This is a genomic window from Caldalkalibacillus mannanilyticus JCM 10596 (assembly GCF_000615945.1).
Taxonomy (GTDB): Bacteria; Bacillota; Bacilli; order Caldalkalibacillales; family JCM-10596; genus Bacillus_AT; species Bacillus_AT mannanilyticus.
Genome location: NZ_BAMO01000003.1, coordinates 115,344 through 173,014, shown reverse-complemented (window position 1 = coordinate 173,014; position 57,671 = coordinate 115,344). Strand labels below are relative to the sequence as shown.

The window sequence follows — 57,671 nt, the reverse complement described above, 5'->3', positions numbered from 1 at the left end:
AATGGCTGGTAAAAACATATCAGCAAATCCAATAACCATCGTCTGAGCTGCTAGAGCCGCTTCAGGGACCTGCATGAGCTGTAAAAGTGGGACAAACGGCGCTCCCAAAATGACAAATAGCTGCGTATATTCTGCAAGCACTAAAGCCACCGTTCCTAAAGCCATGACGATCGGGACAACACCCATCCACATGTCTAAGACATTTTGTACGCCACCCTTAGCAACTTGAGAAAAGCGAGTGTTTGTTTTCGCTTTGGCAACAGCCTGCTGGATACCCCAAGCAAAAGCAGAAGTATGGGCTGGAATAGACTCATCGGCCTGTGAAGTTGCTTTCTCGTAAAATGTATCTGGTTTTCTAGATAAAGGAGGGATGCGTGGCAGAACAAGCGCACACACAAATCCAGCAAGGACGATCGTTAGATAATAGGGTAAAAATAAATGCTCCAGCTTCATCTGCTGTATCACGACAATACTAAAGGTAATGGAAACGACAGAGAAGGTCGTACCGATAACGGCTGCTTCTCTCTTTGTGTAATAGCCTTCCTCGTATTGCTTATTGGTTAATAACACCCCGATCGTTCCATCCCCTAGCCATGAAGCCAAGCAATCAATGGACGATCTGCCCGGAAGAGTGAATATGGGGCGCATCAATCTGGTTAATAAAGTACCGAACAATTCAAGCAACCCGAAATTAAGTAATAAAGGCAAAAACAATCCAGCGAATAAAAAGACAGAAAATAAAACAGGAATGAGATCAAATAATAGAAGTCCGCCTGTGTCCTCTGACCAAATCCACTCAGGTCCAATTTGATAAAGGGTCATAATGGCAAAAACCATTCCTAGAAAACGAGCAATGAGCCAAATAGGACTTACATAGAAAAGGTTTTTCAAAAATGGCTTGTCCATAATGATGGATGGAGAGAAAAGACGCGCGATTAAGGAACCAATTACTGTAAGAATAATAATAACTGTCATCACAATAGGCAGAACACTCTCAAATTGTCCCTGCACCCATTTGGCGAGCATAGCCACTGGGATCGTGACCGAGTCACCATAAGAGAAAGGGATCATGAAGAGCAGTATTCCGATAAAAGAAGGAATAATGAACTTTAAATAATCGGATGACGTAGGTGGTTTGTTTGAATGAGTAGTAACTTGATTTTTCATGCAGATTCTTCACCTCAGGTATAAATTTTTTAGAACGTTTAACGTCACTAGATGTCTAAGAAAGCCTCACTGCTTGTAAACGTTTTCATCTGACCCCCTTTAGCCAGCTATATCGTAATGATATCACATGCAAAAAATATGCCAAGTATTTTGATGTTATTAGTAGCAGAAATAAGCCAGTTCCTCCTTCTGCCAGCAAAAAAAATATGCTCCTCCCCTGCAAAAAAAATAAAACAAAAAGCAAAAAAAATAAATCGGGAGGCGAAAGGGTTAAAAAATAAGAAAAATCAGATTATTTTTCGGGGGTAGCACGAATAAATCTCCCTTTTTTCTTATAGAGTAGGATAAGGAGACTCTATTTTAGATAGAATCTTCTACTAAAAGAAAAGGAGGAACTAGAATGTCATTAACAAGAAAAATTTTGCTGGGCATGGGCTTGGGAATTGTTTTTGGACTGATTTTAAATCTGTGGATGTCAGGAACGTATGAAGTTGTCAGAGATTATGTTTTACAGCCTGTAGGGACATTATTCATTCATCTTATTCAAATGCTTGTTGTACCTATTGTGATTGTGTCACTCATTCTAGGGACGGCGGGAATTAGTGATCCTAAGAAATTAGGTAGAATCGGAGTAAGAACCGTTGTTTTTTTTCTACTTACAACAACACTTGCTCTCGTTCTTTCCCTTAGTCTTGCGTATATAATCCAACCAGGGAACGGTAGCTTTCAGCTAGAAGGGGCAACGTTTGAAGCAAGGGAGGCTCCTCCTGTTGTGGAAACATTGCTCAATATTGTACCCAAAAATCCGTTTGCCTCTTTAACGGAAGGAAATATGCTGCAAGTGATCTTCTTTTCCATTTTCATTGGGTTTGCCTTGTCAAGGTTGGGAGGAAAGGCGGATCGAATCTCCAAGCTCGTGGAACAAGGAAATGAAGTGCTTATGTATCTGGTTCAGGTTGTAATGAAGCTGGCACCGTATGGAGCCTTTGCCTTAATCGCTGTGGCGATTGGAGGACAAGGAACAGAAGCTATTTTGGCTATGGGGAAGTATATGATCGTTGTGCTCTTGGCACTGCTTCTGCATGTCCTCATTAGCTATGGCGCTATTATTCGCTTTCTAGGAAAGATGAATCCCCTTCAGTTTGTCCAAAGGTTTTCTCCGGCGATGGTGGTTGCCTTTAGTACTTCTAGCAGTTCAGCGACCCTACCTGTTTCGATGGAAACAGCTCAAAAAGAGCTGAAGGTTCCCAAAAGCATCAGTGGCTTTGTTCAGCCCTTAGGTGCAACGATTAATATGGATGGAACAGCCATTATGCAAGGAGTAGCAACAGTGTTTATTGCCCAGGTCTATGGAATGGAGCTAGGATTTGCGGCGCTGTTAACGGTGGTTTTAACAGCCACTCTAGCCAGCATTGGTACGGCTGGAGTACCTGGGGTAGGACTTATTATGCTTTCCATGGTCCTACTCAATGTGGGATTACCAGTGGAAGCTATTGCGCTTGTTCTAGGAGTCGATCGTTTGCTAGATATGTGTAGAACAGCGGTTAACATTACTGGGGATGCTGCGTGTGCCTTATATGTCACGAAAAGCGAGGAGAAGCTATCTGCTTAAGTAGAGAGTGGTCAAGATTGAGATCATCTATTATGATGGAAAGAAGGTGTGTATATGCCGCGATGAAATGGAAAGGACGATTCAATATATGGCACAAATACTCAAGAATGATTGGAACGAAGTACTGTCGAGAGAATTTGAAAAGCCTTACTATAAACAATTGCGCCAATTTTTGAAACAGGAATACCGAACAATGCAGGTGTTCCCGCATATGAATGATATCTTCAATGCTCTACACTATACGCCACTTGCCAATGTGAAGGTTTTATTGCTCGGTCAAGACCCATACCACGGTGAAAATCAGGCTCATGGGCTCTCCTTCTCGGTGCATAGAGGTCAGAAGATACCACCATCACTTCAAAATATCTATAAAGAGCTGCACGATGATATAGGTTGTCCGATTCCTGACCACGGATATTTAAAAAAATGGGCAGACCAAGGCGTTCTCCTGCTCAACACTGTTTTGACCGTGAGAGCCCATGAAGCCAATTCACATCAGGGTATGGGGTGGGAGTCATTTACCGATGCTGTTATACGCGTTATAAATGAACAGGATCGTCCCATCGTCATTTTCCTATGGGGAAGACCAGCGCAGAATAAAAAACCAATGCTAACCAATCCTAAGCATCTGGTGTTGACTGCTCCACACCCAAGTCCGCTTTCAGCTTATCGAGGATTCTTTGGCAGCAAGCCTTTTAGTCGGGCGAATGCATTCTTGAAGGCTCATGGAGTTGAGGAAGTAGATTGGAGCTTTCTCTAGACCCTTCCAAGACCAACGAAATTTAGCGCAGTCAGTGGGGTCTAGAAGAAAATGATTAGGATCTGTCAGAAGCGAAAACATCGAAAGCTCATTCTGAATAAAATGATAGAAAAAGCAGAGTGAGGTGGAGGAGATGAAAGCGAGTGGAAGATTGATTCGGCAATCGATCTTTCTAGCTGCCCTAGCTTATCAGGCTGTAGAACAATTTAAAAACAAAGGCTCATTGAATCTCCCCAAGGGTATAAGCTTATATGTACATTTGGCAACCTGTTTTTCGCTCACCTTGGGTATGTAGCCCAATCAAAGAAGAACATTATTGTAGCTTTTCGAGGGACGGAAGATATTTTCGATATACTCAAAGACATTCATTTTTGGCAAATGAATTACCCTTATGTATCTGAAGCGGGAAAGACTCATAAGGGCTTTACTCAAATCTATCGTTCGGTCGTTAGAAAACAGTTAATCGAAACGTTACGAGGTTTATCCCCGGCTAAAAAGCTGTTTTTAACAGGACATAGTCTTGGAGGAGCGCTTGCCACTTTAGCCGCTGTAGACGTAGCAGTGAACACCCGATTTACCCGCCCTTTCCTATGCACTTTCGGCTGCCCGAGAGTGGGCGATTCAAGATTTACCTCGACCGTGATGGAAAAAACCAAGGAGTGTATTCAGGTTGTCAATGACTATGACATCATTCCTCTGCTTCCTGCCTCCTTTCTTACACTTCAATATCGTGCAGTTCCTAAAAAGCTAGGGCTTTGCTTTCAACTGAACAACCTTCTAAGCAATCATAAAATGATCCACTATTATCAACAATTATGTAGGTTAAGTCCACCTTTTGCTACTAAGTTATGTAAAGAAAATCCACAATTGAACCCTCGAATCAGTTTGCGTACACCTCACTTACTTCCCCAGACGTAACTACTTTCACTCTTTCTTCAAGAATAAATTGGGTAATCTCCTCCCAATGCGTAAGGGCAAGTGTGGCAATATGGGGGTCAAACTGAGTCCCTTTTCCTAGCTCTAGCTCTGAACAAATATGCTCGAAGCTGAGCGCTTGACGATAAGAACGATTAGATGCCATGGCATCAATACAATCTGCTACGCATAGGAGGCGACCGAGAAGGGGGATATTCTCTCCTATCAGTCCTTCGGGATAGCCCTTTCCATCCCAGCGTTCATGATGATAGAGAACCCCATCAATCAGCTCTTCAGATATTCCTAAACTACGGCATATTTTGGCTCCTTCAAGTGGATGCTTTCTCATCTCTAGCTGTTCTTTAGGAGTTAACGGACCATTTTTGATCAGAATATAATCGGGAGTCGTCAATTTACCTACATCATGGATCAATCCACTGGAATACACGGTTTTACGATCTAATCCTCCATAATGAGCGGCTAGAATGACCGCAATTCCCGCGACCCTTCCCGAGTGTCCACGTGTATAGTAATCCTTCGCTTCCACACTGCGAGATAAACTAGACACGGTTTGCACATGCTTGGTCTCCACAACAGAATGAGCGACCAGCTCCTTCACGATCACATAAATAAAGAAGAAAAGAATCGTCAGGATGGCGAGCTGTGCCAGAAGATAAACCATTTGCTGAGGTTCATAGATTGGCTGGGCAACCCACAGATAGCTTAATATAGCCCCTATACTCGCCAATAAATAATGAGTTTTGCTTCTGAAAAATAAGGCAAGGACAGGGAGTAAGAGAAACAGCTACCCAAAAAGGTAACGCCAATCATATTTACAGCCATCGTAGTGATCAAAAGGGTATTCATAATGGTAATATATGAAACAAATCTTGGAGTCAGATAATAGAAAAGAATGGAGGGACAAAATCCTATTAATAGAAGAAAGACAATGTTCTTAAAGTATGGAGTAGGCATAATCAAAAAATTAGCCAAGATCAAGATCACCAGTCCAAAAAAACAGGAAGCTTGTCCAGCTATCAATACTTTCCATATCGAATAGGGTGAAACCATAGCGCCATTTTTCATGCTAGCCTCCTATTATTCGACAAAAAAATCTACTCTTATTATACCGATCGTGTTAAAAAATGTCATGTTTTATTTAAGTTTTGAGTAGAAAATGACAAATGACAAGGCTTATCAACCTTGTCATTTGTCGAATTAACTTCATTAACCTAATGTTTCAGAAAGAAATTCTTCTTCTCGATCCGATTCTGAACCAGCAAGATAACGATTTTTGGGGTGTTCTTGGCATTCTTTGCTACAGGAGCGTTTATGGATAGGCTCGCATTCTTCGCAGCACACATGCTGTAGGTTACAGTCTGGATTGGCGCAATTAACATAACGATCCTCTGCCTTGCCACAGTGATAGCATTTTCCTACAACAACATCTTCTTCTGTTTGGTTAATAGGAACTGAAATCCGCTCATCAAATACATAACACTTTCCATCCCATAAGCGACCTTGTACTTCGGGGTCCTTGCCATAGGTTACAATTCCGCCATGTAATTGATTGACATCCTTAAAGCCTTCTTTCAGTAACAGTCCTGATAGCTTTTCACAGCGAATTCCGCCGGTGCAATAAGTTAGGACTTTTTTATCTTTAAATTGACTTAGATTTTCACGTATCCATTCTGGAAAGTCCCGAAAAGCCTTCACATCAGGACGAATCGCTCCTCTAAAATGCCCGATATCATATTCATAATCATTTCGACCATCCAGAACAATGATATCTTCGTTTTGAAGCTCTTCGTAAAATTCTTTAGGACTTAAATATTTTCCCGTTAATTGATTAGGATCAACATCCTCCTCTAAGCGGAACGTAACAAGTTCTTGCTTATGTCGAACAAACATTTTCTTAAAGGCATGCTCTTCTGCTTCGTCAATCTTAAACCATAGATCCGAGAAGCGTGGATCAGCATGCATTTTTTCCATGTAAGCATTGGTTTGTTCAACTGTACCTGAAACAGTCCCATTAATGCCTTCCTCAGCCACTAAGATGCGGCCTTTGAGCCCAAGCTCTTTACAAAAGGCAAGGTGATCTGCGGTAAATTGCTCAGGATTTTCGATGTGTACGTATTTGTAATAAAGTAAAATACGATACGGTTTTTGACTCTCACTCATGTAAACTCCACCTATCTTGCAGTGATATTTGTGTTTATTTTTTGGCATTATTCGAAAATAATACACCCTATATCATAGCATAATTCTTTTCTATGAAAAAATAAGGTGCATAGAAAATTTTTATCTTGTTCTAACTGTGTGCTAACATCTCTTTTTTAACAATTTGTGTATGTTTTTTGAATTGCAAGAAATTTTAATCTTGATAAACTGTTCAAACAGATGCCCATTTGATATAATACTTTTTAACCTATATTTAGAAATGAAATTTTTGGATGGAAAGGAACGGGATCATGGGAGACCAAAAAAAAGATTTAAGAAACCGAAGTATTGTGATCAGTGAAGGTGAACACCGTGCACCGAACCGTGCGATGCTTAGAGCTGTTGGATTTACCGATGAAGATTTTAAGAAACCGATGATAGGGATTGCTAGTACATGGAGTGAAGTAACTCCTTGTAACATGCATATTGATCAATTAGCCATTCGTGCCAAGGAAGGAGCTAAAGAAGGTGGAGGAGCTCCTCTTATCTTCAACACGATTACTGTGTCCGATGGGATTTCAATGGGAACCCCAGGAATGCGCTATTCCTTACCAAGCCGTGAAGTCATTGCAGATTCCATTGAAACGGTTGTGGGAGCAGAGAATTTAGACGGATTAGTGGCGATTGGTGGATGCGATAAAAACATGCCAGCATGTATGATCGCTATGGGAAGATTAAATGTCCCTTCTGTTTTTGTATATGGTGGAACGATTGCACCAGGAAAACATGAAGGAAAAGATATAGATATTGTTTCTGCCTTTGAAGCTGTAGGGAAGTACAACAGTGGAGCGATTGAGAAAGAGGAGCTACATACCATCGAGTGTCATGCCTGTCCAGGAGCAGGTTCATGCGGAGGAATGTATACAGCAAATACTATGGCTTCAGCCATTGAAGCGATGGGAATGAGCTTGCCGGGAAGCTCTTCAAATCCTGCGGAAACCTCAAACAAGCTAGATGATTGTGAAAAAGCAGGACGAGCTGTCATTCGTTTGTTGGAACAAGACATCTATCCTCGAGATATCATGACAAAGAAAGCCTTTGAAAACGCGATTACAGTTGTGATGGCTCTAGGTGGTTCAACGAATGCGATCCTGCATTTATTAGCGATTGCTCATACAGTAGATGTAGACTTGAGCTTAGAAGACTTTGAACGTATTCGTTTAGGGGTTCCACATATTGCTGACCTTAAGCCAAGTGGTCGTTATGTCATGCAAGACCTGCATAATGTCGGGGGCGTTCAGGCTGTAATGAAGGTTCTTCTAGAAAAAGGCTTGTTACATGGCGATTGCTTAACAGTAACAGGAAAAACAGTAGCTGAGAACTTAGCTGAGGCACCTGATTTAGCTGAGGGGCAAGACGTCATTCGCAGCTTTGACCAACCATTACGTGAAACGGGTCCATTGGTTGTGTTGAAAGGGAACCTTGCGCCAGAAGGAGCAGTGGCTAAAATGTCTGGTCTGAAGGTCAAAGAAATTACAGGCCCAGCTCGCGTCTTCGATTCAGAAGAAGAAGCAACCAAGGCAGTCCTAGAGGATCGTATTAACGAAGGAGATGTTGTTGTCATCCGTTATGCAGGTCCAAAAGGAGGACCTGGAATGGCTGAAATGCTTTCCATCTCAGCTATTATCGTGGGGAAAGGTCTAGGAGAAAAAATCGGCTTGTTAACAGACGGACGTTTCTCTGGAGGAACCCATGGATTGGTTGTAGGTCACGTGTCACCAGAAGCACAGGTGGGTGGTCCGATTGGTTTGCTACAAGAAGGAGATACGATTACGATCGACAGTATTTCTCAATCCTTGAACGTTCATCTTTCAGATGAGGAGTTTGCCAAGCGTCAAGCAGAATGGGTAGCTCCACCGTTAAAAGCAACAAGAGGCGTTCTAGCCAAATATGCCAAATTGGTTTCTTCCGCATCCAAAGGAGCGGTATTAGATTAAGTTGTTGGTAATCAGTGATGAAAGAATAAAGAAGGGCTTCCCAGCTAGGGGGCTCTTTTTTGCATTGTTCATTTTGATGATGGGATCATTCTGGTTCAATCGTTCTACAATTTTTATAGGAATTTATTTACTAAAATAGGTTTACACATATTAAGAATTAATGTTACACTCTAGTCTGAAAAACCATTTTAACCCATAAATTATCGAATTTTCAAACTCGAAAGCTTGGTTAACTAGAATGTCCAATAAGAACGAAAGGTGGAGTAAGGTGCTTTTTAGAAAGCGTGGTGTCGTAATTCTAGTAGGTATTATTATTTTCATAGTATTTAGTGTTAAAGAGTTACCACGTATTGGTACAAAGGACCTTGTGGAAACGAGTGCTGTTCAAATAAAGAATGAAACTGCCAAAAATGCTAAAGATTTAACAATGGAAAAAAAAGAAAGAAGTAATATATTTACTGTGGTAAATAAAAATAATCCGAAAGAGATTGTTTCCTACCCTGATGGAGATTTTGAAATATACGACAATTCTCTATTTGAAGCCTTTGTCCCCGAAGAAAGCAGAATATTTGCAGTAGAACATTATACTGGAAAAGGAAGTTACGTCACAATCAGTTATTATTTAGATGCATCGTATATTGTAGTGACTTATTATAGTGATGGAAGTGTCAGAAAATCGGTTGATAATCCCGACTCGGATGAAATCATCAGTAATTTTAATAATGAAACGTTAGAGATACATGACAAAACAAAAACTGAATAACTTCAAAGGTCATGAAATATAAAGCCAAGAGAGGTTAAGCCATTTAATACTCCTTTAGATGTTTTACCTTTCTTTAGTAGTTTCAACTTACTATACATAACGAGGTGTTACCAGTGAACATAGGCAAAAAAATAGTATTATTCGGAATCGTAGTTACTTTAATCCTGCTTCTACTAGTGAATGTAGTGCAGGATCATGATAGCAAGAAGGCAGAAAATAGTGAATGGAAGGTAGAAGATAATGAATTGAAGGTAAAAAATAGTGAACGAACAAGTGTATCAGATGATTCTGAGAATTTCTTTAGTGTTTTGTCAGATCAGACTGGGAGTTTTAATGGTGAAGGAGAAACTTCTTTTTATTTTCAAAAGAACCCTGAAGAAGATGGTTTTCATTTATTCATTAAAAATACAGGTCCAAAATCTTTCAAAGTAACACTATTTAAACCGAATTATGAGATTTTAATGAGTGAAACTATTGAACCTGGAAACAGCTTGATATTCGAAACGGAAAAAGATGATTATATAGACAATGGGAGGTATAGTGTAAAATATCTCAACAGTGATGGTTCAGTAGGCTCTTTTGAAATCAAGGTTCGCAGCAGTAAAATGTAAGTGCATTTCAAAAGGAGGTACAATGGGGAAAATCATTATACTCATACTGGGCTTGGTGATTGTCATAATCTTGATAATCATTATAGGCGTAATGATAAGCGGAATTATAAGCATAAAACAAGCAAGATCGAAAACACCTGAAGATATCTTGAAATTTATGAAAAAGAGTCCTGAGAAATCTTCGCTGTATCTGGTTAAAAACGGCGAAACGATGATTGATTATCAATCTGATCAAATGATGCCGTTAGCCAGTACGGTCAAAATTATCTTGGCTATTGAGTATGCTGTGCAGGTGGCAAGAGGGAACTTAGATCCAACAGAAAAAATAGCTCTTGCCGAATTAGAAAAATATTATATTAAAAATACGGATGGTCAAGCTCATCCAAAATGGCTGAAACAGATGGAAGCAGAAGGGCGTATCCTCGACCAGCAGGTGACGCTAGAGGATGTGGCAAAAGGGATGATCAGTCATAGCTCAAATGCCAATACAGAATATTTGTTTCAGATTTTGGGGATAGAGCAAATCAATTTGACTTTAAGACGTCTAGGGATCGTCAATCATTCCTATATCTTTCCTATGACCTCCGCCAATATTTTACCCACCATGCTTAAGGAAGAACAAAGTTTGTCATATAGAGAGGTTAAAAAGAAGCTTGAAGCGATGCCTCACGAAGAATTTATTGAGAGAGCTATGAACATTCATCGATTATTAAGTGAGGATCATGATCATAGCGTGAAAGAGAAATATTATGATAAAAAATCCTTTAGTGAAAAGCTTCAATTAATTCGTTCTAATAGGCTTCCAGCAAGCACAACGAAGGAATATGCGAAGCTAATGGGAAACATTATTCATTCCAATATGCTGACCGAAAAAGAGCGAAAAATAATGAGAACGATCTTAGAATTTTCCCCCAACCCAAATTATGAATATCTTGGATGGAAGGGTGGAAGTACAATATTTGTTCTCACTGTGGCTCTCTATGCGCGAACAAAGGATGGAAATAACATCGAGTTAGCTTGGTTTATCAACGATCCAAGCCGATTAGATTATCTGTGGCTTCAATATACTTGGCAACCATTTCTAAAGAAACTTATTACTGATCCAGCGTTTCTTGTTCAAGCTGTAGAAATATTTGCGGGATCGTCTACAAAAGAGGCACACTAGACCTCAACTATAGCCACAATTGACAGAAAAGAAGGTATTATTTATACTGAAAAGATAAAAATATCTGAAAAAGGCAAACTTCACCGAAAGGGAAGGACGCAAAGCCATGAGCTAACCGCTATTAAGCGTAGGGTAGTCAGGTTGCCGGGTCCTCATTCGTAGAGCCTCGGCTTAGAGAATGGAGGATAATTTGTCATGCGCAAACTGCTGGTGCTGCTGTTAGCAATGTTATTAATTTTAAATGGCTATAATGGTGAAGCATATGGAAAAGCTTCTGAATTGGAAGTCAAAGCAACATGGCTTTGGAATCCGTGGATGATTGTTAGTGATAAAGAGAGTACCCTTTCTTTTCTCGAAAGTAAAAATGTGAACAAAGTTTATTTACAGATCGACCCAGACATTTCGATGGATATATATCGAGAATTTATTGAGAAAGCCTCAAATAAAGGAATTAGTATTTATGCATTGGATGGATCTGCTGAATGGGTGGAGTGGAAGGGCTATATTCACCTTGAAAAGCTGATGAGCTGGCTAGGCAAATACCAAGAGGGCTCAAAGGCTACTCAAAAATTTTCTGGTATTCATCTGGACGTTGAACCCTATTTGTATAGCGGATGGAAAACCAGTCAGAACAATACGATCGAATCATACCAAGCGCTCATATTAAAAGCTAAACAGAGTGCAGAAACCTTGGATATTCCTCTTGAAGCAGACATTCCATTTTGGTTTGATGAAATTTTCTATAAAAATAAGTATGGAAAAGGTATGCTGGCAGAATGGGTGATTGCCGAAACAGATAGCGTAACAATTATGGCGTATCGTGATTCTGCTGAGAAGATTATCGAGATAGTCAAAACTGAAATTGAGCTTGCTAGTAAGTATAACAAATCAATAGTTATTGGTGTGGAAACTGGGTTTTCATATGAAGGCGGGCTGGTTACGTTTTATGAAGAAGGTGAATCATATATGAACGAGACACTCTCGGTAGTGGAGAAATACTATTCAGAAGTGGTTAGTTTTAATGGAATAGCTGTACATCATGTTAGTAGTTGGATGGCAATGGAGCCATAAATAAATAATATTATTACAAGCTACCTGTATGATTGGGTAGCTTTTTTTCAATGATATGACATTTCTCACAATCTACTGGGCAACCATTTATCAAGAAGCTTATTACTGATCCAGCGTTTCTTGTTCAAGCTGTAGAAATATTTGCAGGATCGTCTACAAAAGAGGAGTAGAGAGTAAGGGAGTATTTTTCTATGAAGAAATCGGGTATAATTGACAAAAGTAGTGAAATCGGGAGGGAAGAATCATGAGCACAAAACAGGAAATCATTGACATGATAAAGAATATGCCTGATAATACTACAGTTGATGATGTGATGGAAAAACTTTATATTAGAGCTAAGATTGAATCTGCTATCAAACAGATTGATGAAGGCAAAGGAATTCCTCATAATCAGGTAAAGGAAAAATTTAAAAAGTGGCTCACTTAATTTGGTCACCAGATGCAATAAATGATCTGGAGAGAATATCAGATTATATTTCTTTTGATTCTGAACGATATGCATCGGTCGTGGTTACTCGAATTATTTACAGGATTAATGCTGAAGATACTGTCGATATATTAAGGGTATTTCATCAAGCTCAAGAATTCAATATGAACTTAGATTAGGTCACCATAGCAACATCAATGAAATATAGTGAACTCTTTGGGCTGTCAAAATTTTCGACAGCTCTTTATCTTTTTCTGCTGGGATTCTGACATGAAAATAATTATAATTTTTAAAAGGGATTGGCTTTAGGTGTATTCTATCCGTACAAGAAAGGATATGATTTTTTGGGAAATCTGAATGTGATTGCACTTCTAACAGGATTTAGTGCATGGCTGTTCATAGGAATAGTGGTATATCGTATCTATCGAACGAAATCGAAGGTACCGAAGGTTTGGAAAGTCGTTACCATTTTTCTAGTAGGGATCTTTTCTTTTTCAATAGATTGGCAGCTAGACAATGAAATCATCAAAATTCCGCTTTTACCTCTAGGGGTGTGGATTTTGTTTGCGTTTCTAAAGCGAAAGAGAGAGCAGTGGAAGCTGTATCGTCCCTATGCTTGGTTAGGCTTTGGAGCAAACTTCATTTTCTTACTGGCTACGCTGCTTGCGCTCCTTCTACATGGAGTCGTGTATCCTAAAGACGAACTCACTACATATATCTCAAATGTGGATAAAGCGCTGATTCAGCCGATTCACCCTTCTGCTGACAATGAGTCGCTCACTGTAGATCAAGTATTAGAACAACTCGACAAGATGAAAGAAGCCTCCTTCTTTAATGAACAATGGTATGAAGAAACGTATATGGGAACGCCAGCCAATCAACGAAAGGAACGATTTCCCTATCTATTACTAGGAACCGAGGCAAGCTGGGGCTATGGTTTGAGCACCATGATTTATGTTGAGGCGGATGGAAAGGGGATTTTAATTTCTACACCACAAAACCAATATTATTTTCGCTCTGAAGAGCCTTTCAAGGGAGGAATGAATCATGATCAAGAAAAAGCGTTGGATAGCTGTTGGTATCGGTACTTTGGCTCTTTCAGTCATGATTTATTGGTGGTATTTCTCTCCCCTACTCCCTTTCCGACAGATGAAGAGCTGATAAAAGAGATTCATCGTGTCAATCCTAAAGCCAATGTTAGTGTCATACAAGAGAAGCTTTTTCTCGATGAAAGACATGTATTTGTACCATATATTTCTGAAGCTAATGATTATGGCAAAAGCTTTTGGGTATGGCAGCATCATCAATGGAAAATGGTCTATATGAAGACAAAGGGCTATCCTGAATTGTGGAGGTTAGATAAGAAAAATCCTGCAACCCACCATATTGTATGGAATATTGACCCAGATGACCAAGTGAGTGCGATGAGCTTCTACATGGTTAGAGATAGAAGGTATTCTGTTTCAGGTGGAGTGCATACCTATGAACCTAGTGTACAAATGGAAAAAAAAGTGACTCTATCATCATCCTATGGGGTATTGCCCCTGTCAGATGAGTGGGTTTCCTTTATTACCCCATTTACAAAAGTTCAATCAGCCAAACAACGTTCTTCTATTTTTACTCCTTTTCTACTCGAATCCTACCTGCTTTTTGGTTGGATTCCCTATGATGATATGAACCAGGAAATATTCCCGAAACGCTCTGTCAATGGAAGTGGCTTCTCTAATGGGAATATAGATCTGTGGCGTATCTCTATTTTAAGTGAACATTCGCTTAACAAGCGTTAACGTTTCAAAACAGAAAACATGGAGAAATTCGAATTATTGGAAATAGGAGATTTCGCCCCCATGTGGATTTTTAGGAGGGCATCAATGAATCTAAAAGGATTAACACAATCGTGGAAGTATCCAGCTATTTTATTATTAGGAATTGGAGTTTCTAATATTGGTGCATGGGTCTTTTTAATTGCACTGAATTTAATTGTATTCGAAATGACTGGTTCTCCACTTGCAGTAGCAGTGCTTTATATTCTTATACCTTTAGCCACCGTAGTTACAAATTTTTGGTCAGGAAGCATTATTGACCGTTTAAATAAAAGAAATTTGATGATCTTCCTTGATTTATTTCGAGCCATATGTATTTTCCTATTACCTTGGTTAATCTATCATTCGCTATGGTTGATGTATTTCCTTGTTTTTCTAATAAATATGGCAAGTTCAATGTTCAGTCCAACATCGATAACGTATATTACTAAATTGATTCCGTCTGAACAAAGAAAACGGTTTAATTCTCTTCGAAGTTTAATTGACTCAGGAGCCTTCCTTCTTGGTCCAGCTGTTGCTGGGCTACTATTTATAGTAGGGACTCCTATCATTGCTATTTATATTAATGCGATTGCATTATTTTTATCAGGATTAATTACTTTTTTAATGCCTAATCTCGAAAAGAATAAAATAACTGATTTTAAGGATGAAAAATTATCGTTTGCCCTATTAAAACAGGATTTGAATATGGTATTAAATTTTAGTCAAAAGCATGTTTATATTATGTTGATTTACTTCTTATTTAGTACTGTTATTGTTATGACAGCAGCTGTCGATTCACTTGAAGCTGCTTTTGCGAAAGAAATCCTTCAATTATCAGATAGCGATTATGGATTTTTGGTAAGTATTGCTGGGGCAGGCATTGTTATAGGAGCCTTTATTAATACTGTGTTCGTAAAAAAGATAGCCATTTCAATATTAATTGGATTAGGCTCCATTTTCGTTTCTGCTGGTTATCTTATTTATGCCTTTTCAAGCTCTTTTGTAATGGCAGCTTTAGGATTTTTTGTCCTTGCCTTTTTCCTTGCTTTTGCCAACACAGGCTTTCATACATTCTACCAAAATAATATCCCTGTTGATGTTATGGGAAGGATAGTGAGCTTATATGGTTTGCTCCAAGCTGTTTTAATTATTATAACAACTGTGATTTTTGGATTTGTTGCACAAACTATTTCAATACAAATTGCAGTTATAATAGGGACTTTATTTATGTTCTTAACTTCAATGATCCTATGTGTATTTAGTTTACAATCGTCAAAATCTAAATACTATCAGACAACGAATATCATGAAGAAAAAAATCCCCTGCTCCAGCGACGGTGGCTAGAGCAGAGGATTTCGTCTTAATAATGGGCTCTTTTCTTTCGTTAATTAGAATTGATTTTAAAAGTAGATAGTTTCTGACGTAATTGAGCTGACACTTGGCTTAGCTTTGTAGCGGATTCTGCAATTTCTTGAATAGATTGAAGCTGCTCTGTGACGGAGTCAAACACTTCTTGGCTGCCTTTCAATGTGGAGTGTGTAACACTCTTGATCTCATCCATTGAAGCGGTGACCTCTTCTGTTCCTGCCGACATTTCTTCGGAGGCAGCGGATACCTCTTGAGTTTGATCGGTAATTTCACGGAAGCTTTCATACGTGTTGTGGAACATTTCTCCTGCTCGCCCAATAGAAAGAGAGCCTTGTTCAACATCGGCAACACTGGCTGACATGGTCAACGCAGTTGAGGTGGTCATAGCTTGTACTTCCTTGATCATCTCAGTGATCGTTCCGACGGATTGATCTGTTTGTTCGGCAAGTTTTTTCACTTCGCTTGCCACGACGGCGAAGCCTCTTCCGTGCTCTCCTGCTCTGGCTGCTTCAATCGAAGCATTTAGAGAGAGAAGCTGTGTTTGAGCGGAGATGTCCGAGATGACTCCGACAATGGTATCGATCTGCTGAGAAAGCTTTTTTAGCTTATCCATATCCTGAGAAGCTTCTCCTACCGATTTTTGAATACGAAGCATTTGTGAGATCGTATCTTCTAAAAGTCGGTTCCCTCTATCGACATCCTCCAGAGAGCTGCTAGTTAAATTGGCAACGGACGTAGTAGAGGAAGCCACTCGATGAACCCCAGCTGACATGTCCTCCATGGCTTGAAGAATTTGACTTGCCCCTTCATATTGGTTTTCGGCACCATGAACGACTTGTTGCATAACGTTCTTGATTCCTTCTGAAGCTTGAGTGGTTTCTTCAGAAACAGTATTTAAGTGTGTTGAAGAGTTAGCAAGCAGTTCAACCACTTCATTCGTTTCTTGTAAGGTACTAGAGAAGGATTCAATCATTTCATTTAAGTTATTTGCTGCTTGTCCAAGCTCATCTTGATAGTGAACCTTCAATCTTGGTGTGAGATCACCAGTCGCTAAAACATGTAACGTGTTGGATATTTGTAAAATACGACTTAGCATACTTCTCATAGCCAGATATACGATGAAGGCAAGTAAGATAGCGCCAATAAATAGTCCGATGATGAGGACTTGGTCAAAATTTCGAAGCATCTGCGTTGCTTCTTTTTCGGAGATTGCCACTCCTACTGCCCAGTCTGTATTCTTTACTGGTAAATAAGAAATGTATTCCTCTTTTCCATTGCCTTTAACGAGCTTCACTCCTTCTTGACCTTGAATCATTGCTTGCAGAACCTCATGTAAGTATGGATGACTCTCTCCAAGGTTGTCATTCATAACGAGATCATTCTCTGGATGGTAGAGAATCGTACCCGATTTAGACAGAAGGAATGTGTAGCCTGTTTCCCCCATTTGATAAGATTGCATAATGTCTGGAAGCTTGTCTAGAAAAATATCGACGGCGACAAAGCCCTTGTCTACTCCGTTTTCCATCACTTTTTGTGTTGCACTAATGACGAGATCTCCCGTTATAGCGTCGATATACGGTTCGGTAAATACAACATCTTCAGAAGCTGCAGCGGCTGGATACCAAGGACGAGCCTTGAGATTCCAATCAGGATTGGTGAAGGTGTCATGATCTCCCATGACAAAATTGCCTGATTCATGAACAAGCCATACCAGTCCTAGATCAGAATCTGTTGCGGCAATGGCATTAAGTGTGCCCATGACGGTAGCATAGTCCTCATATTCCTTTGCTGAATCTCTTTTCACATCTGCTAGTAAAAAATGGACTAAATCTTGATTGGTTGTCATTTGATTGACGATGGTTACTTTTTCATTCAGAAGAGAATGGAGTTGCTCTGCGATGTTCTTGCTTTGCAGGTTCAGGCTGTTTTCAATTTCTGTTGCCCAGATGCTGTTTGAATAGGAGTATAATAGATAGCCAAAAACAGAAAAGAAGAGCAAAGAGATGATAAATAATGATAAAACCATCTTTAACATGATGCTGCTGGATACTTGATGTAAGACCTTCTTTAACATGTTCACAGCCTCCCTGAAATGATCAAAAGTTGTAGCACTATATATAGATTATCGGAGGGAAAAGTAACATTTTTTTGAACTTTTAATCATCCAAATAATGGACCATAAAGAAAATGAAGTTTTGAAGAACGGAGAAGGTTTTTTGTTTCATCTTAACGAGTGGCAAGCAAAGAAAAAGGGTTGTCTACAAAAGAAATGTAGGCAACCCTATGTAAGCTATGAATGTAGTTCTACTTTTAATTTTTGAATCGCTTGAGTGATTCTTTGGGCAATTTCTTCATAGTCTAAGCCTTCATCTAAATGAAGGGGCTGACCAAAAATCACTCCGGCTTTTTTAAACCATTTTCCCTTGGCTCCATAGACATAGGTAGGAATGACAGGGGCATTGCTCTTGCTAACGATAAAGCCAATTCCTTTTTTGGGCGCGCCCATTTCGCCTGTTTTTGATCGAGTGCCTTCAATGAAAATAGAAAAAATGTTCCCATCTTTAACTAATTTAAGTGTATGTTTTAATGATTTTAAATCAGCTTGTTCTCTTTTTACAGGAAAAGCACCCATCTCAGAAATCAACCAAGCAAAGAAACGCTTTTTGAATAGCTCTTCTTTTGCCATAATGTACATTTTTCTTGGGGTATGTGTACCTACCAGTAAGGAATCATAATTGCTTGTATGATTCATGGCTAAAATACACCCTTTGTCTGGAATATGTTCAAGTCCTTTGATCGAAACTTTAAAACGAAGGTAAAGCCACATTTTTACACAAAAACGAACGATATGATATACCATTTTCTTTTCAAACACTCCTTCAGTAGTTTAAACTTTGCGATAAATAAATTATACCACTTTAGGTTAATACTAAAAACAAAAATTAAAAAGAAGGAGAATGAGCATGCGCAGATCACATCTCTTGATGGTATTTATATTTTTTCTTCTTTTTGGGTTGATCACAATGCATTCTACTGCTGTGGTCGCTGAAGAACAAGGAATAAAAGCACCTGATTCGCTTAGGGATATCTCAAGACAAAATACCTACCCTAATCCTGATGAAGACCCTGAGTATGTCCAACCTAGTCCATCTACAGCGGAGCTATTCCAAACGACTGATTATAAAATCGATAATCCAAATTTAATTCGTTTGTTAAATGAAACGAGCATGCAAGGCTCAAAGTTTGCTTTTGGCTTTCGGGCAAATATTTATTTAGGAAATTGGCCGTTAAGCTATGAATCGAAGGAAACCTCAGTCAATTGGGAGTATAAGCTAGCCAATTCAAACAAACTGGATAATCGTGGAGGGAATCAAACAGGAGAAATTTCGTTTGAACAAAATGAAGAATTTACGGCTGCTGGGGGACTTACCACGGACGTGCTAGCAGAAAGTGATGTCAAAAAGCTCATGATTTCCTCTGCGAAACAAAAGACAGGTTTAAATATTTCGTTTAAAAGTACAGTAGGAAAGGGAACAAAGCATGAAACCATGATGAAAATTCCCCCTAGAAAAGTAGGATATTTAAAGGCGTATATGCCTGCCGTCAATGAACGAGGGATTGTGACTTATGGCGAAGTGTACCTTCAAATGAAGGGAAGCCAGAAGAAATTAGTTGTCAAGAATGTGACGCAAAAAGGAGTAGGAGCTTGGATTCCTGTCCAAGATCGACTGACATTTAAGTATTTATTAACCGACCAGCCTAAGTGATAAAGTGGACCTCCATCAGATGGATTTTCCTCCACCTGATGGGTAGAACGTGATGAAAAAAGCGGATGAAACCAGTTCAATTTCGGACTGGTTTTTTGTCATTTCACGTCAAGAATTCAGCATCTCAGGTTAAATGTGACAATTTTTTGAATAATGACATTATAATTCTAAGTAAAGCGCTTACAACTGAGGGGAGCTAGAATAGGTCTTATAAATCTGATCATCGAAAAAGGCAAAGGGGGAATGAAACATGGCTCTAAAAAAGGAGATTTCCAAAGAAGAAAGCAGGGTACAGCTGGTTACGGAAGAAGAGATGGCACTTGTCGAGCAATCATTTCAAGCTCAAAAGAAGCTCAGTTTTAGCTATGGTGCTGTCTTCTTTTTCGTTACGTTGTTAATTCCGTTTTTAGGTGGAACAGCAGAGTGGTGGTATGGGAAACCATTGATTGGGGGCTTGACCCTGAATTTTTGGACGACGCTCCTTCTCTTTCATATTTTCTATTGGCTGCTTGCTTATGTCTTTGTGCAAAAAGCGAATAAATTAGATGATTTCATTAAAAAAGGGAAGTACTAAATTTAATTTAATCAGAGATGAGGGATGTAAATGATCAATGCTTGGGCCATTGGAATGGTACTTTTGCTGGTTTTAACAACCATATCCATATCCATTTATGCGCGAACGTTTAACTCTAATACGGCTAATTTCTATTTAGCGGGACGTAAAGTAGGGTTTATGACAAATTCGACTGCGATATGTGGGGATTATTTTTCAGCGGCTTCATTTCTTGGGGTGGCAGCAGCGGTATATGCTTCAGGAGTAGATGGAATGTGGTTTGCCATCGGATTTGGAGCGGCGTTCGTTCCCGTTGTCTTGTTTATTGCCAGTCCATTACGTAAATTCGGAGAGTATACGATACCTGATTTTCTTTTTGCTCGCTTTGGAAAGAGTCATAAGGCACGAGTCATTGGAGTTGTCATGGTACAGTTGATCTGTATTTTCTATCTTGCTCCACAGATGGTGGGAGCAGGGAATACGTGGAATGTTCTTGTCGGTTTAGGATTTCTAGGCTTAAGTCCGTATCAAACAGGCGTCGTCGTCGTGGTTGGAATCATGATGTTTTATGTAGCAGTTGGAGGGATGAAGGGAACGACCCTCAATCAGATGATTCAATTCTGGGTCCTATTTACCGCCATGACTCTTGTTTTTATCGCTGTGTTAGTGAAGGGCTTAGGAACGTATGCTTCTGAAAATCAACCGTTAATCAATCCTGCAACCATGACAGTGGAAAAATTAATGGCTGGAGAAGAAGGAAGCAGAGCCTATGATAAGGCACAGCAAGTCATGAGTCCAGAGGCTTTTGCTGAGGTAGAAGAAACGGTAGCCTCAGGAGATCCTACTGCTTCTGTCCATGTTGTAATGCCACAGGTGAACAAACTGCATCCAGAGAGAGAAATGACCTTCCAAGAACCAGGTCACCGTTATGATTGGCTAAATCAGTTCTCCATGGTCTTAGCACTGGTATTGGGAACCATGGGCTTACCTCATATTATGAATCGTTATTATACAAATCCTTCGGGTAAAGTGGCGCGATTGACGACATTATGGGTTCTGGCTTTTATTGGTATCTTTTATATCATGAGCTCAGTCGTTGGCTGGGGAGGGCGGACCTATGTATCTGAACTGGCAGCCAGCGACCCGAGTATTGCTCAGTTAACAGTGGATGGTTTACTGCTTAAGTCCGATCAGATTATGCCGGTTCTGGGCAAGCTGTTATTCGGTGAATTTGGTTTAGGGTACGTGGCGGCTGGAGCCTTTGCCGCGATGTTTTCAACAGTTGGGGGACTGCTCATTGCCTCTGCCGCCTCTTGGGGACATGATATTTATGAAAACTATATCAATCCAAATGCTCCAGAGTGGAAAAAAGTAGTAGTAGGGAAAGTGGCGGTCGTGCTTATGGGAATCTTCTCTCTGCTTGTCGGAATTGGGATACCAGCGGTGGGATTAGATAAGGCGTATCCCTCTTTGATTGCTATGATGGTTACCTGGGCTTTTGCGGTATCTGGAGGGGCGTTTGTCCCTATGCTTCTCTGCTCAATCTGGTGGAAGAGGACAACACGAAATGGAGCGATTGCAGGAATGCTGGTAGGAGGAGGCTCAACGATCTTCTTTATCTTCATGAATATCTTAAAGGAAACAGGTGTCTTCGCTGCTGGAACCTTCGGGGCTACCTTAGGCAGTCTGGCATTTCCATCCATCTTCACCATTCCGTTAAGCTTCTTGGCGATTTACTTGATTAGTATCTCAGATAAGAATGGAATGCCTACCTATGTTAATCATATTTGGGCTCGGATCCATGGTTCAGATGAATTATCTGAGCGAGTACGCTTAGCTATGCAGGAAGAAGATAAGCGGTCCGCCTAAAAAGAGGTTTGAATAACATAGCAATAAGCGTGACTGAAAACCAAAAAGCAGAGCTCCATTGTTTTCTAAATGGAGTTCTGCTTTTTCCAGCCTACCATTGTTAGTTAGGATCAATCAAAGTGATTCAGACAGATAATAAGCTGAATCGATTCATAATGAAAGAAAGCATAGATAAATTAAGATAAGAGCTTTTGTTGATACACATAGATCGCTGCTTGGGTACGGTCTTCAATTTCCAGCTTCGCTAGGATGTTACTGACATGTGTTTTGACCGTTTTGATCCCAATAAATAGGTCCTCAGCAATTTCTTTGTTGCTTTTCCCTTGACCAATAAGAATCAGGACTTCTAATTCACGAGAGGTTAAGGCATCATGCTTAGGCTTTGATCGACGCATTTGATTCATCATCATTCCTGCTACTTGTCCCTCGATAATCGGTTCTCCTTGGTACGCCTTACGGATTGCGCTGGAGATATCTTGAGCTCGAGTGGTTTTGAGCAGATAGCTAAAGGCTCCCGCTTCAATGACAGGTAAGACCTTGTCATCATCGAGAAAGCTCGTGAGTACAATGATTTTACTATCGTGCTGAGTTTGTTGGAAATGCTCTTTGATAAGTCGTGTTGCTTCGATTCCATCCATCCCTTCCATCACTAGATCCATTAAGATGACATCTGGCTCTAGCTGAATGGCAAGCTCCACCCCTTCCTTCCCGTTATTAGCTTCCCCTACCACTTCGATGTCTGGTTCTGTAGAAAGAAAGGTGGCTAGCCCCATCCGCACCATTTCATGATCGTCTACTAATAATACCTTGATTTTCTTACTCATGATTTGCTCCTTTCCCTAACTGTATAGGGACACGAATGTCGATTTTCGTACCTTTTCCTGGATACGTTAGTATATCTAAGGAGCCTCCGATTTTTTCTATACGTTCACGCATGGTCTGTAACCCGTAGGAGGCTTTTCTTGATTCTTGCAGGGAGAATCCAATTCCGTTATCTTCGAGTTTAAAATAAACACGCTCCGGTTTTGCTCTTAGAATGAGCTTAAATTCTAGTGCCTTGGAGTGTCGGAGGACATTGGAGATCGCCTCTTGTGCCACTCGGAATAGCTGATCTTCGATGCCATCTTCAAGAGTATCGATAGGGTCAATTTCCCACTGGATTTGAAGATCGGGATTCTTGACCCTTAATTCTTCGAGAAGTTGTTCCAGACCAACGGCTAAAGAATGACCTTCTAGAGTAACAGGACGCAGGTGCATAATCAGCCCTCGAAGCTCTTGCTGAGCTTGAATAATCATTTCTTCTACCTGTTGAAGATGCTGTTTGGCTCGATCAGGCTGTTGATCAATCAATCTTGGAAGAGCCGCCATCGTCATGGAAACAGCAAATAGTTGCTGACTTACTGCGTCGTGTAGATCTCTTGCCAGCTTGCGTCGTTCTTCAAGTGAAGCAGCATACTCAGCTTGTTGAACGAGTACATGATTTTCATTCACGAGCGCTTGAAGGGAGGTTACTTGGTCTTCGATGCGATCAGCCATGGCATTGAATTGCTTCCCGACCTGGGATAGCTCGTCTTTTCCTTCTACCTTCAACCGATATTCCAAATTTCCCCGTGTGATATGGTCGGCTGCATAAGCAATTTCTTGTAATGATTTCTTGAAATATCTGCCAAAGGGAAGCCATAATAGATCGTATAGAAGAGAGAGAGCAGAGCCCCAGATAAGACGACCAGAGCCATTAAAGAAAAATAGGCAGTGGAATAAAAGGAAAAACCCAGAAAACGCTCTATTTTCTCCTGCCAAGGTGATATTTCAGTAATGGCTCCACTGAGCAGGAGGATGAGTCCGCTGCTTCCAAGTACGGTCCCAATGGTGGCTCTAAAAAAGTAGAGGAAAACATACCATTGGACATTGCGTAGCTTCCATTTGGAGCCCTTGTTATCAAAAAACATGTTAATCGACTCTCTTTACAGTAATTTGACCGACGATCAAAGAGATATTGAGCTTTACCTTTTGCTCCGCAAATTCGTAATCATCCGTAGCAAAACTGTTATAGACCGTTGCCCCAGATTGGTCATTATTGATTAAGGAAACCTCACCTAATTGAGTGGAGGCTTGTACCTTAATTGGCATATCACGGGGGATTTTTACTGTAATTTCTCCGATCCACCCAGAAAGATCGATATAGGATTCACCCTTGACTAAAATCGCTTTGGTCAAATCTAGCTTCAAATCACCTACTCCTTGCCAAACCTGCATATCATCCAGTTCCCAAGGGGTCGCTCCGATTTTCATTTCACCCAGCCATTGCTTTCTACGGCGGACATTGCCAAAGATATAAGAGTTCATATCATCGAATTCTGGGTCTATATCATCGACTGTAGAATGGACAGTTGAAGAAAAGTCGCGTTCGATTCGTGTATACCAATTTCTGCGATTGAACAAGATTTGAAAACCAATGTAAATGATGAGTAAGGGCCATATCCAGCTCCAGAGATTGGCGAAGCTGATTTCAAAATAGCCTAATCGATTTCCTTGAAAAATAATTCCGATTCCTGTCACAATGAGCCCCGTAATGAAAGGGCTTGGATAAGCGAATCCCCGTTTGATACTAATTAAGAGCTTAAAGAAGCCTGTTATACTAAGGTAGATCCCCCAGAGGATCAACAGAGCTGGCCAATAGGTAGAGATCATACTTCGGATCTCGATTTCAATAAACCCTGTATTATTTAGGAGAAAAAGAGCGCCTAGAAGTAATAATAGTAAACCAACCAGTGAGTTTTTCATTTTTATCCCCTCTTTTACAAACAAATTTACTATAATAAGAATAGCGTATTTTAGAGTGGATTTAAAACCGACTGTTGTATGTTTTTTTCTCCTCCTTCAGACGGAGGGAACATTTGTTTAGAACAAAACTGGAAAAAAAGGGGATCAAAATGGACCCAACCTTATATAAAAATCTGTTCATTGCTTTTTTTCGTTCAGGAATTCTAGGCTATGGAGGAGGTCCTTCCTCTATCCCGTTGATCCATAAAGAGGTTGTAGAGATTTATCACTGGATGAGCGATGAGGAATTTAATGATCTTATTGCCTTAAGTAACACCCTTCCAGGTCCCATTGTGACGAAATTGGCTGGGTATATAGGCTATCGGATCGCCGGTGTCGTTGGCTTACTCATTGCTTTGTTTGCCAGTGTTGTTCCTACAGTGATTCTGATGATTGTGCTGATTAGTATGTTAACTTCATTTCGTGACTCTCCCAGAGTAGAAGGAATGACCAGAGCTGTGACTCCTGTGGTAGGGGTGATGTTATTCACGATCGCGTATAGCTTTATCAAGCATTCTGGGAAAGGGATTGGCTGGAACAAGACCTTGATCTTGGGGCTGGTAAGCGTAATGGCATTTCTCTGGCTGAAATTGCATCCTGCCCTGTTAATTGGAGCCTTAATCCTCTACGCCTTGCTACCACAAAAGAAGGGAGAGAAGGAAGCATGATTTATTGGGAGTTATTCTTAGCTTTTTTAGTACCTGGGATTGTGGGCTATGGAGGAGGACCAGCGTCAATTCCACTTATACAGATTGAAGTGGTGGAGAGATATGGCTGGCTAACGGTTGAAGAATTTGCTGAGTTGCTTGCTTTAGGTAATGCCCTGCCCGGTCCTATTGCCACTAAGATGGCTGGATATGTAGGGTATGCTCAAGGAGGTGTGCTGGGTGCGGTTGTTGCTTTGTTTGCCACAGTGGCTCCTTCTTTATTAATTCTGATCTTTTTGCTTCAATTGCTTTCTAGATTTAAACATTCTCCCAAGGTGAAGCGAATGACTGGGTTGATTCGTCCAACCATCGCGATTTTATTAGGGATATTAGCACTCCAATTTTTCACCAGCTCATGGGAAGCATCTGGAGTAGTACAAACCATCATCATAGCTGGGTTTAGCTTTCTCTTACTTGAGAAATGGAAGCTTCACCCAGCCTATGTGATTTGCGGAGCTTTAGTCTATGGGGCTTTTATTCTGCCTTTGTTTTAAGAGGGACTCTTAAACAAAGGCTTCTAAACGCTTGTGCGACCGGCTGAAACTAATGACTGATAATGATTGGTTACCTTTACAACATATTGCTGTGTTTCTTTAAATGGAGGAATCCCATTGTATTTCTTGACGTTTCCTGGACCCGCGTTATAGGCAGCTAAGGCTAAGGAAACATTGCCATCATATCGATCTAACATTTGCTTCAAATATCTAGCGCCACCATCAATGTTCTGTGCTGGGTCATAGGCATCCTTGACTCCTAAGCCTCGTGCTGTAGCAGGCATGAGCTGCATCAAGCCCATAGCACCAGCATGGCTTTTCGCATTGGGTTTAAAATTCGACTCTTGTTTAATAACCGCTTGAATGAGTCGAGGGTCTAGTCCATATTTTCTAGCAGCGGCATCAATCAGTGGAGCAAATTCTTGATTTCCTTTGCTAAATGGACTGATGGGCTCCACAGGACCTGACCAGCGTGCGGGTGCAGAAAGAGAAAGCGGACTAGGCTCTGACGCGACAGGGGCTAGGTTGACTAGGCTCTGGGCATCATTATTTTGATCTAAGATTGTTGAAAATATTTGGGCAAAATCTGTAGGGTTAGAAGGTGTTTTTGTAGACTGAAGAGCTCTCATGACTTGTAGCTCCATCATTTGTTGAAACATTTGCACTTTCATCTAATATCCTCCTACGTTTTTGTATAGTACAACTATACCAAGAGGAATCTCTTTCCCTCAACGGCTAATTGTTGGTAAGCTTATTTAAGCATTTTTTTCAGTTCTTTTAGGGAGTAGAAGCTTCCATTTACATGAAGCCCGCCTTTTTTGTATGTGGTGTATACGGAACGAACCAAGATATACATACAGAGTGACAATGTTAAAGGCAGTGCCATCAGTTCAAGCACTGTATACTTTGTTATCGGCTGGTTCTGGCGAAAATATAAGTAACTCATGAGTATAAGCGTAAGAACATAAAAAATGGACCTCCAATCCCAAAAAAGCCACATTCCGATAAAAGGAAAATAAAAGAGAAAAAATTGGATGAACAACATAGAGAAAGCTAGAGAAAGTTTGCATTTTAAGCGAAGAAAGATCTGTTTTTCTAAGTTCACAAACAGAGAATCTACATCTGAATACCAGTCTACAGACAAGACATCGCTCCCATCGAGAAGGTGTTGTTTTAATCCTGCTTTTTTTACCCGTTTTCCAAGCTGCTGGCTTTCGTCAGGCCGCATAGCAAGGGCTTGATGTGTACCGATTTGGAGATAGGCGTCTCGTCTGAGCATATTGAAAGAGCTTAACCCAACACCGTGTTTGGGACTCTCACTGATGTTTGCTTTCCAGGGCTTTTCTAGGAAAGTGGACAAATATACCAGAGCCTGCTTCAGTCCTTGTAGCAGGAACCCTTGAGCGACCATCTTGCGCTTAGGCTGTAAGACAAAGTGATCTAACTGATAACGGCGCATGTAATTGACTGCATGTTCGATCGCCTCGGGGTGGAAGCTCGTATCTGTGTTGGTAAATAAAAGAATCTCTCCATTTGATTGTAAATAGCCTTGATATAAAGCGTGACTGGTTCCAAGCCAACCAGAAGGAAGAGAGGTAATGTGGATGACTTTAAGTGGAATTTTGATATCAGATTTGGCATCTGACCATTTTTTTAGAGCTTCTAGCTTTCTTCCGGTTTGATCCTTGGAACGGTCGTTAATGACAATTAATTCAATTTTATTATAACTCTGGTTAAGCAAGTGTTTTAGGGTATCAACAATGGAACTCTCCTCTTCTTTTGCCGATATAATAACGGAAACAAGCGGTTTTTGCCCAGTATAGCCTTGGATATGGGGCAGTTTCGGTAGGCGAGTAAGCCTCTGGAGCTTTCCATGAGCTTACTAAACCAAAAGGTGAAGGTGAGAAATGCAAGTAGTCCAAATACCATAGGCAGCTCCTTTCGAATCTTGATTCTCCATAGAAACAGTATACTTGATGAGATGCTCCATTTCATTAATCAATCATTTCATAATGGTGGTGAATAAGCTAAAATAGAGAGTAACTGAAAATGTTCGATAAAAGGGGTTATGTACACATGGACATGCTATACCTGAATCAGACGCTAGATGAAGAAAAAGTATTTAAAGACCCAGTCCATCGCTATGTTCATGTGAAGGATCAAGTGATTTGGGATCTGATTAATACAGCCGAATTTCAACGGCTACGCAGAATTCGTCAGTTAGGTACGACCTATTTTACTTTTCATGGAGCTGAGCATACCCGTTTCAATCATTCTCTAGGCGTGTACGAAGTGATGAGGAGAATTGTAGACAAGCTTCGTGAAAAGCATGTCTGGTCTGCCGAAGAAAGGATTCTCTGCTTAAGTGCCGCCTTATTGCATGATGTCGGTCACGGTCCTTTTTCTCACACCTTTGAAAAAGTATTCCATACTCATCATGAGGAATGGACGAAACAAATTCTTTTAGGGGATACTGAACTCAACCGAGTGTTGAAGAGAATTTCGGATGATTTCCCGCGCAAGGTCAGTGAAGTGATTGATAAAACATACGAGAATAAGCTAATTATTAGCTTAATTTCGAGCCAAATTGATGCGGATCGGATGGATTATTTGCTTCGGGATGCGTATTATACGGGCGTCAATTACGGGAATTTTGATATGGAGCGAATTCTGCGCGTCATGAGAGTACACGAGGACTTTGCTGTGATCAAACACAGTGGGATGCACGCAGTGGAGGACTATATCATGTCCCGCTACCAGATGTATTGGCAGGTTTATTTTCATCCTGTGACTCGCAGTGCAGAGGTGATTCTGCGCAAGGCTTTTCAGCGAGCGAAGTTTTTATATCAGTCGAATTATTGTTTTCTTCATGCTCCGACTTTTCTAACTCCACTATTAGAAGAAAAAGTGAGCTTAGAGGATTATTTGCGCCTAGATGAATCGATCATCCTCTATTATTTTCAAATGTGGCAGCAAGAAGAGGATAGCATTTTAGTAGATCTATGTGATAGATTTATGAATAGAAAATTATTTAAGTATGTCGAATTTGATCCCTCAAGCCATATGAAGCTTTGGCCGGAGCTGATCAGTTTATTTATAAAAGTCGGAATTGACCCAGATTATTATCTCGAAATAGACTCCTCTTCTGATCTTCCTTATGATTTCTATCGACCTGGTGAAGAGGGAGAGCGCCTACCCATTCATCTCTTGATGCCAGGCGGAGAACTGCGTGAGCTATCACGTGAGTCGGATATTGTGGAAGCTATTTCAGGGAAGAAAAGAACGGATCATAAATTGTATTATCCATTAGATTTGCTGGATGAAAAAGGGAAAGACCCTAAAATGATTGGAGAAATCAAAGCCTTGTTGTCTATCAATGACTAGCAGTGTGTATGAATGAGGAGAAATAGAAGGGGGAACAAGCGGTGTTAAAAGAGCATGGCAAATTGTTAGTATTGTTGAAGGAAGCCGGAGAAATCATTGGACGTAAGAAGCTACAAAAAATTGTCTACATATCTAAGCAGTGTAACTTTGATTTCAAAGAGAAGTTTAATTTTCACTTTTATGGACCCTATTCTGAGGAGTTAAGCTTACAGATTGAAGAGCTAGCCAATCTTGGGTTTGTGAATGAAGTAAAAGAGAACAAAGGTGGGTATTCACAATATAAATATGAATTAAGCTCCAAAGGAAAGGAATACCTTGACCTGTATCCGATAGAGCTAGAAGGTTTCGTTCCCTTTCTCCAGACCTTAAACAACGAAAGCTCTCGGTTCTTAGAGCTGGTTTCAACCATGCTCTATTTCTATCATTACCCTCAGGAAGAAATGATGGAGAAGGTTCAGAAAGTGAAAAGCAAGCAAAACTATTCAGTAGAGGAAATGGACAAGGCGCTTGTCTTTATCCAACAGATAACCAATAGAAATAGCCAATAAGTAAATATCTTCAAACAAGTAAATAGATAAATAGTAAGGGGGTGTCCCCATAAGTTCTTTGATCTGGGCTTATGAGGAGCTCCCTTTTTCTGTTAACGAAAACTGTAGCGATTTCCTTGATTCCAAAGTAAATATTCTTCTACACCTAGTTCTCTTCCAGCTTCGATCTGGGCTAGGACATCTTCCCTGCTATATTTTTTGCGAAAACTAAAGTCCTGATACCAAGGTCTAATTCGTGCTACCTGATGAAGGCTTGAGGCAGCTTCTTTATTTTTTTCGAGGGCATCTTTAAGTCCTTCTTCAATGGTTTGATGCGGATTGTGGTCAGGAGAGCGAATCCCATAGGAGCCTTTGCCATAGTGGGACGGGTACATCATAGGCGAAATGACATCTAGATGGGCAATCATTTTATTCCACTCCTGTCCTATTCCCATATCATCTCGGGCCGTTGTGGTTAATCCAAAAACATCTGCTGATAAAACAACTGGGAAGGGCTCTAGTTCTTTTTTAGCATGTGCCAAAAATTGTGCAATAGCCTCTGCTTTTGAACGTTCTTGAGCTGTAGGGAAAATGGCTTCTCTATTGAGTCGTTTTGGGTGGTCTGGAAAACGAACATAGTCAAATTGAATTTCATCGAAGCCTAACTGTGCCACTTCTTTGGCTACTTGAATGGTGTAATCCCAGACCTCTTGACGATAAGGGTCAACCCAGAGGAGTCCCTTAGGATCTTTCCAAGGCTTTCCGTTCTTCTGCTGAATCGCCCATTCTGGTTTATTCTGAGCTAATAGTGGATCTTTAAAAACCACAATTCGGGCAATGGAGTAGATCTCTTCTTCCTGTAGGGTTTGTAGGGTTTCTTTAAGATCAGGAATGACTGTCTTTTGCTTTTCCTGTATCTCTGTGAGAAGTGGAGTTTGGCTAGAATAGGTGAGTCGTCCTAAGTCATCTTTGATATCGATCACCATTCCGTTTAGCTCCGTTTCTTTTACGAGCTGGAGAAGCTGATGAAAGGTAGCTTGGTTCGCTACATTAGGAGCCGTCACGTAGATGCCTTTGACCTTTGTTTCTTTTTTTACACGCTTAGGCTCTCGCTCCTGTTCTGTATGCTCTTTATCCGAAAGAGGCTCTGGTATTGCTTCTTCCATTGGAGGAAGCTCTTCAGAGGCATAACGAGTGGTTGCAGAAGGGGGAGAACTTGGTTTGATGGGTCCGGACGACTGTTGTTCTTCTATAACAGGAGGGGTGTGGGTGCCTTCTGTTCCTTGATGATGTGTAGCGCAGGCAACGGTAGAGGAACAGAAAAGAAAGACAATGAGTAACGTGAAACATTGTTTTCGCATCGTGTTCACACACCTTTCCTTTATGTTATTGTTAGTGTAACCGAGGTAGCGAAAAAGCAATGATATAATTCATGGAAACCCTCCATAAATTTGAACATTTTGTGACTTCGCTGAGAAAGATTGTGTCATATCTCATAAAGCAGTAAAATAGGAGCTAGTATATAGACAGAATATATACTAGGACAGCAAAAAGGCAGGGGATGCTCCCTTGCCTTTTTGTGTAACTCTATCTTCTGTATAGAATGTTTACGCTCACTATTTAGCTGGCTTGCTTATCGGTGCCACCAATCCTTGAACTTATCCCAAATGGAGGAAGGTTCTGGGACTTCCAATGCTTCTGGTTCATGATTTGGTTCAGGTAGGTGTTCTAAACAAAACTCTGTAGGCTCCGTCCCTTGTTTAAAGTACAATAGTTTTTTTGCCGGACAATGCTCCGTAGCTAGCTTCCCGTTATCTGGATTGATATAAGCACCAACGACTCCTTCAGGTACAGGAAACAGAGCAGGCATTTGATCTTCTAAAGCCCCTTCCAAGAATGTAGCCCAAATCTGTGCAGCTAACCGCCCGTCATTATTATGATTGATCAGCCTTCCCTGATCATAGCCGACCCAAACCCCCGTGACCAATTGAGGAGTATATCCAATCATCCAAGCATCTGTATCAGTAGAACCTGTTTTTCCTGCGACAGGTCTATTAAGCAGAGAAGACACGCGATGTCCAGTACCGCCAGGCTCAAAAACACTGCGCATCATTCGATTCAAAATAAACACATAGTCGGAGTCCAAAGCCTGATCTTGCTCTGGCTGAACATGAACAATGGTATTTCCCAGCCGGTCTTCAATGCGCAGGATGGCCAAAGGCTTCGGTAGAGCTCCTTCATTAGCAAGAGCAGAATAGCCTCGAACCATTTGAAACAAATTCACATTTTGCGCCCCCAGTGCGAGAGAGGGTAGAGGAGCAAAAGATCGGTCTAAGCCAAAGCGTTGCAGGGTATCAATAAACAATTCTTCCCCAACGTATTGAATGGTTTTAACCGCATAGATATTGTCTGACTTCGCAATGGCTCTTTCCATCGTAATATAATCATTTGGATAGGAATCATTAAAATTACGAGGAGTATAGGTCGCTCGTCCATCATCGTAGGTAAAAACAGTAGGCTCGCTTTTCATCAATGTTAAGGGAGTGAATCCTTGCTCTAAAGCAGCATAATATAAAAACGGCTTGATGGATGAACCAGGCTGTCGTTCGGCAAAGGCTCGATTATAGGGTGAATCCTGATAGTTCTTGCCTCCTACAAGAGCACGTACAGAACCTGTTCGAGGGTCCATAGCAACCAAGGCTCCTTGTAACTCTCGATCAAGAGGGAGATACTCTGCCATGGTGTCCTCTGCCTTTTTCTGCATAGCAGGATCAAGAGTCGTATAAATTCTTAAGCCACCCTGTTCAAAAACCTCTTCATCGATCCCGTAGTGCTGGATGACAATACTTCGCACGTAATCGGTAAAAAAGGGAGCCAGATTATCATTTGTCAGCTTTTTCTGTTCAGGATCAATAAAAACAAGCTCTTCATTAACAGCCGCACTTCTTTCTTCTTCAGAAATAAAGCCCTGTTGCTGCATTAAGCGCAAAATTAATTCTTGTCTTGTCTTGGCATTGTCCATATTTAGAAAAGGAGAGTAGTATCTTGGTCCCTTAGGGATACCTGCTAGCATAGCGCTTTCAGCTAGAGTGAGCTCACTTACGCTTTTCCCAAAGAAAAGCTGGGCAGCCGACTCGACTCCGTAAGCAGAGTGTCCGAAATAGATTTGATTTAAATAGCGCTCTAAAATATGACTTTTGGAATAATGCATTTCGAGCTGAATGGTATAGATTGCTTCTTGTAGCTTGCGTTGCCAGGTTTTATCATGATTGAGGTAGAGGTTGCGCGCTAATTGTTGGGTAATCGTGCTTGCTCCCTCGACAAAGGCTTGGTTTTTGACATTGACAATCATGGCTCCGACTACACGTTTGAAATCAATGCCATAATGTTCAAAAAAGCGCTGATCTTCAACAGCGATGGCGGCTTGTAATAAGTAGGAGGGCATTTGTTCTATGGGGACGTATGTCCTGTTTTGGCCCTGATGAATGGTGTCTATGATTTGACCATCTGCTGCATAAATCGTCGTGGTTTCTTGCAGGTGATGAGTGGGAAGTGGTTGTGATCTAAGATAGAGCAAGCCAATAATGACCACAGCCGTGAGCAGGATTGTCAGGATGAAAAAGAAAATGAATAGCTTACTTATCCATTTAACCAAACGAACCATACGAGGCTCTCTTATCACTTCCATAAAAAACATCTCCCCATCGTTTTAGTACAAGTATGGAGACTTTTGGCGAGGTTTATACTAGATAGTTGATAGGATGATAAGTTTTTTCTTGCATTTTTAAGGTGGTTCGTTATAATTTGTTTGTTATGAGGTAATCTTATTTTAAGAGGTGAGAGCGATGGATTTATGGTATACAGAAAAACAAACACCCAGACATGGCATTACAACAAAGATTAAAGAAACCTTACATACGGAACAAACCGAATTTCAAAAGCTTGATATGATTGAAACAGAAGAATTTGGAACCATGCTTGTTCTTGATGGAATGGTCATGACGACAGATAAAGACGAGTTTGTGTATCATGAGATGGTTTCCCATGTTCCTTTATTTACACATCCGAACCCTAAAAAGGTATTGGTTGTGGGTGGAGGTGACGGTGGAGCGATCCGTGAAGTTCTTAAGCATGCCTCTGTAGAAAAGGCGGTACTGGTTGAAATCGATGGTAAGGTTATAGAATATTCTAAGAAGCATTTACCTAACATTGCTGGAGAGCTGGATAATCCTCGCGTAGAGGTTCAAGTAGATGATGGCTTTATGCATATTCATAATCACAAGAACGAATACGACGTGATTATGGTTGATTCCACAGAGCCTGTAGGACCTGCTGCCAAGCTTTTTGAACGCGGCTTCTATCAAGGGATTTATGAGGCGCTAACAGAAGAAGGGATCTTTGTCGCTCAATCTGACAACCCTTGGTTCCATGGCGATCTGATTAAGAAAGTATTTGCAGATGTGAAAGGAATCTTCCCTATTACTCGCTTATACACTTGCAATATTCCAACCTATCCAAGTGGAATGTGGACATTTACGCTGGGGTCAAAGAAGCATGATCCACTAGAAGTAGACCCTGCAAGATTTAACGCTATTGAAACTAAGTACTATACTCCTGAGCTGCACAAAGCTGCGTTTGTCTTACCTAAATTTGTACAAGACTTGACAGAAGGCAAATAGGGGGGGCAATCATGCGTTTTGATGAAGCTTATTCTGGAAATATTTTTATCGCCAGTCAGCAGAACTATGCCGAAAGTAAGGCGGTTATTTATGGAATGCCCATGGACTTTACGGTGAGCTTTCGTCCTGGGTCAAGATTTGGTCCTGCTAGAATTAGAGAGGTTTCTCTAGGGTTAGAAGAGTACAGTCCTTATTTGGATCGACATCTAGAGGAGGTTCCTTTCATGATGCGGGAGATATCCCATTACCTTTTGGGAATGCAGCAAGAAGCTTAGACATGATTGCCGATTTCGTAGGTAAGCTTTTAGCTGATGACAAGTTTCCACTCGGTCTAGGTGGAGAGCATCTCGTTTCCTGGCCAATTATCCAAGAGGTCTATAAAAAATACCCTGACATGGCGCTTATTCATATTGATGCCCATGCTGATTTACGTGAACAGTATGAGGGGGAACCATTATCCCACTCGACACCGATTCGCAAAGCATGCCATTTAATTGGAGCACCTAACGTGTATTCACTAGGGATACGCTCTGGCATGAGAGAGGAATTTCAGTTCGCCAAAGAGTCGGGCATGCATATGCATAAATTTGAAGTGGTTGAACCGCTAAAGCAGATCTTGCCTACATTAGCAGGAAGGCCCGTCTATATTACCATTGATATTGATGTTCTTGATCCTTCTGCTGCACCTGGTACAGGGACAGCTGAAGCTGGAGGGATTACCTCTAAGGAGTTGCTTGAAGCGATCCACCTTATTGCTCGTTCAGACTTACAGGTGATTGGTGCAGATATCGTGGAGGTTGCTCCAGCTTATGATCCTACTGAACAGACACAAATTGCGGCTTCTAAATTCGTCCGTGAAATTCTCTTAGGATGGGTGAAGTAATGATCGTATGAATGGAATAGAGGAAAGACAAGAGGTCTTACTAAAAATCCACTCTCGAATTGAAGATGGACAGCAGGTGATGGAAGAACAGCAGGAGCTTCAAGGTCGCCTCGTTGAGAAAGAGGGTATAACCTATCTTCAGTATACTGAAATACAGGATGAAGGACTTGAAATCCACAATACACTTAAGATACAAGGGAACCAACTACAACTCATTCGTCACGGTGCTGTACGAATGAACCATCTCTTTCGAGTGGATGAAGAAACAGAAAGCTTTTATCTAACCCCCCATGGTCGGATGAAATTAGAAACCAAGACAAAGAAAGTAGAATTCATGGGAATGAAAGCCGGATTGAGTCGGCTGACCCTGCGCTATGATCTGAATCTAGGTGGAACCAAGGTGGGGCAAGTGAAGCTGTTCATAGAAATCAAAGAAAAAGGATAAAAAAAACTGTGTAATCCCCGCTTTCTTTCCCAATGGGTTGAAAGAAGGTGATGGACACAGTTTTTTTGTTCACTCCTTAGGGGAGTGGAAAGTAGAGAGAGAAGATACTTCCTTTACCTAAGCTTGATTCCACTTTGATTTTTCCAGAATGGGCTTTCATAATTTCTTTACTAATCGCTAGTCCAAGCCCGGTCCCGCCAATTTCTCTGCGATCTGTATTATCAATTCGAGAAAACTTATTAAATAATAGAGGGAGCGCCTCCTCGGGTATGCCTAGCCCTTCATCTGAGATGGAGATGATCAAATGCTGTTTGTCTGCTTTCGCCGAAATCGTAATGGTTCCTCCATTTGGTGAATATTTAATGGCATTGTTCATTAGATTTGTGAATACTTGCTTAATACGATCAGGATCCCCTTTCATCATAGGGACAGGATCGATTTCCTTCTGATAATGAATCGAATGCTTAGTGGTTTGAAGTGTCTGTGCTTCGATGATTTCTTCAATCATTGGCTCCAAGTGTAAGAGATGCATCGAATAGGATTGTTTTCCTGCTTCCATACGCTGAACATCAAGGAAGTCATTGATTAAGGACGTTAAGCGTTGAGCTTCACGCTGAATGGTTGCTAAGTATTTCTTTTGCTTGTCTGATGATACGTCCTTCGTTAACATAAGTTCGGTAAACCCTAGAACACTAGACAAGGGGGTACGTAGCTCATGACTAACCGTACTAACAAGCTCTGATTTCATTCGATCAATCTCATATTCGCTGGTCATATCACGATGAACGAAAATAGTCCCTATTTTCTCTTGCCCGTTATAAATGGTTTCGAAATACACTTGAATAAAACGAGGACTTGCTTCATTTGTTTGGTAGATTACTTTTTTATGATCTTCATGATCATGGAATTGATCATGAATCACTCCAAGCATAAATGCGACTAATTCCGCATGATCCTTAACGCTTTCTTTGATCATCGGCAACCAGCGCTGGATTGAGAAGCCATTGACTGAATTGATATCCTGTTGTCCCATCATTTCTCCCCATTGTCGGTTCACTTGCCTTATTCGTCCACGTTCGTCCACAAGCTGGATCCCTTCTCTGACGGAGTTAATAATATCTTGATTGATCTTTCTGGCCTGCTCTGTTTGTTTATATAGAGTGAGCTTGTCCAATGTCACAGAGATTTGTCTAGCCAGAGCTTTCATTTCCTGTTTCTCGTCCGCATTGAAGGCTTTGCCCATTCGCGTTAAAACGATCAGGGCGACAACTTCTTCTTCATGTGAGAGCACAGGAACGATGAGGTCATGAAGAATGAACATCTCTTCATGGTATCCCTTTTCTGTTTCCACTGCCTCCCTAGATACAATATAAGGGTCCTTTTGGGCATACATTTTTGGTAAAATTCCTTCTAACATATGCGTAATAAATTGCTTCATTCCATTTTCGGAGATTCCTATATGGGCATAGTCATACTGTCCCTTGACTAACACGATACAAGCCTTATCTGCGTCCATTAAGCTGCTAATATTCTCAATAATGCTTTGTAAAAGCTCTTGCTGATCAAGAGTGGTAGCAAGGGATAGATTGAAATGGTTCCTGCGTTCAAGCAATTGTTTGTTTTGATTCATTTTTTCTAGGGCAAATTCTAATTCAATCTGCTGAGCTTGAAGCTCATCCTGCTGTGCTAACAGCTCTTCGTTTTGAGCAACAAGTTCTTGTTCATGTTCTTGAATATGCTGAACCATATTTTCAAATGAACGGGATAACGCCCCAAGCTCATCTTGGCGATGCTTAAATGAAAGTTCAACATACTCCCCACGTGCTAGTTGATCAGAGGCTAGGGCTAAATGAGAGAGAGGAACACCAACATTCCTTGCCATGCGAACCGCTATGCCCATCAGAACGAGGATGATAAGAACGATAAAACCAAAAAATATATATTGACTCTGATTGATGTTCTGGTGGTACTCTGCTTGAATAATCATAATTTGATCATCTATTTGTTTGGTATGTTTTGTTGTTTGAGTACGAATCTCGTTCACATTGTGGGTGACACCAGAAGCAGAGAACTGTTCGATCGCCTGTTGATTATTTTCCTTTACATAGGAAATGGCAATATGAAAGGCATGGTCGAAGTAATATTCACTAAATTGAAGGATCGCGTTGAGATAGGCATGATCCGATTCATCAAGCGGAAGAGTCTGAAAGAGAGCAATGACTTCTCGCAAGTCTTCTTTTTCTTGTTCCATTCTAGATAGAAATTCTTCACGATGAAAGGCTAAATACCCTCTTCCTTCAAATAAGACACGATTGAGGTTATCTTCGACTTCACTAATTAAACGCTGTTTATGGGTCAGTTCTTCGATTTGGACTAAATAGGAGATTTTTTGTCGATAATCATACCAAGAGAGTAAGCTAGAACAAAGAAGAAATAGAATCATAAAGCAAATAAATAATAAAAGGTATTGCCTATAGATACTTTTTCTAAAAAAATGTGTCATCATAGGTGTGGTCACTCGTTTCTATAGGGTTTAGATCATAAGAAGTTACATCATTTTTTATTTTTTGAGTATACTAGTTACTTCGGTTAAATCAAGCTGTATTTATACAAGTAAGGCTTAGTAACATTTTCAAATCAAAGGGAGACAAGCAAGGATGGGATATCGAATTTTGTTAGCGGATGATGAAGAGGCGTTGAGGTTCTTATTGACGGAAACCTTAGAGGATGAGGGGTATCAACTGACGGAAGCGGGAGATGGTCAACAAGCAATAGACCTTCTAATGAAACAAGAATTTGATTTACTGATCCTCGATTATATGATGCCTGAAAAAACAGGGGTTGAGATCTGCGAGTGGGTGCGTCAATCAAAGACCGCGAATCGAGAAACGCCTGTTCTATTACTAACGGCAAAGGCTCAACAGACGGATCGGGATCAGGCGATGCTGGCAGGAGTGACTGCGTATATGACAAAACCCTTTAGCCCCATGCAATTAGTAACGATAGTTGAGGGACTCCTAGAAAAGTAGGTGAATGAAAAACGATGTCAGAAGAGAAACAGGAGAAACATAAGGCGCTCCTTCAAGAGGGGAGAAAAAAATATATTTTACAGCTAGAAAAACAGGTCCTTCAGCTAGATAATCTAGTCACTCAGTTAGAAAAAGACTTTGAGCTTGAGCTGGCAAAGTATTTATATGGAATTGTGCACACGATCAAAGGAAGTGCTCCGATTTTTGGTTATCAACAAGCAGGGGTTATAGCTAGTGAAATCGTTAATGAATGGGAGTGGACGCAAGATAAAGCGGTACAGCAGGATGTATTGTTACAAGAGAAAGAGATTTCAGTTCGGGTACAACAGGCAAAGGAGCATCTTCTTCAATTGAAGACAGAGCTAGAAATCTATCAGAAGGAATTGGTACTGGATCATGAGAATACAGAGCAATCCTCTGTTCCGTTGTTTCCTTCTATTGGCTGTAGGCTGCTCATGGTAGATGATGATGACATCTTTCGCTCGTTTCTCGTCCAGAGATTAAAGGCAGAGGGATATGATGTGGATGAAGCAAGGGATATTCGCACAGCGAAGAAATTATTAACGGAACAAAGCTATGATTTAATCACTTTAGACCTAATGATGTATCCACAAACAGGCTATGATCTTTTTCATTTCTTAAATGATGATCCCAAGCTAAAATGGATTCCTCTGATCGTTTTATCAGGAAGAGGAAATGTGGAGGATAAGGTCAGATGCCTACATTTAGGGGCGGATGATTATGTAGCGAAGCCTTTCCAATACCAAGAGCTGGAAGCAAGAATTTATCGACTGTTAACCAGATCGAAACAATTTGAGTACATGGCGTTTCGAGATCCGCTGACGGGGGTATTCAACCGTCGATATTTTGATTTGCAGCTTCAAGCCGAGCTAAATCGAGTTAAAAGATACCCTGCTTCCCTTACTCTGGCGATTATTGATATTGATCATTTTAAGCAGGTGAATGACACCTATGGTCATCATCTAGGGGATTTAATTCTACAAGCCCTCTGTTATATGTTAGAGAGTAATATTCGTGCTACAGATATCCTTGCTCGTTTTGGAGGAGAAGAATTTATTCTCTTATTTCCACAAACAACAGCCGATCAAGTTTCTTATATTCTTGATAAAGTGATGCAAGACATTCGTCAGCAACCAGTCATTGAACATGAAGGAATCCCTCATCATGTGACGTTCTCAGCTGGAATCACTGAATGGAAAGAAGGTCAATCAGCTCTTGAAATGATAAAGCTGGCAGATGAAGCCTTATATGAAGCCAAGAATCAAGGGCGTGATCGAATAGTAGTAAAGGATAAAGAAGGAAGTATAGCCTTCACTGTGAGTGAGCCTTTGAAGAAAGTATTGCTTGTCGATGATGATAAGTTAACTCTTTCTATCGTCAAATCAAAGCTGAAGGAACTTCCAATCGAAATGGCAGAGGCACAGGATGGAGAGATGGCTTATGAGTTACTGCAAAAAAACAGGTTTGATTTGTGCATTATTGATGGAATCATGCCTAGATTAGACGGGTTTGGCTTGTTGAAAAAGATGAAATCCGATCCTCAATTGCATCATGTCAAGGCGATGATGCTTTCCAGTCGGAAAAAGGAAGAAGACGTGGTGCGCGGATTAATGCTGGGGGCGGATGATTATATGGTGAAGCCCTTTTCGCTCATAGAGCTTGAGATTAGAGTAAAACGTTTGTTAAGCATTGTTTAGATAAAAAGAGGAAAAGCGGGTGTTGCTGCTATCTCCGTTTTCCTCTGTTCTGATCTACTTGAAAATCTTAACCTAGAGCCAAGGAACTAATAACAGTGATAACTGAGTGGCGGCTTTTTGTAAAAAGGTTCTTCTCTTTAACAGGGAGGGCTGCATCAGGATGGAATCTTGAAAATCTTGTTCGAATAGTAGCTGTAACTCTTGGCAAGTCTTGGGCTCGTAGACAAAGATCCCAGTCTCAAAGCTATAGTAAAAGCTCCTTCGATCCATATTGGCACTTCCGATTTTAGCTACATGCTGATCGACGAGGGCGATTTTGGCATGGTAAAATCCTTTTTGATACCGATAGATTTTGACTCCCGCTTGTAGCAAGGGCTGATAGAAATGGTAGGAGGCAGCTTGGACAATAGGGTTATCTGTCTTATTGGGTACTAATAAGCGGACATCGATTCCTTTTTGAGCCGCCTCTTTTAATGCGCTGAGAAGCTGCTGATTAGGGATAAAGTAAGGAGTCGCAAACCAGACCTTTTCTTGTGCTGTATAGACCATTTCTTTATAAATATCATCAATAATATGTTGTCCCATATCAGGACCGCTTGGAACGACCTGAGCCAATGCTACTTCAGAATTTTTTTGTTGAAGTTCACGAGAAGAATAGGTCGGAAAGTAGGCATCATTTTCGTTCAATTTCTGATTGGTGACATAATACCAATCCGTAGCAAAAATTCGTTGGAGCAGGAGTACTGCTTCCCCTTCTATTCTCAAATGAAGATCACGCCAATAGCCTTTTGAGGGGTCCTTGTGCAGATATTCATCCCCTATATTTAAACCTCCTGTAAAACCCACTTTTCCATCAATAACCGCAATTTTGCGATGGTTACGAAAGTTAAGATGCCACAGAAAGGAAAGCTTAGGTGGGGCAAAGATATTTAACTCAACCCCCGCTTCCTCTAATTTATGTTGTAAATGAGGTTCTTTTGTCAGCTGTCTGCTTCCCACCCCATCAACAATCACTCTTACTTGGACACCTTCCTTCGCTTTTTGCATCAGTAAATCGCAAAGATCTCTGCCGATCCCATCTGTCTGAATGGTGTAATAAAGCAAATGGATATGGTGTTGTGCTTCCTTTAACGCAGCAAAAAGTGCTGGATATTTTTCTTCTCCATTACGTAGGATTTTCACGTCATGATTTTGTGTAAAGGGAAAGTTTGTACTCTCTTTAATTCGGGTAAGTAAGGGAATTGACGAATCCAGTGTGAATTTTTCTTTGACTTGCGCTAGTGTCAGGTGCTGGTGAAGATGATCCAAAACGTTTTTAAACAATTCCTTATCCATACGTTGTTTCTTCTCGTATTGCTTTTTAAGCCGCTGATGGTTTCCGAAGAACACCACTAGAACGATGAGAAGAACAAGGATGGACCACCAGAAAAATGTCATTGTATTCCCTCCTCATAAGCCTATTTGTATTCCTTATTTTCTATAGAGGAGAGGGAAAATATAGCTGTTTGTTTTTGGTATTATGTAGACGCCCCGAGCCAAATTTCTTTTTTTATGATTTCACGCTGGCAACAAGCACTTAAATAGTTTTTGGTATTGATTCTTTTCCGTTTTCCTAAAGGCTTTTGACAATGACTACAAAACAGTTCATAGGCTTTCTGTGGAACTTGAACGGTATGGGTAGAAATGGCTCCGACTCGCACAAGCTCCATCTCAAATTGTGGATGATGATCATGGAAGGGCTTTCCCTCTATAAATAAATGATAATGGCAAAGTTCGTGTAAGAGAACAGAGATAAAGGTATCCTTGTTCAGATGCTGTGCTGCGTATTTGCTTAGTTCGATTTTGAGAGGGATGCGTTGTTTTCCTTTGGTTGTATAGGCAAATCGCCCCATTGCTGCACGCAATCGACCATTCCAGACAACAGGAATGTCACATGTTTTTTTCCAATGTTGCAGAGACAGCTGGTTCGCTAATAGCTCAAGCTGTTCCTGTGAGTATTCAATAGGGAATGGTTTAAGTGTCATAACTTGATTCAACAGGCTCCTTTTCTTTGGTTGAGGTAGGCTTATACTCCTTTAACCACCGATCGATGAGCTGATGTAATTTTTTCTTCCTTCTAATCAGGAAGGAAACCAGTTCGCTTCTGCTCGATTTCTTTAGATACGGAGGAGGTATTTTGTCTATAATCTGTCTTATTGTATCATCTGAGAGGGATTGAATACAGTCAATATAAGCTGGAAGATGCTCCTGATTTTCGATGATATAGCTGGGAGTCCTTTTAAGTAACGCCTATTATACTCGGATACCGAATTCCAGTACTTTTTGTTCCAGCGTACTTTCTTCCAACGTATGGCGCCTAGTAAGCTTAAGCCATGATCAATAAGGTAAAAATCATATCCTTTATTAGTGGGGTAGAGGATAATGTTACGATTATTCCGGTCAATATTAGCAATCCAAACATCAAAAACAAACATTTTTAATAATCTTTTGGGGCGGTGTAGATGGTCAAAGATATTGGGATGCTGTTTTGAAAGCTGTGCCCAATTATAGAGCGGGGTCTGTTTTTTCTCCAGCGAAATAATGCCTGCTTTCCCTTTGATCCTTACTTTCTTCACACTTGCCATTGGCAAATTAATTTTTTTCCCTAGACGATAAGCAATGTATTCGTTTGCAATAAGAGGTCCACAAAATTGTTCATTCTGGGGAGTTGTATACTTAAAATAGCCTTGTTTCTTCTTTTTCTTAGAGGTTAATTGAGAGGCGAACCAGACAGAGCCTAGTTTTTCTCTGCTTGAAAGATGTTTAACAAGCTTCCATTGATTCAACAATATTCAGCACCCTCACTTTCTTATTCCGATATAATATAGTTTATTAAAAGATAAAGAAAAGAGTGATGTTTCATGGAAAAGTGTACGTTTAGTTACGTCCCGACCCCTCTTGTACCGCTCGCTCACATGAGCAAACAGCTGGAGGTTGATCTGTGGATCAAACGTGATGATCTGACAGGCTGTATTGCCACAGGAGGAAATAAGATCCGTAAGCTAGAATATATTCTCGCCGATGCGCTGAAACAAGGAGCAGATACCGTTATTACGACAGGGGGGCCACAATCTAATCATGCCAAAACAACGGCAGCTCTAGCTGTTAAAGTAGCTTAAAGCCGGTTCTAGTATTGGCTGGAATGGACCCCGGACATCGTAAAGCCAATCTTTTTCTAGATCAACTCGTGGGAGCAGAGATATGCTTCAGTGGTGCGTATACTCCAAAACAGATGGAAAAAGCGTTGGACAATGCCTATTCAGAATGGAAAGAAAGAGGAAGAAATCCGTATATCGTCCCCATTGGAGGTTCCAATGGGTTAGGGACTCTGGGTTATGTAGATGCTTATCAAGAGCTAGGAGAACATGATTTTGATTGGATTGTGGTCACAGCAGGATCAGGAGGAACCTATGCAGGGTTAGCGCTGGGAGTATTGTTGGATCAGCATAATAAGCAGACAAAGCTGTTGGGCTTCAGTCCATGGCTAGAGAAACAAGAGATTGAAAAGCGAGTACACCAATGCATGGAGCAAGCCAGTGAACTTCTTCCTGCTGAGCAAAAAGAAACGATAGTAGCTCTCTCTTTCGATCGTCATGAGCGTCTACTATTGGATGATCAATATATAGGAAGTGGTTATGGAAGAATCACACCGGAAGCGAGTGAGGCGATTCGGCTATTTGCCCAAAAAGAAGCCATCCTCCTAGACCAGGTCTATACTGGTAAGGCGATGGCAGGAATGCTAGATTATATTCAAAAGGGAATCATTCAGCCTAAGGAAAAGGTTCTCTTCTGGCATACAGGAGGAGCCCCAGGATTGTTTGCCTTAGATCAGATCTAAGGATCTAAGACAATCTACTCAACTTAGGAGCCAGCCCCTCGATATTGTCTAACTCCGAAGTTCCATATTATTAGACCGAGAAAAAAGACGATAATCCCGACCAGTGGAGTTGCCATAGAATAGACATACCAAGCTTCCCGCTGTAAGAAGTAGGCACTCGGATACATCCCAACATAAGCAAAGGGCAGAATCCAAGTAAGAACAAAACGAATCAGTTTATTGTAGACGTCTAAAGGGTAACGCCCATAGTTCTGAATGTTCCAAATCATAGGGGCGATTCCTGTTCGGGAATCCGAATAAAATCCAATGGAAGCAATGGCTACATAAATCCCAGCATAGACTCCTACGCTCCCGAGGACTAACAAGAGGAGAATAAACGGATCGTACCATGCAAAGCTAAGCTCTAGCTGCGAGGCAGCATATCCCATAATGATAAAGCCGGTAATGACACCGAACATCGCCTCTGGCTGTGTTCGTTCGAGAACGATCTGAGCAAGATTATGGATAGGACGAGTCAATACACGATCCATTTCTCCCTTAATAATATAACGATCATTGAAATCCCATAGATTAAAGAAGGTCGTAAAAATAGCATAAGGAATTAAAAAATAACCATAGATAAAAATCACTTCCGCTTGGCTCCATCCAGCCATGGCGGGGGTATGTTGAAAGACGACGAGAATGAAAATCAGGCTGACGGCTTGCATGAGCAAATCGGAGAGAATTTCATTAAAGAAATCCATACGATAGATCATGCGCGACTTAAGATATTGTAAGATATAATCCCAAATAAGATGAAGATAATTCATATCGTATTTTTTATCCTCCTTGCACAACGAGATTTCGTTTGGCTCGCATCCATAATAGCTGGATAGGTAACATCAGAATCATAAACCAGATCCATTGAATTCCTATGGCATGCCATGCTTCTGCCCCCTTAATCCCTTCTGTAAAAATCATTGCAGGTAAATAGCTAATCGCCTGAAAAGGAAGGTATTGCAGAATGGAAGCCGCCCATGCTGGAAAGAGCATGATGGGAATTAATAAACCAGAGAAGAGGTCGACCACGACTCTTTTTGTCTGCATAAGCCCTTCATTATTAAAGAAAAAGAAGGTTAGAATTCCTGTGATTAAGTTAATCTGCGTGTTGATGACAAAAGCCATACAAATACTGACAAAATATAAGAGATAGACATTTAGTGATGAAGGTACTTGAAACGGAAAGAGAATGGCGACGAGCAGAATCCCTGGGATGGAGAAGAAAAGAAAACGAAAAATCCCTTCCCCCAAGCCTTGCATCGTCTTCATTAGCAAGTAATTGTACGGGCGAATTAACTCAATCGCCACTCTGCCTTCACGAATCTCGGCTGCCATTTCACGATCAATATTATTAAAATAAAAAGCCCTTGCCATCCATGAGATAGCGATATAGGTACTCATTTGTAAAGCCGTAAGCCCCCCTAATGTATCTCTAGAACCATAGATGGCGTCCCACAAGAAATAATAGGCTCCGATATTGATCGCATAGATCAGAATCCCGCTGTAATAATTGACCCGATACGCTAGCATCATCAGAAAACGAATACGAATCATTTCTAGATACTTTGACATTAGGAAATCCCTTCCTCGTATATTTTACGAACAATTTCTTCTGTGCTTGTTTCGTCAATCGATAAGTCTTTAAGCTGGAGATGAGAGATCGCGGCAAGAAACTCGGATACATTTACTTCATGAATCCTAGCACTAAATTGAATAGGGCTCTTTTGCTTCCATTGATAGTCAGGGGGCAACTGATCGAGAGAATGTGGCTCAGCTAATTCAATATGAACCGTCTTCCCTTCCCCCCAGTTTTCTTTTAAATGACTCAGAGAGCCATCATAGATCATCCGCCTTGATCAATCATCACCACTCGGTTACAGAGGGCTTCAATATCAGATAGATCATGGGTTGTAAGTAGAATCGTTGTTCCGTATTGCTGGTTCATTTCCTTGAGAAAATCACGGATTTTCAGCTTGACCAGTACATCTAGGCCGATGGTCGGCTCATCTAGAAAAACCAGCGGTGGATTATGAATCAAAGCAGCCACAAGCTCACAGCGCATTCTCTGACCCAAGCTCAGCTTCCGCACAGGCTTATCCAATAACTGAGCGATATCTAGAACCTCGATCATATGCTGAAGATGACGGTCGTCTTGAATACGATATATTTTCTTCAATAGCTGAAAGGATTCTTGAACCGCAATATCCCACCATAGCTGACTGCGCTGACCAAATACGACACCAATCGTTCGAACAAACCGTTCTCGCTCCTTAAAAGGAACCATGCCATTGATCTTCAATTCTCCAGAGGTGGGCATCAGAATTCCTGTTAGCATCTTGATCGTGGTGGATTTTCCTGCCCCATTTTCTCCTATGTATCCAACAATTTCTCCTTCAGCTACCTGTAAATCGATTTCATCGACCGCTCGTATGGTTTGATACTCACGTGTCAATAAATCTCGAAAAGCCCCCATCAATCCTGGGCGACTCTTGTGACTTTTGAAATCCTTCGTTAATTTTTGTGCATCTATTCTTAGCATAAACTGCCTCCTTTAGAAGGGTTGAATAGATCATACCACAAAGGCAAATATCGTAATAATAATTTTGCTTTACGAAGAAAAAATGGGGAAGTATAATTATGGAAAAAAGAGAAGGCGGTTGAAACTCTTGATAATAGGATGTGATCTTGTTGAAATTTAAATGGGTTCCATATCTTGTTCTTCTCATTGTATTAATAGCAGGTTCCTTCTTCTTGAGGAGTACCCCCACTTACCCAAAATGGGTGGGAGAAAGTAAAGGAAAACAATGGCTAGCTACGTTTGAGCATACGAAAAAAGGTCGGTATAGTGGAATGCTTCAATGGCAAGGGTCCTCTGAAGCGTATTTTTACTACTATGAATTTTATGAAAATGGAAAACGGACTTCTCATTCAGGTGCAGATAGAGAGAGGAAACCGATAGAATACGCCAAATATTTTGCAGATCTTGGAGGAATCCCCAAAGAAGGGGAGAGATTAGAATTAAAATTGGTCTGGGAAGAAGACGGAACGAAATATGAGGAAATGATTGAACTTAGGAAACAATAGTGAACCTCTCAGTAAGAGAGGTTTTACTTATTTGCCAATGATGTGCTTAACATAGCACATCGTTAAGCCTTGTTCAAGGACAGGCTAGGCAGGGAATACCTGTCCGAAATGGAAGTTAAGCGATGAGCGTTGGAATGGAGGATAGGTATTCCCCTGCCGTCGGTTGGAGGGATGAAGCCTCCTAAAAACACCGAAACAAAAAGGACTCGGCAAAGCGAGTTAGTCTTTCATAGATGTTTTTGAAAAAAAGATTGAAATAAGAAAACAAAGATGGTAATATTATGCTCATGTAGTGAATATTAATCACTAGTGAACAATTATCTGTTCTGGATAAAGTTCATACAATCTCTTCGAAGAGAACTGCAGGAACAATGAACCGAGTATTTGTATCATGAAGCTCCAAATAGAAAGGAAGAATGGACGTTGAATGTAAACATTCAGTTTAAGAAGGGGGCACTCGAACTTTGCGTGCTGTATTTGATCCACAAGAAGGAACAGTATGGTTACGAGTTGGCGAAAAATGTATCAGAGCATGTGGAGGTAGCTGAAGGAGCTCTGTACCCGTTATTACGTCGATTGGTCAAGGATGGCTATTGCACGACCTATTTGGCTGAGTCCAATGAAGGACCTCCGCGTAAGTATTTTAAGCTGACTCCCCAAGGGGAGGATTATCTACAGGTTTTATTACATGAATGGAAAAAATTTGTTTCAGGTGTAATGGATTTGATCGAGGAAGGAGATCGAGATGAATAAATCTGAATTTTTAGCCGTGATAGAGCAGCAGCTACAAGCCATAAATAAGGAAGACCTTCAAGAGTTATTGGATGATTACGAGAGCCACTTCGAGCTCGGTAGACAAAATGGGAAAAGCGAAGAGGAGATTGTAGGAGAATTAGGAGATCCGAAAGAGCTGGTCCAAGAGTTTTGGAGAGAGCATGAGGAGGGATCAACCGAAACAACCTACTCTGAATCTCAGGGGGAACGTCATTTCGCTGAAGAGCCTAAAAAATCAGGAGGGCAAATGGTTTTGACTCTACTTGGACTTTTATTCCTAAATCTACTGTTTGTTTTGCCTCTGGGCTTGTCCATCTGGGTGCTTTGGTTCTCTTTATTTCTGGCTGGAATCGCTATGTTTGCAGCACCCGTGCTGTTTGTTATTGATATGATCCTGTATCAATCGTTTTTCCTTGGGAAACTCTTTTTGACGATGATCATTTTCGGTCTAGGTGTTTTTATGGTCATGGGTACGTGGTATTCGAAAAGAGGGCTGCAAGATATAACACGTCGTTATATAAACTGGAATAAAAATGTGCTGGGAGGCTAACGAGAAATATGGTAATAAGAGAAAAATTAATCATGATAGTGGCAGGGCTTTGTATCGTATCGGGATTGATGGGATATGCTGTCACAGGGTTTGGTTTGGAAGGGTTAAATGAAGGGGTTGCCTACGAGAGGATATGGGAGCTTGATTCAGAACAATTAGATCGTCTTTCTATCCAAAGCGATTATAATGTTCTCGTGCAATTTGTTCCAAGTGAGGATGGGAGAAACACCGTCCATCTAAGAGGGAAGGTTCATGAAGAAGTACTTTCACAACTTGAGCAGACGAAAGTGACTCATAATAAGCTGAACTTATTACTCAAACGACCGAAGCGAATTGAATTTAAATATCTGGATTTCACGGGAATCGATGAGCAAATCATAACAGTCGCTTTAACAGACGAGAAGCTTATCAAGTCATTAGAGGCTGAGTTAGGAAGCAGTCAAATAACGATTAAGAACGGGATATTGAATTATCTCGATGTAAGAGTAGGCTCAGGTCAAGTTAGTATTGAACAGATGGAAGCAGAAAAGCTTGATTTGCAGGTCAGTTCAGGAAACATGGAGCTATCTGACATCCTTGGCTCAGTGGAAGCGAAAGTAGGTTCAGGTTCCATTAAGGTAAACAAGGTTCAAGGCAACTTCAAGGCAGAAGGAAGTTCAGGTTCTATTACTGGTAGTGACATAACAGGAGATATTGATGTCCAAGTGCGCTCTGGAAACATTCGATTGGAGAATACCTTGGGAAAGGTCAGGGTAGAAACAACCTCGGGTGATATTCGATTGGATCAAAAGGCAGTGTCTGAAACCTTGGCGACCACTTCATCAGGCAATATTCGAATCTTTGTCCCACGTGATTTTGCCGGATTTTATGATGCACAGGCAAGATCGGGTTCGATCCGTACTCCAGAATCGAAAAGAGAAACAGATCAGTATATCAAAGCAAGAACGAATTCTGGAGATATCGGCATCGAATTAAGATAGCTTTCCTTCTTTATTCACGAGAACGATACCTAGTACAACTAATGCCATACCGATAAAGCTTGATATAGCCAAGCTATTCTTGAAAATGAAGAAATCAAGCAAGGCAGTCATGGGGGGACACCGTAAAATAAGCTGGTGACATTGGTCAGGTTTCCTTTTCGTATCAAATGATAGAGGAGGAGAGTAGCTCCTACCGTAATAACCAAGACCATCCATGAGAGAGAAAGGGCAAACAGTGGTGACCAATTGATGTTTTGTTCTAGATAATAAACGAAAAATGACAAGAAGAAGGTTCCTGCTGTACACTGAATCGCCATATTAGAGAGTTGATTCACCTTGATCGATTTTTGCAGAATGGTCCCTCCTGTAATACAGCAAAGGGAGAGAAGTGAACTTATGATGCCTAAGGTTGAAATGTTGCCCAAACTGACGCTATCAATGACCACTAAAGCAAGCCCTAAGATTCCCATAATCAGTCCGATCCATTGAAGGTAGCCGCTTTCTTTCTTAAAGATAAAAGTGGTAATAATCGGCTGCGCTCCAAGGATAATCGCTAGAAGTCCAGGAGAAACATGGTAATCTAAGGCAAAGAAATAGAAAATTTGATACCCCGCTTGCATACACAAGCCCGTGATGATGATGTACATCCACTCCTTGAAGGAGGTGGGTAAAGCGGATTTCCATACGAGCCATACTCCCCAAAAGATGAAAGAGGAGAATAGAAAGCGGAAAAAGAGAAAAATGAGTGGATCTGCGTAGAGTAAGCCCATTTTGACAAAAATAGCTCCGCTACTCCACATCAAGATAAACAATAAGGGAATCATGCCCTTATTCAAACGGCTATGTAGAGAAATTTCTGTCCCAGTCGGTTCTTTCCCTAGTGGGTTTACTACGATCTTAGATTGATCATTCATGATTCATCCCTCTTTTCAAGCAATACTTTATAATGTTTGGTAGAGGGAGTAAAATGAGTGTTTTAAAAGATAACGATCGAATTTTCTAATGGGAGGAACTAGCTTATGGAAATGAGGCATTTACATACCTTTAAAGCGGTGGTTGAAACGGGGAATTTTACCAAAGCTGCTGAGCTATTAAATTATTCCCAATCGACCGTAACTTTTCACATTAGGGCCATTGAGGACGAATTAGGTACTCCTATCTTTGATCGCATAGGAAAAAAGGTGTTGCTGACGGAAGCAGGAAAGCAATTATTCCCCCATGCTACACAGATGCTTACCCTATATAAAAACCTAAAAGAATCTGTGGGAAACGGGGGAGAGGTCAAGGGAAAAATAGTCGTTTCTGCACCGGAAGCCTTGTTCATATATAGGCTGCCTCCTCTGATTAAGGAATTAACAGAGGAGTTTCCAAGTATAGATCTTGAATTAAAGCATCTGGATTCATTAAGCCTGAAAACAGAATTAAGTCATGGTAATGTGGATGTAGCCTTGTTGATTGACGATGTTCAGGTAGAGGAAGAGATTTGCTATGAAAAACTATGTGAGGAAAGCATGATGTTGATTTCAGCAGATCCGATCAATAGGGCTGAACAGAATTTCTTGAGCGGGCAAACGTTATTATTTACGGAAAAAGGGTGTGTGTACCGAAAGGCATTTGAAAAGGTCATTGAGCAGAGCTTTTCTGCTACAAATTCAGAGAAGGTAACCCCAACATCCTCGCTTGAGTTCTGGAGCATCGAAGCGATAAAGCAGTGCATCCTGTGTGGGTTTGGTGTGAGTGTTCTTCCTTATAGTGCAGTCAGACAGGAAATACAGCAGAATCTTCTGTATGCACAGCCAGTAGATACCAAAGCGGGTTTCTCGATTTATCTCTGCTATCATAAGAACAAGTGGTTATCTCCTTCCATGCAAGTGTTCATGAATCTTTTGAGAAAACATATGGTGGAATGGCGTTAGAAATTGAAAAATAAAGTGTTTGAATCAAAGTAGTTAATTAAAAAAAAGGCAATATCTCTCGATAAAATAAAGGAGGGATATTGTTTTTTTTGTATTGTTTTTTGTGGTTCTAGCCTTTATAATTAGTACTAAATGTTTATATAATATATAGTAAATAAAGATCATCAAATAACCATATATAGGGTATATAATGGTTATTTTTACTCGTTGATGACAAATTTTTTTAATGATAAAAAGGGAGCTTAATATGAAAAAACCAGTCCTATTAGGGATTATTGCGTCTGTTTCAATGGGTTTGTTTCTGTTCTTTTTAACGGTAAACCAAAACAGCTCAGGTAGCCCTGTGGAGAGGGATGAGATCATGGGATCAAATGATTCTGAGCAGCCTATGCTTCCGGGGGAACAATTTATTCATTCATGGATGTGGAATGAAGATGGGACTCTACGAACTCATCTCCAAGATTATGAGAACTCAGATCCAAATGTGGCGTTAGGAGCAGAATCTCTATCTGAATCCTTGGGACTATGGCTGCTGTATGTTGTAGAAAAAAAGGATCAACCACTTTTTGATCGTGGGGTTGATGTGCTGCAAGCCCACTTCCTGGGTCAGGATGGTTGGATTTACTGGAAGGTGGGGCATCCCACGCAAAAGGTAACAACCAATGCCTTAGTTGACGACCTGCGTATCGCAGAAGCCTTGTATAAGGCATCAGCACTCTGGAGTGAACCCGGCTATCTAGAACTAGCGAAGCAAATTGGACAAAGCATCATGAAACGAAATGTAGTAGAAGGAATGTTTGTTGATTTTCACGATATACGTTCAAATTGGTCTAATCGTAGTATAACCCTTTCCTATCTCAACTCATTCGCTTTCGAAGAAATGTTTCATCATCAGCAAGTGAGTGAGGAAGCGTATCACAAAAGTATTCAATTTTTACAAGCTCTTCCCCTGAAACAGGGATTTTTCCCCTTTTCTTACGATGTGGAAGAGAATGTGTATCACTACCATCAAGAAGTGAATATGATTGATCAGCTCTATATTTATTATCATCTCGTACGAACGGGGGCTGAGGCAGATGAGTTTTGGCGTTTTGTACAGGATACTTTCTATAGCAAGGGTGGCTGTATGGCGTGTATGATGTACAAACGAAAAAACCAAGTGTCGAGTACGAATCTCCAGCGGTATACGGATTAATGATTCTTGCTGCTCTGGAGAAAAAGGATAATGCCTTCGCATTAGATGTCTATTACAGAATGATTCGTTTTCAAACTTTGAGTCCTGAAAATCAGTACTACGGTGGATATATGGATTATTACAGCAATGACACTCACATTTTTGACAACCTGATTCCGTTATTAGCCGAGAGGAAGATGTATCATGCAGGACTTTTATACTAATCGCCAGATCATGACGAAACGACGTTTTATCTATCTTAGCTTACCTCTGTTTTTAATCTTATTTTTTTGTTATGTAGCTGTTAACTTTGCTCAAATGAACATGGCTACAAAGACCCTCTTTTTTTTCACCTTATTTATTGGTTCTGTAGGTTTATTAGGAGGATTGCTGAAAAGCTTAGGGCTTTTATTAATCACTTTGTTTTTCTTTGGCTCGATTCTCCTCTGGAATCAATTTGGGACCCCCTTTCTCTTTTTTTCCGTACAAGAAATTATTTATTGGATGAGTGTATTGATGATCGTTGCTGTTACCACAGGGAAGTTTCATCAGTGGGTATTGACGATATTGACTGAGAATAAGGAGATGAGAGCACGTTTTGATGAGCTAGTGACGATTGATGAAACCACTGGCTTTGATAATCGCAAACGTTTCTTATTTGAACTGGAGGAGGAGTATAACCGTTCTAAGCGTACAGGCTTACCCTTTGTGCTTTTAATGTTTAAGATCAACTACTTCAAGGAATTCCAGTCTCTCTATGGTCCAAAAGAAACGATTCATTTATTGCAGTTTGTTTCCGACGTGATGTGGAAACAGACAAGAATGAGTGATCGCAAGTTTCGATATGAGGAAGATACGTTCGCGATTCTATTGACGAATACAGAGGCAGAAAATATAGAAATCATTCTTCATAAGCTGGAGAGCAAGCTGAAAGAACATGTTTTGTTGAATAAGAAAAACCAAATTAACCTAACGATTTCCTTTGGGTTCTCAAGCTATAGTGAAACGACGAATGATTATACGGAGATGATTCAGCATGCAAAAGAAGAGCTTCAGCAGTATGTTCAGTAGACGTTTCATCATGATTACGATTGGGATGATCTTTATCTTATCTTGTCAGGTCGGGTACGCTTCAGAACGGAGTGCCGAAGACAAGGGACAAAATACAGATTCAAGGACTCTGGTTGTATTTACAACAGAAAATAAGGAAAAAGATCTTTCTATAGACCTGATTGAACCATTCTTGCGTTATTTTTCGCCACAGATTACATTTCAAAACGAGGAAGCATGGGTAACTTCTCAGCTGGAAGGAATGACGCATCTAATCTATTACGGAGGAGTGGAGCAAGAGATATCTGTTCCCTTTTTAAGGAGCCTTGACTCATTTCCTGGTTCGATGCTCGTGATGGGTCATAATGTAGAACAATTTGGGGAAAGGTATGGCTTTCTTACTCTAAAGGGTCAAATAGCCATGAACGGCATTTCCCAAGCATCTTCTCCTATTATTCAACGCTTTCATCAGATTTCTTCCATGAATCAATTGATCATGAGCGAGGGAGATGTTCTTATACAGGGCTGGAAGGGGGATCACCCTTCACCCCTACTTGTTAGAAATGAACAGGATTTTTACTATGCATCTGAGCATATAGATGAGTCCTCCCTTCCGTATTACGTAGAGGGATTAATGGCGTTTTTTGAGTATGGAGACAGAGGAGATGTCGATGTCCAATCGCTGATTTCGCCTATAGTAGAAGAACTAGATTCGACGGTGGAAGAAGCGGTAGAAGGAGAAAAAGAGGGACAAGCTGTCATGGCACAGCAAGAGATCTCTGAGCAAGAGCTGCTTGCCTCATTTCAACAAACCGCCACTAGATCAGGAGTGCAGACGATTTTATGGGGAATTGTAGCTCTGGTTTCGATCATGATTCTCCTGTTTTTAGCATACACCTTGCATATTCGCTTAGGGCTTCGAAAACAGTTATTTGAGGAGAAAAAAATAAATGGCTAACTTCTTGTTTTATACGACACTAACGGTGATTTGGCTGATGTTGTTGTATCATATGTTTTTAATGCAAGGCGGCTATCTACACTATCTTAAATATAGAAAGCCGATTCCAGAGTGGGAGAAGAAAAATCGTCCACTTCCGAAAGTAAGTGTTCTCATTCCGGCACATAATGAAGAAGTGGTGATTGCCCGAACTCTTCAGGCTATGGTCCGGCTGAATTATCCGAAGGACAAGCTCGAAATCATTGTCATTAATGATAATTCTAAGGATCGTACAGGAGAAATAGCGGAGGAATGGGCTAAAAAGTATCCTTTTGTCAAAGTTGTGCATACGAAGCCGCCTGATGCTGGAAAAGGAAAGTCAGGTGCTTTAAATCAAGGATTGAAGAGCTCAACAGGAGAGATTATTGCAGTATACGATGCAGATAATACACCTGAACGAGATGCGGTCTACTACCTTGCTTTGGCTTTAGTCAATGATCCTAAAGCTGGAGTTGTTGTAGGGAAATTTCGCGTGATTAATGCGCAGAAGAACTTGCTCACTCGCTTCATTAATATTGAAACGATTTGTTTTCAATGGATGGCTCAAGCAGGGCGTTTCCGCTGGTTTGGCGTCACTACAATTCCAGGGACTAATTTTGCTATTCGCCGAGAAATTATCGAGCAATTAGGAGGCTGGGATGAAAAAGCCTTAGCAGAGGATACAGAGCTGACGATTCGAGTTTATGATGCGGGGTATTATATTCGCTTCTTACCTGCGGCGATTACCTGGGAACAGGAGCCGGAAACATGGAGAGTATGGTGGAAGCAAAGAATTCGTTGGGCAAGAGGAAATCAATATGTTGTCATTAAGTTTTTGTCACGATTGTTTACACTGAGGAAAAAAAGTATTGTATTTGACCTTGTTTACTTCTTTTTTACGTATTTTCTTTTCTTTATGGCTGTCATCGTTTCGAACGTCTTATTTGTGACGAATTTATTTGTTGATTTACACCTGCAAGTGGGAATGGTCGCCATGATCTTATGGATATTAGCCTATTTCCTTTATGTCACGCAAGTTATGATTGCCTTAAGCATTGAAAAAACAGAATTTAATATAAAGAATATAGCCGTAGTTTTCTTTATGTACTTTACTTACTCGCAGCTGTGGCTATTGCTTGTTATGTACGCTTTATTCTTAGAAATGAAGCGCGTGCTGTTTCGTCAAGAAGTGAAGTGGTACAAAACAGAACGCTTTAAGCAAGAGAGTAAGGGCGAAACTTTATAATTTGAAGTAAATGGAGAGAAAAAAATGAAGAAGAGATGGATCTACAAACTAATCACAATCATAACGGTTCTAATGATAGCTCTAGCACCAAACCAGCCTATGGTCTACGGACTGGAGAATGAATCAAAGCAGATCACAGCTACCAATCTAGCAGGAAAGGAGAAGGTGCTGATTCGCTCTAATGTTTCTCCTCTTTCAGCAGGGAGCCTCTATTCTTTTTCTAATCAGCCGATTACGCTGCAAGGGGTTGATCCTTCGTACGAGTTTTTTTATTACGTACCCAAAGCTACGTTGGGGAATCAGAACTATATGGAGCTAGAATATCGTCATTCAGAGCTGTTGCTGTCTACGCAATCCACATTGACCATTTTGGTCAATGGCAAGCCGCTCAAAAGCTTTTTTATGTTAGAGGAAGGTGAGCAGTCAAAAACAATTCGAATTCCGCTAGGTGCAGATGAACTGGCACAAGGCTATCATAAAGTAGCGTTAAAAGCACATAGTGTGGTTTCTGATGATCTTTGTGCAGATCAATATAATCCAGCAAATTGGGTTCGAATTGAACCGACTTCGTTTCTGTACTTTGATACGAAGGACACATGGGAGGTCAGTGATTTATTAACAGAGTTTCCCTATCCTTTTGTTGAGCTGGGGACATCAGATGAAGTATATGGGGCGATTGTTGTACCTGATCAGCCAACAGAGCAAGTGATCTCATCCGCTCTACACCTCGCCTCTTATCTGTCCTCTATCACCGTGTCGGGAAAAGTGATACCGCTGATGACAGAATCAGAATGGGAAAAAAGCAAGAAGAATCGTGATGTGATTGCTATCGGAAGTGTAGAAAGCTGGCAGGGAGACATGAGAAAAATCATAGCAGAGAATCATCAGCAGGTGCAGAAGGACGCTCTACAGCTCACTTATTTCTCATTAACCAATCAGGAAGAAGAAAAAAATCTACTTTTACTTGTCACAGCGATGAAGGATGAAACGATCCAAGAGAAGCTCTCTGTTCTCACAGATCCTGATTTGCGTAGTATGCTAAGCGGAAATCATATGACGATCGACAAGCTACCTGTGAAAACAATAGAAGAAAAACAAACCGCGCTAACTCTCTCTTCCTTTGGGTATGAGTCTCTTCTATTAAAGCAGGGTTTAGTAGCAAGCCAGCCTATGTATATTCGTATTCCGGGCTATTGGAAAGTAGGGCAGGAGAGCTTCTTGGAATTGAAGCTTAGAGCCTCTTCTCTATTGCAAGCTGGCGAGGCGAAGGATTTTGAGAAGTACGGACTAACCATCTATTTTAATG

The 57,671-nt window shown here is 40.7% G+C and carries 58 protein-coding genes, 2 pseudogenes and 1 riboswitch (2 of these 61 cut by a window edge); of the genes and pseudogenes, 38 read left to right on the top strand and 22 right to left on the bottom strand.

What is annotated here, in order from left to right:
• Positions 1-1,167, bottom strand: the 5' portion of a protein-coding gene (locus JCM10596_RS03005; protein WP_025025869.1) for a YjiH family protein. The gene continues 204 nt to the left of window position 1, outside the view; only the first 1,167 of its 1,371 coding nucleotides appear in the window; its start codon is at positions 1,165-1,167; its stop codon lies beyond the left edge, outside the window.
• A gap of 400 nt (positions 1,168-1,567) precedes the next feature.
• Here JCM10596_RS03005 and JCM10596_RS03000 point away from each other — a divergent pair, with 400 nt between their 5' ends.
• From JCM10596_RS03000 to JCM10596_RS28545, 4 genes are all read left to right on the top strand, one after another.
• On the top strand, positions 1,568-2,779 hold the full coding sequence (locus JCM10596_RS03000) for a dicarboxylate/amino acid:cation symporter (protein ID WP_025025868.1): 1,212 nt from the start codon (positions 1,568-1,570) through the stop codon (positions 2,777-2,779).
• A gap of 88 nt (positions 2,780-2,867) precedes the next feature.
• Positions 2,868-3,539, top strand: coding sequence for a uracil-DNA glycosylase (locus JCM10596_RS02995; RefSeq protein WP_025025867.1), 672 nt, complete (start codon positions 2,868-2,870; stop codon positions 3,537-3,539).
• Positions 3,540-3,672: 133 nt separating this feature from the next.
• On the top strand, positions 3,673-3,834 hold the full coding sequence (locus JCM10596_RS29395; RefSeq protein ID WP_159102296.1) for a hypothetical protein: 162 nt from the start codon (positions 3,673-3,675) through the stop codon (positions 3,832-3,834).
• Positions 3,762-4,457, top strand: a complete 696-nt coding sequence (locus JCM10596_RS28545) for a lipase family protein (protein ID WP_081791872.1) — start codon at positions 3,762-3,764, stop codon at positions 4,455-4,457. The genes JCM10596_RS29395 and JCM10596_RS28545 overlap by 73 nt, the downstream gene beginning before the upstream one ends.
• Here JCM10596_RS28545 and JCM10596_RS23515 read toward each other — a convergent pair.
• From JCM10596_RS23515 to trhO, 3 genes are all read right to left on the bottom strand, one after another.
• Positions 4,420-5,202, bottom strand: a complete 783-nt coding sequence (locus tag JCM10596_RS23515; RefSeq protein WP_025025866.1) for an HD-GYP domain-containing protein — start codon at positions 5,200-5,202, stop codon at positions 4,420-4,422. The genes JCM10596_RS28545 and JCM10596_RS23515 overlap by 38 nt on opposite strands.
• A complete protein-coding gene (locus JCM10596_RS02980; RefSeq protein ID WP_025025865.1) occupies positions 5,190-5,540 on the bottom strand; it encodes a hypothetical protein in 351 nt (116 codons plus the stop codon). Before JCM10596_RS02980 ends, JCM10596_RS23515 begins: the two co-directional genes overlap by 13 nt.
• A gap of 141 nt (positions 5,541-5,681) precedes the next feature.
• On the bottom strand, positions 5,682-6,635 hold the full coding sequence (gene trhO, locus JCM10596_RS02975) for an oxygen-dependent tRNA uridine(34) hydroxylase TrhO (protein ID WP_025025864.1): 954 nt from the start codon (positions 6,633-6,635) through the stop codon (positions 5,682-5,684).
• Between the two features lie 290 nt (positions 6,636-6,925).
• Between trhO and ilvD the strand changes: the two genes are divergently transcribed.
• The 9 genes from ilvD (at position 6,926) to JCM10596_RS02930 (ending at position 15,797) form a co-directional block, all read left to right on the top strand.
• Positions 6,926-8,611, top strand: a complete 1,686-nt coding sequence (ilvD, locus tag JCM10596_RS02970) for a dihydroxy-acid dehydratase (protein WP_025025863.1) — start codon at positions 6,926-6,928, stop codon at positions 8,609-8,611.
• 268 nt (positions 8,612-8,879) lie between these two features.
• Complete coding sequence (locus JCM10596_RS02965) at positions 8,880-9,374, top strand: hypothetical protein (RefSeq protein WP_025025862.1); 495 nt, start codon at positions 8,880-8,882, stop codon at positions 9,372-9,374.
• A gap of 113 nt (positions 9,375-9,487) precedes the next feature.
• The gene (locus JCM10596_RS02960) at positions 9,488-9,985 is read left to right on the top strand and encodes a hypothetical protein (protein WP_025025861.1); all 498 of its coding nucleotides are present in this window, start codon (positions 9,488-9,490) and stop codon (positions 9,983-9,985) included.
• A gap of 22 nt (positions 9,986-10,007) precedes the next feature.
• On the top strand, positions 10,008-11,150 hold the full coding sequence (locus JCM10596_RS02955) for a serine hydrolase (protein WP_025025860.1): 1,143 nt from the start codon (positions 10,008-10,010) through the stop codon (positions 11,148-11,150).
• Between the two features lie 62 nt (positions 11,151-11,212).
• Positions 11,213-11,299, top strand: a riboswitch (cyclic di-GMP riboswitch).
• 46 nt (positions 11,300-11,345) lie between these two features.
• A complete protein-coding gene (locus JCM10596_RS02950) occupies positions 11,346-12,221 on the top strand; it encodes a hypothetical protein (RefSeq protein WP_025025859.1) in 876 nt (291 codons plus the stop codon).
• A gap of 244 nt (positions 12,222-12,465) precedes the next feature.
• Positions 12,466-12,648: a hypothetical protein gene (locus tag JCM10596_RS02945; protein ID WP_025025858.1), complete on the top strand. Its 183-nt coding sequence runs from the start codon at positions 12,466-12,468 to the stop codon at positions 12,646-12,648.
• Positions 12,636-12,827, top strand: a complete 192-nt coding sequence (locus tag JCM10596_RS02940; RefSeq protein WP_025025857.1) for a type II toxin-antitoxin system RelE/ParE family toxin — start codon at positions 12,636-12,638, stop codon at positions 12,825-12,827. Before JCM10596_RS02945 ends, JCM10596_RS02940 begins: the two co-directional genes overlap by 13 nt.
• 165 nt (positions 12,828-12,992) lie before the next feature.
• Positions 12,993-14,435, top strand: a complete 1,443-nt coding sequence (locus JCM10596_RS27395) for a hypothetical protein (protein WP_025025856.1) — start codon at positions 12,993-12,995, stop codon at positions 14,433-14,435.
• 84 nt (positions 14,436-14,519) lie between these two features.
• Positions 14,520-15,797, top strand: coding sequence for an MFS transporter (locus JCM10596_RS02930; protein ID WP_025025855.1), 1,278 nt, complete (start codon positions 14,520-14,522; stop codon positions 15,795-15,797).
• Between the two features lie 40 nt (positions 15,798-15,837).
• Here JCM10596_RS02930 and JCM10596_RS02925 read toward each other — a convergent pair whose 3' ends face one another.
• Both JCM10596_RS02925 and JCM10596_RS02920 read right to left on the bottom strand, forming a co-directional pair.
• Positions 15,838-17,895, bottom strand: coding sequence for a methyl-accepting chemotaxis protein (locus tag JCM10596_RS02925; RefSeq protein WP_025025854.1), 2,058 nt, complete (start codon positions 17,893-17,895; stop codon positions 15,838-15,840).
• A 216-nt stretch (positions 17,896-18,111) separates the two neighbouring features.
• Complete coding sequence (locus JCM10596_RS02920) at positions 18,112-18,681, bottom strand: lysophospholipid acyltransferase family protein (RefSeq protein ID WP_025025853.1); 570 nt, start codon at positions 18,679-18,681, stop codon at positions 18,112-18,114.
• Positions 18,682-18,784: 103 nt separating this feature from the next.
• Between JCM10596_RS02920 and JCM10596_RS02915 the strand changes: the two genes are divergently transcribed.
• The 3 genes from JCM10596_RS02915 to JCM10596_RS02905 all read left to right on the top strand — a co-directional run bounded on the left by JCM10596_RS02915 (position 18,785) and on the right by JCM10596_RS02905 (position 22,010).
• On the top strand, positions 18,785-19,588 hold the full coding sequence (locus JCM10596_RS02915) for a YfkD family protein (protein WP_034680321.1): 804 nt from the start codon (positions 18,785-18,787) through the stop codon (positions 19,586-19,588).
• A gap of 250 nt (positions 19,589-19,838) precedes the next feature.
• Complete coding sequence (locus JCM10596_RS02910; RefSeq protein WP_025025851.1) at positions 19,839-20,162, top strand: DUF485 domain-containing protein; 324 nt, start codon at positions 19,839-19,841, stop codon at positions 20,160-20,162.
• Between the two features lie 30 nt (positions 20,163-20,192).
• Positions 20,193-22,010: a solute symporter family protein gene (locus JCM10596_RS02905; protein ID WP_025025850.1), complete on the top strand. Its 1,818-nt coding sequence runs from the start codon at positions 20,193-20,195 to the stop codon at positions 22,008-22,010.
• Positions 22,011-22,186: 176 nt separating this feature from the next.
• On the opposite strand, the gene JCM10596_RS02900 is transcribed toward JCM10596_RS02905, so the two are convergent.
• From JCM10596_RS02900 to liaF, 4 genes are read right to left on the bottom strand one after another with little or no spacing between them, the layout of a single operon-like run.
• A complete protein-coding gene (locus tag JCM10596_RS02900) occupies positions 22,187-22,834 on the bottom strand; it encodes a response regulator (RefSeq protein WP_034680318.1) in 648 nt (215 codons plus the stop codon).
• Positions 22,827-23,627, bottom strand: coding sequence for a HAMP domain-containing sensor histidine kinase (locus JCM10596_RS02895; protein WP_234410383.1), 801 nt, complete (start codon positions 23,625-23,627; stop codon positions 22,827-22,829). Before JCM10596_RS02895 ends, JCM10596_RS02900 begins: the two co-directional genes overlap by 8 nt.
• Positions 23,597-23,959 (bottom strand): hypothetical protein, encoded by a 363-nt coding sequence (locus JCM10596_RS29935; RefSeq protein ID WP_051541150.1) that lies wholly within the window; start codon positions 23,957-23,959, stop codon positions 23,597-23,599. The genes JCM10596_RS02895 and JCM10596_RS29935 overlap by 31 nt, the downstream gene beginning before the upstream one ends.
• A 1-nt stretch (position 23,960) precedes the next feature.
• A complete protein-coding gene (gene liaF / locus JCM10596_RS02890; RefSeq protein ID WP_025025847.1) occupies positions 23,961-24,794 on the bottom strand; it encodes a cell wall-active antibiotics response protein LiaF in 834 nt (277 codons plus the stop codon).
• A gap of 149 nt (positions 24,795-24,943) precedes the next feature.
• Between liaF and JCM10596_RS02885 the strand changes: the two genes are divergently transcribed.
• Together JCM10596_RS02885 and JCM10596_RS02880 are read left to right on the top strand one after the other, a co-directional pair.
• A complete protein-coding gene (locus JCM10596_RS02885) occupies positions 24,944-25,501 on the top strand; it encodes a chromate transporter (protein WP_025025846.1) in 558 nt (185 codons plus the stop codon).
• Positions 25,498-26,034, top strand: a complete 537-nt coding sequence (locus JCM10596_RS02880; protein WP_025025845.1) for a chromate transporter — start codon at positions 25,498-25,500, stop codon at positions 26,032-26,034. The genes JCM10596_RS02885 and JCM10596_RS02880 overlap by 4 nt, the downstream gene beginning before the upstream one ends.
• Before the next feature lie 23 nt (positions 26,035-26,057).
• On the opposite strand, the gene JCM10596_RS31005 is transcribed toward JCM10596_RS02880, so the two are convergent.
• Positions 26,058-26,705 (bottom strand): lytic transglycosylase domain-containing protein, encoded by a 648-nt coding sequence (locus tag JCM10596_RS31005; protein ID WP_025025844.1) that lies wholly within the window; start codon positions 26,703-26,705, stop codon positions 26,058-26,060.
• An 80-nt stretch (positions 26,706-26,785) separates the two neighbouring features.
• On the bottom strand, positions 26,786-27,826 hold the full coding sequence (locus JCM10596_RS02870) for a glycosyltransferase family 2 protein (RefSeq protein ID WP_500778437.1): 1,041 nt from the start codon (positions 27,824-27,826) through the stop codon (positions 26,786-26,788).
• 290 nt (positions 27,827-28,116) lie between these two features.
• Here JCM10596_RS02870 and JCM10596_RS02865 point away from each other — a divergent pair, with 290 nt between their 5' ends.
• Together JCM10596_RS02865 and JCM10596_RS02860 are read left to right on the top strand one after the other, a co-directional pair.
• Positions 28,117-29,418, top strand: a complete 1,302-nt coding sequence (locus JCM10596_RS02865; protein ID WP_025025842.1) for an HD domain-containing protein — start codon at positions 28,117-28,119, stop codon at positions 29,416-29,418.
• 41 nt (positions 29,419-29,459) lie between these two features.
• Complete coding sequence (locus JCM10596_RS02860; RefSeq protein ID WP_025025841.1) at positions 29,460-29,966, top strand: YwgA family protein; 507 nt, start codon at positions 29,460-29,462, stop codon at positions 29,964-29,966.
• Between the two features lie 92 nt (positions 29,967-30,058).
• Here the strand turns inward: JCM10596_RS02860 and JCM10596_RS02855 are convergent, their stop codons facing one another.
• Both JCM10596_RS02855 and JCM10596_RS02850 read right to left on the bottom strand, forming a co-directional pair.
• Positions 30,059-31,306, bottom strand: a complete 1,248-nt coding sequence (locus JCM10596_RS02855; protein WP_025025840.1) for a putative glycoside hydrolase — start codon at positions 31,304-31,306, stop codon at positions 30,059-30,061.
• A gap of 272 nt (positions 31,307-31,578) precedes the next feature.
• Complete coding sequence (locus JCM10596_RS02850) at positions 31,579-33,633, bottom strand: transglycosylase domain-containing protein (protein WP_025025839.1); 2,055 nt, start codon at positions 33,631-33,633, stop codon at positions 31,579-31,581.
• 157 nt (positions 33,634-33,790) lie between these two features.
• On the opposite strand from JCM10596_RS02850, the gene speE reads away from it, so the two are divergent.
• The 3 genes and pseudogenes from speE (at position 33,791) to JCM10596_RS02835 (ending at position 35,952) form a co-directional block, all read left to right on the top strand.
• On the top strand, positions 33,791-34,624 hold the full coding sequence (gene speE / locus JCM10596_RS02845; RefSeq protein ID WP_025025838.1) for a polyamine aminopropyltransferase: 834 nt from the start codon (positions 33,791-33,793) through the stop codon (positions 34,622-34,624).
• An 11-nt stretch (positions 34,625-34,635) separates the two neighbouring features.
• Positions 34,636-35,507 (top strand): annotated as a pseudogene (gene speB, locus JCM10596_RS23505) (agmatinase).
• A 7-nt stretch (positions 35,508-35,514) separates the two neighbouring features.
• Entirely contained in the window at positions 35,515-35,952 is a 438-nt protein-coding gene (locus JCM10596_RS02835; protein ID WP_025025837.1) for a YwiB family protein, read from the top strand.
• Between the two features lie 76 nt (positions 35,953-36,028).
• Here the strand turns inward: JCM10596_RS02835 and JCM10596_RS02830 are convergent, their stop codons facing one another.
• On the bottom strand, positions 36,029-38,458 hold the full coding sequence (locus JCM10596_RS02830) for a HAMP domain-containing sensor histidine kinase (protein ID WP_025025836.1): 2,430 nt from the start codon (positions 38,456-38,458) through the stop codon (positions 36,029-36,031).
• Positions 38,459-38,609: 151 nt separating this feature from the next.
• Between JCM10596_RS02830 and JCM10596_RS02825 the strand changes: the two genes are divergently transcribed.
• Together JCM10596_RS02825 and JCM10596_RS02820 are read left to right on the top strand one after the other, a co-directional pair.
• The gene (locus JCM10596_RS02825) at positions 38,610-38,981 is read left to right on the top strand and encodes a response regulator (protein WP_025025835.1); all 372 of its coding nucleotides are present in this window, start codon (positions 38,610-38,612) and stop codon (positions 38,979-38,981) included.
• Positions 38,982-38,995: 14 nt separating this feature from the next.
• Positions 38,996-40,699, top strand: coding sequence for a GGDEF domain-containing response regulator (locus tag JCM10596_RS02820; protein ID WP_025025834.1), 1,704 nt, complete (start codon positions 38,996-38,998; stop codon positions 40,697-40,699).
• Positions 40,700-40,771: 72 nt separating this feature from the next.
• On the opposite strand, the gene cls is transcribed toward JCM10596_RS02820, so the two are convergent.
• From cls to JCM10596_RS23490, 3 genes are all read right to left on the bottom strand, one after another.
• Complete coding sequence (cls, locus tag JCM10596_RS23500) at positions 40,772-42,136, bottom strand: cardiolipin synthase (RefSeq protein ID WP_025025833.1); 1,365 nt, start codon at positions 42,134-42,136, stop codon at positions 40,772-40,774.
• 80 nt (positions 42,137-42,216) lie between these two features.
• Entirely contained in the window at positions 42,217-42,735 is a 519-nt protein-coding gene (locus JCM10596_RS23495) for a SprT-like domain-containing protein (RefSeq protein WP_148302490.1), read from the bottom strand.
• 156 nt (positions 42,736-42,891) lie between these two features.
• A complete protein-coding gene (locus tag JCM10596_RS23490) occupies positions 42,892-43,527 on the bottom strand; it encodes a HipA family kinase (protein WP_025025831.1) in 636 nt (211 codons plus the stop codon).
• Positions 43,528-43,599: 72 nt separating this feature from the next.
• Between JCM10596_RS23490 and JCM10596_RS30720 the strand changes: the two genes are divergently transcribed.
• The gene (locus JCM10596_RS30720) at positions 43,600-43,857 is read left to right on the top strand and encodes a pyridoxal-phosphate dependent enzyme (RefSeq protein ID WP_081791870.1); all 258 of its coding nucleotides are present in this window, start codon (positions 43,600-43,602) and stop codon (positions 43,855-43,857) included.
• Between the two features lie 23 nt (positions 43,858-43,880).
• The gene (locus JCM10596_RS23485; RefSeq protein WP_267879664.1) at positions 43,881-44,576 is read left to right on the top strand and encodes a 1-aminocyclopropane-1-carboxylate deaminase/D-cysteine desulfhydrase; all 696 of its coding nucleotides are present in this window, start codon (positions 43,881-43,883) and stop codon (positions 44,574-44,576) included.
• A gap of 23 nt (positions 44,577-44,599) precedes the next feature.
• Here the strand turns inward: JCM10596_RS23485 and JCM10596_RS02795 are convergent, their stop codons facing one another.
• The 3 genes and pseudogenes from JCM10596_RS02795 to JCM10596_RS23480 form a co-directional block, all read right to left on the bottom strand.
• Positions 44,600-45,385 (bottom strand): ABC transporter permease, encoded by a 786-nt coding sequence (locus tag JCM10596_RS02795; protein WP_025025830.1) that lies wholly within the window; start codon positions 45,383-45,385, stop codon positions 44,600-44,602.
• Positions 45,386-45,395: 10 nt separating this feature from the next.
• Entirely contained in the window at positions 45,396-46,187 is a 792-nt protein-coding gene (locus tag JCM10596_RS02790; protein WP_025025829.1) for an ABC transporter permease, read from the bottom strand.
• Positions 46,187-47,154: pseudogene (locus JCM10596_RS23480) on the bottom strand (ABC transporter ATP-binding protein). Before JCM10596_RS23480 ends, JCM10596_RS02790 begins: the two are co-directional and overlap by 1 nt.
• Positions 47,155-47,303: 149 nt before the next feature.
• Here JCM10596_RS23480 and JCM10596_RS02780 point away from each other — a divergent pair.
• From JCM10596_RS02780 to JCM10596_RS02765, 4 genes are all read left to right on the top strand, one after another.
• Entirely contained in the window at positions 47,304-47,699 is a 396-nt protein-coding gene (locus tag JCM10596_RS02780; RefSeq protein WP_025025828.1) for a hypothetical protein, read from the top strand.
• Positions 47,700-48,122: 423 nt separating this feature from the next.
• The gene (locus tag JCM10596_RS02775) at positions 48,123-48,452 is read left to right on the top strand and encodes a PadR family transcriptional regulator (RefSeq protein WP_025025827.1); all 330 of its coding nucleotides are present in this window, start codon (positions 48,123-48,125) and stop codon (positions 48,450-48,452) included.
• Positions 48,445-49,023, top strand: coding sequence for a DUF1700 domain-containing protein (locus JCM10596_RS02770; RefSeq protein WP_025025826.1), 579 nt, complete (start codon positions 48,445-48,447; stop codon positions 49,021-49,023). Before JCM10596_RS02775 ends, JCM10596_RS02770 begins: the two co-directional genes overlap by 8 nt.
• Before the next feature lie 8 nt (positions 49,024-49,031).
• Positions 49,032-50,003, top strand: a complete 972-nt coding sequence (locus JCM10596_RS02765; protein WP_025025825.1) for a DUF4097 family beta strand repeat-containing protein — start codon at positions 49,032-49,034, stop codon at positions 50,001-50,003.
• Positions 50,004-50,110: 107 nt separating this feature from the next.
• On the opposite strand, the gene JCM10596_RS23475 is transcribed toward JCM10596_RS02765, so the two are convergent.
• Positions 50,111-50,917: a DMT family transporter gene (locus JCM10596_RS23475; protein ID WP_051541148.1), complete on the bottom strand. Its 807-nt coding sequence runs from the start codon at positions 50,915-50,917 to the stop codon at positions 50,111-50,113.
• A gap of 105 nt (positions 50,918-51,022) precedes the next feature.
• Between JCM10596_RS23475 and JCM10596_RS02755 the strand changes: the two genes are divergently transcribed.
• From JCM10596_RS02755 to JCM10596_RS02730, 7 genes are all read left to right on the top strand, one after another.
• The gene (locus tag JCM10596_RS02755; RefSeq protein ID WP_025025824.1) at positions 51,023-51,919 is read left to right on the top strand and encodes a LysR family transcriptional regulator; all 897 of its coding nucleotides are present in this window, start codon (positions 51,023-51,025) and stop codon (positions 51,917-51,919) included.
• 247 nt (positions 51,920-52,166) lie between these two features.
• Positions 52,167-53,114: a glycosyl hydrolase family 8 gene (locus tag JCM10596_RS23470; RefSeq protein WP_051541147.1), complete on the top strand. Its 948-nt coding sequence runs from the start codon at positions 52,167-52,169 to the stop codon at positions 53,112-53,114.
• Complete coding sequence (locus JCM10596_RS27385; protein WP_148302488.1) at positions 53,051-53,317, top strand: hypothetical protein; 267 nt, start codon at positions 53,051-53,053, stop codon at positions 53,315-53,317. The genes JCM10596_RS23470 and JCM10596_RS27385 overlap by 64 nt, the downstream gene beginning before the upstream one ends.
• On the top strand, positions 53,298-54,164 hold the full coding sequence (locus JCM10596_RS02745) for a GGDEF domain-containing protein (protein WP_025025823.1): 867 nt from the start codon (positions 53,298-53,300) through the stop codon (positions 54,162-54,164). The genes JCM10596_RS27385 and JCM10596_RS02745 overlap by 20 nt, the downstream gene beginning before the upstream one ends.
• The gene (locus JCM10596_RS02740) at positions 54,130-55,101 is read left to right on the top strand and encodes a hypothetical protein (RefSeq protein WP_148302487.1); all 972 of its coding nucleotides are present in this window, start codon (positions 54,130-54,132) and stop codon (positions 55,099-55,101) included. The genes JCM10596_RS02745 and JCM10596_RS02740 overlap by 35 nt, the downstream gene beginning before the upstream one ends.
• On the top strand, positions 55,094-56,365 hold the full coding sequence (locus tag JCM10596_RS02735; RefSeq protein ID WP_025025821.1) for a glycosyltransferase family 2 protein: 1,272 nt from the start codon (positions 55,094-55,096) through the stop codon (positions 56,363-56,365). Before JCM10596_RS02740 ends, JCM10596_RS02735 begins: the two co-directional genes overlap by 8 nt.
• A 24-nt stretch (positions 56,366-56,389) precedes the next feature.
• Positions 56,390-57,671 carry the 5' portion of a cellulose biosynthesis cyclic di-GMP-binding regulatory protein BcsB gene (locus JCM10596_RS02730; protein ID WP_025025820.1) on the top strand. The gene runs 926 nt beyond the window's last position, so only the first 1,282 of its 2,208 coding nucleotides appear in the window; the start codon lies at positions 56,390-56,392; its stop codon lies beyond the right edge, outside the window.

Coding starts and splice junctions, on each gene's coding strand:
- ilvD (WP_025025863.1), top strand. CDS start 6,926: ATGGGAGACCAAAAAAAAGATTTAAGAAACCGAAGTATTGTGATCAGT.
- JCM10596_RS02825 (WP_025025835.1), top strand. CDS start 38,610: ATGGGATATCGAATTTTGTTAGCGGATGATGAAGAGGCGTTGAGGTTC.
- JCM10596_RS02740 (WP_148302487.1), top strand. CDS start 54,130: ATGCAAAAGAAGAGCTTCAGCAGTATGTTCAGTAGACGTTTCATCATG.
- JCM10596_RS29935 (WP_051541150.1), bottom strand. CDS start 23,959: ATGTTTTTTGATAACAAGGGCTCCAAATGGAAGCTACGCAATGTCCAA.
- JCM10596_RS02905 (WP_025025850.1), top strand. CDS start 20,193: ATGATCAATGCTTGGGCCATTGGAATGGTACTTTTGCTGGTTTTAACA.
- JCM10596_RS02945 (WP_025025858.1), top strand. CDS start 12,466: ATGAGCACAAAACAGGAAATCATTGACATGATAAAGAATATGCCTGAT.
- JCM10596_RS02735 (WP_025025821.1), top strand. CDS start 55,094: ATGGCTAACTTCTTGTTTTATACGACACTAACGGTGATTTGGCTGATG.
- JCM10596_RS02745 (WP_025025823.1), top strand. CDS start 53,298: ATGCAGGACTTTTATACTAATCGCCAGATCATGACGAAACGACGTTTT.
- JCM10596_RS02795 (WP_025025830.1), bottom strand. CDS start 45,385: ATGAATTATCTTCATCTTATTTGGGATTATATCTTACAATATCTTAAG.
- JCM10596_RS02915 (WP_034680321.1), top strand. CDS start 18,785: ATGCGCAGATCACATCTCTTGATGGTATTTATATTTTTTCTTCTTTTT.
- JCM10596_RS02770 (WP_025025826.1), top strand. CDS start 48,445: ATGAATAAATCTGAATTTTTAGCCGTGATAGAGCAGCAGCTACAAGCC.
- JCM10596_RS02995 (WP_025025867.1), top strand. CDS start 2,868: ATGGCACAAATACTCAAGAATGATTGGAACGAAGTACTGTCGAGAGAA.
- JCM10596_RS02850 (WP_025025839.1), bottom strand. CDS start 33,633: ATGGAAGTGATAAGAGAGCCTCGTATGGTTCGTTTGGTTAAATGGATA.
- JCM10596_RS31005 (WP_025025844.1), bottom strand. CDS start 26,705: ATGAAAGTGCAAATGTTTCAACAAATGATGGAGCTACAAGTCATGAGA.
- JCM10596_RS02820 (WP_025025834.1), top strand. CDS start 38,996: ATGTCAGAAGAGAAACAGGAGAAACATAAGGCGCTCCTTCAAGAGGGG.
- JCM10596_RS02880 (WP_025025845.1), top strand. CDS start 25,498: ATGATTTATTGGGAGTTATTCTTAGCTTTTTTAGTACCTGGGATTGTG.
- JCM10596_RS02900 (WP_034680318.1), bottom strand. CDS start 22,834: ATGAGTAAGAAAATCAAGGTATTATTAGTAGACGATCATGAAATGGTG.
- JCM10596_RS03000 (WP_025025868.1), top strand. CDS start 1,568: ATGTCATTAACAAGAAAAATTTTGCTGGGCATGGGCTTGGGAATTGTT.
- JCM10596_RS02755 (WP_025025824.1), top strand. CDS start 51,023: ATGGAAATGAGGCATTTACATACCTTTAAAGCGGTGGTTGAAACGGGG.
- JCM10596_RS02830 (WP_025025836.1), bottom strand. CDS start 38,458: ATGATGACACATTTTTTTAGAAAAAGTATCTATAGGCAATACCTTTTA.
- trhO (WP_025025864.1), bottom strand. CDS start 6,635: ATGAGTGAGAGTCAAAAACCGTATCGTATTTTACTTTATTACAAATAC.
- JCM10596_RS02835 (WP_025025837.1), top strand. CDS start 35,515: ATGAATGGAATAGAGGAAAGACAAGAGGTCTTACTAAAAATCCACTCT.
- JCM10596_RS02765 (WP_025025825.1), top strand. CDS start 49,032: ATGGTAATAAGAGAAAAATTAATCATGATAGTGGCAGGGCTTTGTATC.
- liaF (WP_025025847.1), bottom strand. CDS start 24,794: ATGAAAAACTCACTGGTTGGTTTACTATTATTACTTCTAGGCGCTCTT.
- JCM10596_RS02955 (WP_025025860.1), top strand. CDS start 10,008: ATGGGGAAAATCATTATACTCATACTGGGCTTGGTGATTGTCATAATC.
- speE (WP_025025838.1), top strand. CDS start 33,791: ATGGATTTATGGTATACAGAAAAACAAACACCCAGACATGGCATTACA.
- JCM10596_RS02865 (WP_025025842.1), top strand. CDS start 28,117: ATGCTATACCTGAATCAGACGCTAGATGAAGAAAAAGTATTTAAAGAC.
- JCM10596_RS02930 (WP_025025855.1), top strand. CDS start 14,520: ATGAATCTAAAAGGATTAACACAATCGTGGAAGTATCCAGCTATTTTA.
- JCM10596_RS02920 (WP_025025853.1), bottom strand. CDS start 18,681: ATGGTATATCATATCGTTCGTTTTTGTGTAAAAATGTGGCTTTACCTT.
- JCM10596_RS23470 (WP_051541147.1), top strand. CDS start 52,167: ATGAAAAAACCAGTCCTATTAGGGATTATTGCGTCTGTTTCAATGGGT.
- JCM10596_RS02855 (WP_025025840.1), bottom strand. CDS start 31,306: ATGCGAAAACAATGTTTCACGTTACTCATTGTCTTTCTTTTCTGTTCC.
- cls (WP_025025833.1), bottom strand. CDS start 42,136: ATGACATTTTTCTGGTGGTCCATCCTTGTTCTTCTCATCGTTCTAGTG.
- JCM10596_RS02980 (WP_025025865.1), bottom strand. CDS start 5,540: ATGAAAAATGGCGCTATGGTTTCACCCTATTCGATATGGAAAGTATTG.
- JCM10596_RS02950 (WP_025025859.1), top strand. CDS start 11,346: ATGCGCAAACTGCTGGTGCTGCTGTTAGCAATGTTATTAATTTTAAAT.
- JCM10596_RS02910 (WP_025025851.1), top strand. CDS start 19,839: ATGGCTCTAAAAAAGGAGATTTCCAAAGAAGAAAGCAGGGTACAGCTG.
- JCM10596_RS30720 (WP_081791870.1), top strand. CDS start 43,600: ATGGAAAAGTGTACGTTTAGTTACGTCCCGACCCCTCTTGTACCGCTC.
- JCM10596_RS02925 (WP_025025854.1), bottom strand. CDS start 17,895: ATGTTAAAGAAGGTCTTACATCAAGTATCCAGCAGCATCATGTTAAAG.
- JCM10596_RS02885 (WP_025025846.1), top strand. CDS start 24,944: ATGGACCCAACCTTATATAAAAATCTGTTCATTGCTTTTTTTCGTTCA.
- JCM10596_RS23485 (WP_267879664.1), top strand. CDS start 43,881: ATGGACCCCGGACATCGTAAAGCCAATCTTTTTCTAGATCAACTCGTG.
- JCM10596_RS02790 (WP_025025829.1), bottom strand. CDS start 46,187: ATGTCAAAGTATCTAGAAATGATTCGTATTCGTTTTCTGATGATGCTA.
- JCM10596_RS23475 (WP_051541148.1), bottom strand. CDS start 50,917: ATGAATGATCAATCTAAGATCGTAGTAAACCCACTAGGGAAAGAACCG.
- JCM10596_RS29395 (WP_159102296.1), top strand. CDS start 3,673: ATGAAAGCGAGTGGAAGATTGATTCGGCAATCGATCTTTCTAGCTGCC.